Origin of the sequence: Methylocystis sp. JR02, assembly GCF_030063565.1 — a bacterium.
GTDB classification, from domain to species: Bacteria; Pseudomonadota; Alphaproteobacteria; order Rhizobiales; family Beijerinckiaceae; genus Methylocystis; species Methylocystis iwaonis.
Genome location: NZ_JASIRC010000001.1, coordinates 3845001 through 3885632, shown reverse-complemented (window position 1 = coordinate 3885632; position 40632 = coordinate 3845001). Strand labels below are relative to the sequence as shown.

Annotated in this window: 37 protein-coding genes, 2 tRNA genes, 2 rRNA genes and 1 pseudogene (1 of these 42 cut by a window edge); 27 read left to right on the top strand and 15 right to left on the bottom strand. The window is 64.6% G+C overall.

What is annotated here, in order from left to right; all coding sequences use genetic code 11:
- A partial coding sequence (locus tag QNA11_RS18415; protein ID WP_283484129.1) for a YgiQ family radical SAM protein occupies positions 1 to 1411 on the top strand: 1411 nt, incomplete at its 5' end.
- Between the two features lie 168 nt (positions 1412 to 1579).
- Positions 1580 to 3694 carry a phosphocholine-specific phospholipase C gene (locus QNA11_RS18410; protein WP_283484128.1) on the top strand — a complete coding sequence of 705 codons (2115 nt, stop codon included), beginning with the start codon at positions 1580 to 1582 and terminating at the stop codon, positions 3692 to 3694.
- 329 nt (positions 3695 to 4023) lie between these two features.
- Here the strand turns inward: QNA11_RS18410 and QNA11_RS18405 are convergent, their stop codons facing one another.
- Together QNA11_RS18405 and QNA11_RS18400 are read right to left on the bottom strand one after the other, a co-directional pair.
- Entirely contained in the window at positions 4024 to 4338 is a 315-nt protein-coding gene (locus tag QNA11_RS18405; RefSeq protein ID WP_202073896.1) for a hypothetical protein, read from the bottom strand.
- 66 nt (positions 4339 to 4404) lie between these two features.
- Positions 4405 to 4734 carry a hypothetical protein gene (locus tag QNA11_RS18400; protein WP_283484127.1) on the bottom strand — a complete coding sequence of 110 codons (330 nt, stop codon included), beginning with the start codon at positions 4732 to 4734 and terminating at the stop codon, positions 4405 to 4407.
- Here QNA11_RS18400 and QNA11_RS18395 point away from each other — a divergent pair.
- Entirely contained in the window at positions 4733 to 5545 is an 813-nt protein-coding gene (locus QNA11_RS18395; protein ID WP_281928756.1) for an amino acid kinase family protein, read from the top strand. The two genes, QNA11_RS18400 and QNA11_RS18395, sit on opposite strands and share 2 nt — an antisense overlap.
- Positions 5546 to 5559: 14 nt before the next feature.
- Positions 5560 to 6387, top strand: a complete 828-nt coding sequence (locus QNA11_RS18390) for an amino acid kinase family protein (protein WP_283484126.1) — start codon at positions 5560 to 5562, stop codon at positions 6385 to 6387.
- 282 nt (positions 6388 to 6669) lie between these two features.
- Here QNA11_RS18390 and QNA11_RS18385 read toward each other — a convergent pair whose 3' ends face one another.
- Entirely contained in the window at positions 6670 to 7194 is a 525-nt protein-coding gene (locus tag QNA11_RS18385; protein ID WP_283484125.1) for a DUF6101 family protein, read from the bottom strand.
- 184 nt (positions 7195 to 7378) lie between these two features.
- On the opposite strand from QNA11_RS18385, the gene QNA11_RS18380 reads away from it, so the two are divergent.
- From QNA11_RS18380 to lpxK, 4 genes are all read left to right on the top strand, one after another.
- On the top strand, positions 7379 to 8245 hold the full coding sequence (locus QNA11_RS18380) for an inositol monophosphatase family protein (RefSeq protein WP_283484124.1): 867 nt from the start codon (positions 7379 to 7381) through the stop codon (positions 8243 to 8245).
- Positions 8242 to 8496 carry a DUF4170 domain-containing protein gene (locus QNA11_RS18375; protein WP_283484123.1) on the top strand — a complete coding sequence of 85 codons (255 nt, stop codon included), beginning with the start codon at positions 8242 to 8244 and terminating at the stop codon, positions 8494 to 8496. The genes QNA11_RS18380 and QNA11_RS18375 overlap by 4 nt, the downstream gene beginning before the upstream one ends.
- Positions 8497 to 8617: 121 nt before the next feature.
- Complete coding sequence (locus QNA11_RS18370; protein WP_283484121.1) at positions 8618 to 9895, top strand: 3-deoxy-D-manno-octulosonic acid transferase; 1278 nt, start codon at positions 8618 to 8620, stop codon at positions 9893 to 9895.
- Between the two features lie 6 nt (positions 9896 to 9901).
- The gene (gene lpxK / locus QNA11_RS18365) at positions 9902 to 10891 is read left to right on the top strand and encodes a tetraacyldisaccharide 4'-kinase (RefSeq protein ID WP_283484120.1); all 990 of its coding nucleotides are present in this window, start codon (positions 9902 to 9904) and stop codon (positions 10889 to 10891) included.
- Here the strand turns inward: lpxK and QNA11_RS18360 are convergent.
- Complete coding sequence (locus QNA11_RS18360) at positions 10875 to 11096, bottom strand: DUF2093 domain-containing protein (protein WP_202073903.1); 222 nt, start codon at positions 11094 to 11096, stop codon at positions 10875 to 10877. The two genes, lpxK and QNA11_RS18360, sit on opposite strands and share 17 nt — an antisense overlap.
- 416 nt (positions 11097 to 11512) lie before the next feature.
- Between QNA11_RS18360 and QNA11_RS18355 the strand changes: the two genes are divergently transcribed.
- Complete coding sequence (locus QNA11_RS18355; RefSeq protein ID WP_283484119.1) at positions 11513 to 12586, top strand: DGQHR domain-containing protein; 1074 nt, start codon at positions 11513 to 11515, stop codon at positions 12584 to 12586.
- Here the strand turns inward: QNA11_RS18355 and QNA11_RS18350 are convergent.
- Positions 12545 to 14530 (bottom strand): glycosyltransferase family 2 protein, encoded by a 1986-nt coding sequence (locus QNA11_RS18350; RefSeq protein WP_283484118.1) that lies wholly within the window; start codon positions 14528 to 14530, stop codon positions 12545 to 12547. The genes QNA11_RS18355 and QNA11_RS18350 overlap by 42 nt on opposite strands.
- Positions 14531 to 14588: 58 nt before the next feature.
- Here QNA11_RS18350 and QNA11_RS18345 point away from each other — a divergent pair, with 58 nt between their 5' ends.
- The 4 genes from QNA11_RS18345 to QNA11_RS18330 all read left to right on the top strand — a co-directional run bounded on the left by QNA11_RS18345 (position 14589) and on the right by QNA11_RS18330 (position 20054).
- Entirely contained in the window at positions 14589 to 15467 is an 879-nt protein-coding gene (locus tag QNA11_RS18345; protein ID WP_283484117.1) for a transporter substrate-binding domain-containing protein, read from the top strand.
- Positions 15468 to 15500: 33 nt separating this feature from the next.
- The gene (locus QNA11_RS18340; protein ID WP_283484116.1) at positions 15501 to 16643 is read left to right on the top strand and encodes a helix-turn-helix transcriptional regulator; all 1143 of its coding nucleotides are present in this window, start codon (positions 15501 to 15503) and stop codon (positions 16641 to 16643) included.
- A gap of 304 nt (positions 16644 to 16947) precedes the next feature.
- Positions 16948 to 17448, top strand: a complete 501-nt coding sequence (locus QNA11_RS18335; protein ID WP_283484115.1) for a hypothetical protein — start codon at positions 16948 to 16950, stop codon at positions 17446 to 17448.
- Positions 17448 to 20054, top strand: coding sequence for a CHAT domain-containing protein (locus QNA11_RS18330; protein WP_349362214.1), 2607 nt, complete (start codon positions 17448 to 17450; stop codon positions 20052 to 20054). The genes QNA11_RS18335 and QNA11_RS18330 overlap by 1 nt, the downstream gene beginning before the upstream one ends.
- A gap of 125 nt (positions 20055 to 20179) precedes the next feature.
- Here QNA11_RS18330 and parC read toward each other — a convergent pair whose 3' ends face one another.
- Complete coding sequence (gene parC / locus QNA11_RS18325; RefSeq protein ID WP_283484113.1) at positions 20180 to 22441, bottom strand: DNA topoisomerase IV subunit A; 2262 nt, start codon at positions 22439 to 22441, stop codon at positions 20180 to 20182.
- Positions 22442 to 22698: 257 nt separating this feature from the next.
- Between parC and QNA11_RS18320 the strand changes: the two genes are divergently transcribed.
- The gene (locus QNA11_RS18320; RefSeq protein WP_283484112.1) at positions 22699 to 22929 is read left to right on the top strand and encodes a hypothetical protein; all 231 of its coding nucleotides are present in this window, start codon (positions 22699 to 22701) and stop codon (positions 22927 to 22929) included.
- Between the two features lie 4 nt (positions 22930 to 22933).
- Here QNA11_RS18320 and recO read toward each other — a convergent pair whose 3' ends face one another.
- From recO to lepB, 5 genes are all read right to left on the bottom strand, one after another.
- Positions 22934 to 23647, bottom strand: coding sequence for a DNA repair protein RecO (gene recO, locus QNA11_RS18315; RefSeq protein WP_283484111.1), 714 nt, complete (start codon positions 23645 to 23647; stop codon positions 22934 to 22936).
- A gap of 176 nt (positions 23648 to 23823) precedes the next feature.
- Positions 23824 to 24051, bottom strand: a complete 228-nt coding sequence (locus QNA11_RS18310) for a DUF1737 domain-containing protein (protein WP_283484110.1) — start codon at positions 24049 to 24051, stop codon at positions 23824 to 23826.
- A 29-nt stretch (positions 24052 to 24080) separates the two neighbouring features.
- Complete coding sequence (era, locus tag QNA11_RS18305; protein ID WP_283484109.1) at positions 24081 to 25010, bottom strand: GTPase Era; 930 nt, start codon at positions 25008 to 25010, stop codon at positions 24081 to 24083.
- Positions 25011 to 25204: 194 nt separating this feature from the next.
- Complete coding sequence (gene rnc / locus QNA11_RS18300) at positions 25205 to 25894, bottom strand: ribonuclease III (protein WP_283484108.1); 690 nt, start codon at positions 25892 to 25894, stop codon at positions 25205 to 25207.
- Between the two features lie 10 nt (positions 25895 to 25904).
- Positions 25905 to 26675, bottom strand: coding sequence for a signal peptidase I (gene lepB / locus QNA11_RS18295; RefSeq protein ID WP_283484241.1), 771 nt, complete (start codon positions 26673 to 26675; stop codon positions 25905 to 25907).
- A 242-nt stretch (positions 26676 to 26917) separates the two neighbouring features.
- On the opposite strand from lepB, the gene QNA11_RS18290 reads away from it, so the two are divergent.
- The 5 genes from QNA11_RS18290 to QNA11_RS18270 all read left to right on the top strand — a co-directional run bounded on the left by QNA11_RS18290 (position 26918) and on the right by QNA11_RS18270 (position 32167).
- Positions 26918 to 27793: a phosphoribulokinase gene (locus QNA11_RS18290; protein ID WP_202073917.1), complete on the top strand. Its 876-nt coding sequence runs from the start codon at positions 26918 to 26920 to the stop codon at positions 27791 to 27793.
- A gap of 11 nt (positions 27794 to 27804) precedes the next feature.
- The gene (gene tkt, locus QNA11_RS18285) at positions 27805 to 29796 is read left to right on the top strand and encodes a transketolase (protein ID WP_283484107.1); all 1992 of its coding nucleotides are present in this window, start codon (positions 27805 to 27807) and stop codon (positions 29794 to 29796) included.
- A gap of 99 nt (positions 29797 to 29895) precedes the next feature.
- Positions 29896 to 30234: a hypothetical protein gene (locus tag QNA11_RS18280; RefSeq protein WP_283484106.1), complete on the top strand. Its 339-nt coding sequence runs from the start codon at positions 29896 to 29898 to the stop codon at positions 30232 to 30234.
- A gap of 204 nt (positions 30235 to 30438) precedes the next feature.
- Entirely contained in the window at positions 30439 to 31521 is a 1083-nt protein-coding gene (gene fba, locus QNA11_RS18275) for a class II fructose-bisphosphate aldolase (protein WP_283484105.1), read from the top strand.
- A 4-nt stretch (positions 31522 to 31525) separates the two neighbouring features.
- On the top strand, positions 31526 to 32167 hold the full coding sequence (locus QNA11_RS18270; protein ID WP_283484104.1) for a hypothetical protein: 642 nt from the start codon (positions 31526 to 31528) through the stop codon (positions 32165 to 32167).
- A gap of 57 nt (positions 32168 to 32224) precedes the next feature.
- On the opposite strand, the pseudogene QNA11_RS18265 reads toward QNA11_RS18270, so the two are convergent.
- Positions 32225 to 32445, bottom strand: a pseudogene (locus tag QNA11_RS18265) (DUF2442 domain-containing protein).
- Positions 32446 to 32547: 102 nt separating this feature from the next.
- Between QNA11_RS18265 and QNA11_RS18260 the strand changes: the two are divergent.
- The 8 genes from QNA11_RS18260 (at position 32548) to QNA11_RS18225 (ending at position 38714) form a co-directional block, all read left to right on the top strand.
- Positions 32548 to 32805 (top strand): type II toxin-antitoxin system RelB/DinJ family antitoxin, encoded by a 258-nt coding sequence (locus QNA11_RS18260; protein ID WP_283484103.1) that lies wholly within the window; start codon positions 32548 to 32550, stop codon positions 32803 to 32805.
- Complete coding sequence (locus QNA11_RS18255; RefSeq protein WP_283484102.1) at positions 32806 to 33078, top strand: type II toxin-antitoxin system YafQ family toxin; 273 nt, start codon at positions 32806 to 32808, stop codon at positions 33076 to 33078.
- A 12-nt stretch (positions 33079 to 33090) separates the two neighbouring features.
- On the top strand, positions 33091 to 33774 hold the full coding sequence (gene rpe, locus QNA11_RS18250; protein ID WP_283484101.1) for a ribulose-phosphate 3-epimerase: 684 nt from the start codon (positions 33091 to 33093) through the stop codon (positions 33772 to 33774).
- A 187-nt stretch (positions 33775 to 33961) separates the two neighbouring features.
- Positions 33962 to 35557, top strand: a complete 1596-nt coding sequence (locus tag QNA11_RS18245) for a Na+/H+ antiporter (RefSeq protein WP_283484100.1) — start codon at positions 33962 to 33964, stop codon at positions 35555 to 35557.
- Positions 35558 to 35732: 175 nt separating this feature from the next.
- The gene (locus QNA11_RS18240) at positions 35733 to 37169 is read left to right on the top strand and encodes a pyruvate kinase (protein ID WP_283484099.1); all 1437 of its coding nucleotides are present in this window, start codon (positions 35733 to 35735) and stop codon (positions 37167 to 37169) included.
- Positions 37170 to 37231: 62 nt separating this feature from the next.
- A tRNA-Gln gene (locus QNA11_RS18235) sits at positions 37232 to 37306 on the top strand.
- 182 nt (positions 37307 to 37488) lie between these two features.
- A complete protein-coding gene (locus QNA11_RS18230) occupies positions 37489 to 37677 on the top strand; it encodes a hypothetical protein (RefSeq protein WP_283484098.1) in 189 nt (62 codons plus the stop codon).
- A 695-nt stretch (positions 37678 to 38372) separates the two neighbouring features.
- Positions 38373 to 38714, top strand: coding sequence for a zinc ribbon domain-containing protein YjdM (locus QNA11_RS18225; RefSeq protein ID WP_283484240.1), 342 nt, complete (start codon positions 38373 to 38375; stop codon positions 38712 to 38714).
- 318 nt (positions 38715 to 39032) lie between these two features.
- Here QNA11_RS18225 and QNA11_RS18220 read toward each other — a convergent pair.
- From QNA11_RS18220 to QNA11_RS18210, 3 genes are all read right to left on the bottom strand, one after another.
- A tRNA-Met gene (locus QNA11_RS18220) sits at positions 39033 to 39109 on the bottom strand.
- A 79-nt stretch (positions 39110 to 39188) separates the two neighbouring features.
- Positions 39189 to 39304 (bottom strand): 5S ribosomal RNA (gene rrf / locus QNA11_RS18215).
- Between the two features lie 133 nt (positions 39305 to 39437).
- Positions 39438 to 40632: ribosomal RNA gene (locus QNA11_RS18210) — 23S ribosomal RNA — on the bottom strand; it runs 1745 nt beyond the window's last position.

Below are 40632 nucleotides of genomic sequence, written 5' to 3'. Positions count from 1 at the left end.
CTCCGACATTCGCGGCCTCGCTTTGCTGCGCGACGCGACGCCCGAAGGATGGGTCGAAGCCTCCGCCGAAGATATCGACAGCGCCGACGAGGGGCGGCTGCGCAAGGACGATGCGCGCAGCGGCGCCGATGTCGTCATCCGCCTGCCCGCCTATGAACAAGTCTCGAGCGACCCGGAAGCCTATGCGCGCGCCTCGCGCGTGCTGCACAAGGAGAGCAATCCCGGCAACGCCCGCCCGCTGACGCAGCGGCACGGCAACAAGGACGTCTGGCTCACCGCGCCGCCGATTCCGCTGACGACGGCGGAGATGGACGCCGTCTACGACCTGCCCTTCGCGCGCGCGCCGCATCCTTCTTACGACGGCGCCAAAATACCCGCCTGGGAGATGATCCGCCATTCCGTGACGATCATGCGTGGTTGCTTCGGCGGCTGCTCCTTCTGCTCGATCACCGAGCACGAAGGCAGGGTCATCCAATCGCGTTCGGAAGCCTCGATCCTCAAAGAGATCGAGATCATCCGCGACAAGACAGAGGGCTTCACCGGCATTATCTCCGACATCGGCGGGCCCACGGCCAATATGTATCGCATGGCCTGCCGCGACAAAGAGACAGAGGCGCTGTGCCGGCGCCCGTCCTGCGTCTATCCCGACATTTGCAAGAATCTGAACACCAGCCACGACGCGCTGATCGAACTCTATCGCAAGGCGCGTGCGCTTCCGGGCGTGAAGAAGGTGATGGTGGCCTCGGGCGTGCGCTACGACCTCGCTGTGAAGAGCCCGGCCTATATTCGCGAGCTCGTCGAGCATCATGTCGGCGGCTATTTGAAGATTGCGCCCGAACATACGGAAAGCGGGCCGCTCTCCAAGATGATGAAGCCGGGCATCGGCTCCTACGACCGCTTCAAGCAATTATTCGACGCGGCGGCGCGCGCGGCGAAGAAGGAATATTACCTCATCCCCTATTTCATCGCGGCGCATCCGGGCACCACGGATGAGGACATGATGAATCTGGCGCTATGGCTGAAGCGCAATAAATACCGCGCCGATCAGGTGCAGACCTATCTGCCCTCGCCCATGGCGCTGTCGACGGCGATGTATCACTCGGGCTTCAACCCGTTGAAACCTGTGCGGCGCGGGGCGTCCGAGAAGGTCGACGCGGTGAAGGGGATAAGGCAGCGGCGCCTGCACAAGGCTTTCCTGCGCTATCACGATCCCGAGAACTGGCCGATGCTGCGCGAGGCGCTGAAAGCCATGGGCCGCGCCGACCTCATCGGGCCCGGCAAGCATCAGCTCGTGCCGAATTGGCAGCCGAAAGGAACCGGCGAGGGCGGCCCTTCTATTAGGCGCGGAGCGTCAGGCGAGCGTAAGTTCCTCACGAAGGGCGTCGCCTATCGGAAGCCGGCCGTCAAATAAATAATCACCGCCGTCATTGCGAGGAGGCGGAGCCGACGAAGCAATCCAGGGCCGCATCGCCGCCCTGGATTCACAAAGCGCCGTCGTCATTTTGTCAAAGCCCCGTCACCTGTGTGTCGTTGCCCCTTGTTAGTGAGCCCCGCAAGCACAGCCTTGGGGGCCGACACAATGACCGCGAGTAACCGCCGCGATTTTATGCGCCTTGCTGGTACCGCAGCGCTCGCCACGAGTTTTCCGCAGAGCATCGAACGCGCTTTGGCGCTGCCGGCGAATAAGCGGACGGGCACGATCCAGGATGTCGAACATATCGTCGTCCTGACCCAGGAGAACCGCTCCTTCGATCACTATTTCGGCAGCCTGCGCGGCGTGCGCGGGTTTGGCGATCCGCGTCCGGCCTTTCTGCCATCCAAGAAATCAGTGTTTCATCAGCCCTATGGCGCCGGCGAACTCTTGCCGTACCGTCCGGACGCGCGCCCGGTCGGAGCGCAGTTCCTGGCCGGCACGCCGCATAATTGGCCGGACGCCCACAAGGCCTGGAATAATGGCCAATACGACCAGTGGGTCGCGGCCAAGGGCCCGCTGACCATGGCCTATATGACCCGGGAAGACATTCCGTTCCATTACGCATTGGCCGACGCCTTCACCATTTGCGACGCTTATCACTGCTCCTTCATGGGAGCGACCGACCCCAACCGCTATTACATGTGGACCGGCTGGGTCGGCAATGACGGCGCCAATGGCGGGCCCGTCCTCGACAATTCCGAGGCCGGCTACGACTGGCGCACCTATCCAGAGCTTCTGGAAAAAGCCGGCGTGTCCTGGAAGGTCTATCAGGACATCGGGACGGGACTGAACGACGCCGGATCGTGGGGCTGGACGACCGATCCCTATATCGGCAACTACGGCGACAATTCGCTGCTCTATTTCCACCAATATCAAAACGCCCAGCCGGGCACGCCGCTCGCCGACAAGGCGAAGACCGGCACGAACATCGCCGTTGGCGGCGCGTTGTTCGACATTCTTCGCGACGACGTGCGTCGCAATGCGCTGCCGCAAGTCTCCTGGATCACCGCTCCCGAGGCCTATACCGAACATTCGAACTGGCCGGTCAATTACGGCGCCTGGTACATCTCGCAAGTTCTCGACGCGCTGACCTCCAATCCGGAAGTCTGGAGCAAGACCGTCCTCATCATCAATTACGACGAGAACGACGGCTTCTTCGATCACGTCGTTGCGCCTTATGCGCCGCAATCGCCGTCGCAAGGTCTCTCCACGGTCGCCACGACGCACGAGATTTATGCGGGCGGCGCGAAATATGCCGCGGGCCCCTATGGCCTCGGCGCGCGCGTGCCGTTGTTCGCCGTCTCGCCCTGGAGCAAGGGCGGTTATGTCTGCTCCGAATTGTTCGACCACACCTCGGTCATTCGCTTCATCGAGCGTCGCTTCGGCGTTGTCGAAACGCAAATCTCGCCGTGGCGCCGCGCGATCTGCGGAGATCTGACCTCGGCCTTCGATTTCACGCGGCCCGACAAACGCTTCGTCGCCCTGCCGAGCACGGCGTCTTACGCGCCGCCGGACCGGCAGCGACATCCCAGCTACGTCCCCACCCTGCCGACCCAGCAGGCGATGCCGAAACAGGAAACCGGCGCGCGCTACGCCCGCCCACTGCCCTATGCGCTCGATGTGAAAGGCGCCCTCGACCTCGCGAAGACGTTCCACCTCGAAATTGCCAACAAAGGCAAGGCGGGGGCCTGGCTACAGGTGCGTTCGGGCGACGCTTCCTCTGGCCCATGGAGCTATACGGTCGAGGCCGGCAAGTCGCTTTCCGACAGCTTGAAGGTCCCGGTCAGCGGTCTGTACGACTTCTCGGTTTATGGCCCGAACGGCTTCCTTCGCACCTTCAAGGGCGGCGTCGCGGCTGGCTCGGCCGACTTCTATGTCGGCGCCCATTACGAGAACGAGGAGGAGGAGGCGTATCGCGACTTCGAGATCGTCGTCGCAAATCGCGGAGCGAGCGCCCGTACCGTCACGATCTTTGACGCCTATACTGGCCACACGGCAAAGCGGCGTCTTTCCCCGGGCGAGCGTTTCGAGAAGTCCTGGCCGCTGGAAGCCAGCTTCGGCTGGTACGATCTGCTGATCACCATCGATGAGGACAAGAGCTTCGAGCGCCGTCTCGCGGGCCATATCGAAAACGGCAAAGACAGCGTCAGCGACCCGGCCTTCGGCTCGAACGGCGGCAAGCATATCAAATCCGCCGAGGTCGAACACGAGAACGAATAGCCGTCCGGCGTAAGATTTCGCGGGGCCGCCGCTCTGGCAATTGAGCGGCGGCCTTGTCGCATACGTCCCAAGGCAAGCGGCGCGTGATTTCGACGATCGAGATGAGCTTGCGCCTCAGCGCCAACCACTGACGGCCGCGCGTCAAACTTGCCGCGCGCCCCTTATACCGTTTCCGTTTGAATAGCTCGGATTGGGGCTTGTCATTCCCGACGGGCCGAAGGCCCGATCGGGAATCCAGAGCCACAAAAGCGCTGGTTTGGCTCTGGATTCCCGATCGCTCGCTGCGCGAGCGTCGGGAATGACACCGAACCAATCAAGCTGATCCCGTATTACTCGATGCCCTCCCGACGGCTTCGAGTATTGTAAGCCTCGCGAAAGCGCCTGTCGATTTCGCTCGGCTCGACGGGCGCCGGCTGCGCGGCTGCGAGGGCGCCGCGGACCGCCGAGGCTTCTTCCGCGGTCAAGACGAGCGGTCCCGCCATATGCGTCGCATTGGGCACACTCGCCAGGATCGCTTTGCGATTGGGATGAGTCGCGATCTCGACGATCCCGTCGGCGACCGGCTCGCGCGCCACGCAGACATAGGGACCGATGACTTCGATTGCGCGGCCATCTGACGTATTCCGGATGAATGTGACTTGCATCTTTTCGACTGCCCCACGCTCGAGGGATCGTCGGCTTCTTCGTCACCAAGACGAAGGAAGCCTCTCTCATGTGATTTCCGCCCGAGCAGCTCGCGTAACGAGCCAATCAAGCGGATTTGATGTCGCACGCCGGACGTGTGGGAAGTCGGTCGACAACCCCCGTTTCGCCTGGCAGCACTGCCAAGCAATTTTGATGCCCTGCTTGGGGATGTGACCGCGCGACGCCGCATCGCAAATTCGGCGCAGGCGTTTTCCATCATCTTTTCCGGCGAAGCATTTGCCGTGTTTTCCGTGCAGTAAAAGAAGCAGAATTTCTACATATTGCGAGGTAATTGTCGAAGCTGTATCGAGACAGTGGAATAAAAAATTGTAAATATCACGAAAGGTTGCCCTCATGGCCAATACGACGGCCGCGCTCGACGCCCTCCTCATGCAACGGTCGCTGACCGACGCGCAGCTTCTGGCGGCGGCCGAATCCGCCGCCGATTTCCGTATTCTGCCGGACGCGAGCGTGATCAAGATCGGCGGACAAAGCGTCATCGACCGTGGCCGCGCGGCGGTCTATCCGTTGGTGGACGAGATCGTCGCCGCCCGCAAAGCCCATAAGCTGCTGATCGGCACCGGCGCCGGCACGCGGGCGCGGCATCTCTACTCGATCGCGGCGGGGCTCGGCCTGCCGGCGGGCGTGCTCTCGCAGCTCGGCGCCTCGGTCGCGGACCAGAACGCCGCAATGCTTGGACAGTTGCTCGCCAAATACGGCGTCTCCGCCGTCAACGGCGCCGCGCTCTCGGCGGTGCCGCTCTACCTCGCCGAGGTGAACGCCGTCATCTTCAGCGGCATGCCGCCCTACAATGTCTGGATGCGCCCCGCGCCCGAGGGCGTCATCCCGCCCTATCGCACCGACGCCGGATGTTTCCTCGTCGCCGAGCAGTTCGGCTGCAAGGCGATGATCTTCGTGAAGGATGAAAACGGCCTCTACACCGCCAATCCGAAAACCGCGAAGGACGCGAAGTTCATCCCGAAGATTTCGGTCGATGAGATGAAGGCGCAGGGGCTGCACGACTCGATCCTCGAGTTCCCCATGCTCGATCTGCTGAAAGCCGCGCGCCACGTCCGCGAAGTGCAGGTCGTCAACGGCCTCGTCCCCGGCAATCTGACACGCGCGCTGGCCGGCGAGCATGTCGGCACGATCATCACCGCGAGCTAAAAGAGTTTTTTCCCATGACCGACGCCAATAGCATCAAGCACGTCGCCTCGCCGCTCGCGCGCCAGACCCTTCTCGACGGCGATCTCACCCGCCCGGTCGCCGGCCGCCGCCCGATCCGGCTCCTCCCCTGGCTGCAGGTCGTGAAGATCGGCGGCCGCTCGATCATGGATCGCGGCGCGGACGCTATCCTCCCGATCGTCGACGAAATCCGTAAGCTCCTGCCCGAGCACCGTCTGCTGATCCTGACCGGCGCGGGCGTGCGCGCCCGCCACCTCTACGGCGTCGGGCTCGATCTCGGCCTGCCGGTGGGCTCGCTGGCCCCGCTCGCGGCGAGCGAAGCCGGCCAGAACGGCCATATCCTCGCCTCGCTGCTCGCGCCGGAGGGCGTCTCCTATGTCGAGCACCCGACCATCGCAAACCAGCTCGCCATCCATCTCTCCGCCGCCCGCGCGGTGGTCGGAAGCGCCTTTCCGCCCTACCACCACCACGAATTCCCACACTCGCGCATCCCCATGCACCGCGCGGACACGGGCGCGTTTCTGCTCGCCGACGCGCTCGGCGCGGCTGGTCTGACGATCGTGGAGGACGTGGACGGGGTCTATACGACCGACCCCAAAGGCCCCGGCGGCGAGCGGGCCGAGCTGATCCGCGAGGCGAGCGGCGCCGATCTTTCGAAGCTCGATGCGCTGCCTTTCGACCGCGCGCTCCTCGAGGTCATGGCGAATGCGCGGCATCTCGAGCGGGTGCAGGTGGTCAACGGACTCGTTCCGGGCCGGCTGACCGCCGCGCTGCGCGGCGAGCATGTCGGGACAATTGTCCGCACCGGCGCGCAGGCGGCCTGAGCGCTGCGGATTTTAGCGCTCACCGTCATTGCGAGCGATCGGCAATCGGGGGCGCAAGCGCTTCCTGACCCTTCGGGGTAACGCCGAACGCCGGGCGTGAGCCCATCCCTCCCCTTTACGGGGAGGGTGGCCCCGCGTAAGCGGGGGCGGGTGGGGTAAAGCCCACCACTGCCGTTGCGGCGTGAGCCCCACCCGGCGGCCTTCGGCCGCCGACCTCCCCGTAAAGGGGAGGTATGGGGATCATGACGCCAGATCGCTATCACTAATTACGCGGCCTGCGGCTCACTCGTAGCAGATGATCTCGCGCTCGCCGGCGAAGACCTCCCCCATGCGGGCGGCGACGCCCGTCTTGCGGCGCGTGAGGAAACGCGGGCGACGGCTGCGCAGGCTGGAGGCGCCCCGGCGCGGGAAGACCGTAAGCGACGAACCCGCCGCATCCACCCTGGCGAGCTTGCCGTTCTCGGCCGCGAGCCGCGGCAAGGCGAGCCAGCTCGCCCAATATTTCCAGTCCGCCGCGGCGTCGCCGCTGTCCTGGGTTTCCGCCAGCACGACATCGAGGTCGCGGTCGCGATGCGCGAGCGAGAGGCGGTAGCAGGGCGCCCCATCCTGCCCCTCGACGACGTCCAGCACGACGCCGCAATAGGCCGGCGCCGGCACGGAGATCATCATATCGACGCCGTTGAAACGCCGCGAGATGAGGATGTCGCTGCGCGTGACGCGCACGCGCCGCACGCCGCCATCCGCACGCCAGTCGCGTTGAACGAGAAAGGCTTCTTCGATCTTGCGCGCATTGCCGGCTTCGAACATGGCTTAACTCCTCGGGCTCGGGCTGTTCCTTTTGTCCCCACGATCCTGCCGCGCGAGCCCCGGCAAAGTTGCTAAAAACCCTGGTGAATGCGACGTAAACCATTGCATTTGAGCCGTTATCACGACTCCAAGGTAAATGCGGGGAAACACATTTGATCAAATTGTCGGCAATTCGCATCCGCGAATGTCTTGCAGGCAAGCCGCGGCTCCCCTACTGCTTCTCGTGATGCCGCTCGTCGAATCCGACCGTCCCGCCTTCCTATCGCGCCTCGAAGCGATTACGCGCGAGGCCGGCGACATCGCCATGGCCTATTTTCGCCCCGGCGCCCGAACGGCGGCGGCGATCTCCTACAAGGGCGGCGGCTCGCCGGTGACCGAGGCCGATTTCGCGGTGGACCGTTTCCTCTTCGAGGAAATGCGCCGGCTCGCGCCCGAGGCCGGCTGGCTCTCCGAGGAAACCGCCGACACTGACGCGCGCCTGTCGCGCGACGCCATCTTCGTCGTCGACCCCATCGACGGCACACAGGCCTTCACCCGCGGCGACGAGCGCTGGGCGGTTTCACTCGCCTTCGTCGAGCGCGGGCGGCCGACGATCGGCGTCGTCCATGCGCCGGCGCGCGGGGAAACATTTACCGCCGCGCGCGGACTCGGCTCCTTTCTCAACGGCGAGCGTCTCTCGCCGCTCGGCCGCGCCACGCTCGCCGGCGCCATGGTCATCGCGCCGCGGCCGCTGCATGAGCGTATCGCCGCTCTGCCGCACAATATTGCGATCGCGCCGCGCACGCCGTCCCTGGCGCTGCGGCTCGTGGATATTGCCGCCGGGCGTCACGATCTCGTCATCTCTTCGCCCAATGCACGCGATTGGGATATCGCCGCGGCCGACGTCATTCTGGAGGAGGCCGGGATCGCCCTCGAAGAGGTCGAGGGGGGCGAGATCACCTATAATCGCAGCTCCTCGAAGCGCGGCATGCTCGTCGCCGCGCCCAAGCCTCTCATCGAGGACACGAGAACGATAGCTCTGGACGTTTCGAAAGGAATAAAGTGGTCATGACAAAGAAGGCGACGCCCGCGAAACAGGACAAGCAGCTTCTGCATCTCGTCTTCGGCGGCGAGCTGGAGGCGCTCGACGGCGTGACCTTCCGCGATCCCGCAAAGCTCGACATCGTCGGCGTCTTTCCCGACAATGACAGCGCCGTCGCCGCCTGGAAGGCGAAGGCGCAGGCGACCGTCGACAACGCGCATATGCGTTATTTCGTCGTCCATCTCTACAAGCTTCTCGACCCCGAGCACGACAAGCTCTGAGCGAGCTTGGCGCTTTCCAAAATCCGCCGGTTTTGGGAGCATTATTCTGTCGGGGAAGCGCGACGCCGCTTAGGCCAGTCGGCGCGGCCTCGGGCCGAAGCGTTTGCGTAGCACGGTAAACATGCCGCTCCTGAAGCTTTATCGATTGGCGACCATCGCCGCGACGCCCTTTGCCGGAGCCGGCCTCAACTGGCGCGCCTCCCACGGCAAGGAAGACCGAGACCGGCTCGACGAACGTCTGGGCGTCGCCTCGCGCGAGCGGCCGGAAGGGCGCCTGATCTGGCTGCATGGCGCGAGCCTTGGCGAGACGGTCTCGCTGCTGCCGCTGGTCGAGCGCTTCATCCAGCGCGGCGCGGAAGTGCTGGTGACAAGCGGAACGGTCTCCTCGGCGCGCATTCTCACGCAGCGGCTGCCGGCCGGCGCCTTCCACCAATATGTCCCGCTCGACGCCCCACGTTTCGTCAACCGCTTCCTGGATTATTGGCGCCCGGACATCGCCGTCTTCGCCGAGTCCGAGCTGTGGCCGAATATGGTCGCCTCGCTGCGCACGCGGGGGGTGGCGTTGCTGCTGGCCAACGCTCGCATCTCGCGCAAATCCGCGGAGCGCTGGAGCGGCCTGCCGAGCGCCGCGCGCCGTGTGTTCGGCGCGATCGATCTATGCCTGGCGCAGGATTCCGAGAATGCGGCGCGCTTTCTGGCGCTGGGCGCGCCCTGCGTGCGCATCGCCGGCAATCTGAAATTCGACGTGGCGCCGCCGCCTGTGGACGCCGCGCGTCTCGCCGAATTCAACGGCGCGGTCGGCGCCCGTCCGGTTTGGGCGGCGGTGTCGACACATGCGGGCGAAGAGGAATTGATCCTCGCCGCCCATGCCGAGATCAGCAAGCAGATCCCCAATCTGCTGACCGTCATCGCCCCGCGCCATCGCGAGCGCGGCGCGGAAATCGCAGAGCTGGCGCAAGCCCAAGGCTTTGCGACGGCCCTGCGCACGCGCGACGGCGAGCCGCGCCGCGAGACGCAGATCTATATCGCCGACACGATCGGCGAACTCGGCCTCTTCTTTCGCAGCGTCGGCGTCGTCTTCATGGGCAAATCGCTTGTTCCCGGCGGGGGCCAGAACCCAATCGAGCCGGCGAAGCTCGGCTGTGCGGTGCTCTACGGGCCGCATATCGACAATTTCAACGAGATTTACACGGAGCTGGCCGCCGCCAAGGCGGCGGCGCGCGTCGCCGACGCCGCCGCGCTGGCGCGCGCCGCGCAATATCTCCTCTCCGAACCCGCCCGCATGCGCCGCATGGGCCGCGCCGGCGCCGAAGCGGTCGATAAGCTCGGCGGCGCCTCGCGCGCGATCATGACGGCGGTCGAGCCCTTTCTCGCGCAAGTCGCCGCCTCCGGGCGCTGAGCGCTCATGCGCGCGCCCCAGTTCTGGCGAACGGAAGGAGTCGCTTCTCGTCTGCTGTCTCCCTTCGGCCATCTCTATGGCGCGGTCGCCCGCGGCCGCCTGACCCGCGAGGCGCCGCGCGCCGCGCTGCCCACAATCGTCGTCGGCGGCTTGACCGTTGGCGGCGACGGCAAAACGCCGCTCGTTATCGCGCTGGCGAAGCTGCTTTCCGCGCAAGGCGAACGTCCCGCGCTACTCACACGGGGCTACGGCAGGCGCGGCGGCCGCACCGAGCCCTTCGCCGTTTCACCAAAGGACGATGTGACGACGGCCGGCGACGAGACGCTGCTGCTTTCGCGCCATGGGCTCGCCATTGTCGGTGTGGATCGCTCGGCAAGCGCGGCGTTCGCGCGCGGCCTGGGGGCAACCCTTCTCATTTTGGACGACGGCTTCCACAGCCAGAGGCTCTCGCCAGACCTCTCGCTGCTCGTGATCGACTCGGACTATGGCGCGGGCAATGGCCGCTGCCTACCCGCCGGCCCGCTGCGCGCGCCGCTCGAGGCGCAGATGGCGGTCGCCGACGCTCTGATCGTCATCGGCGGGGGCGCCGCCGGGCGGGTGCTTAGTCAGTCTTGCACAAAGCCGGTTTTCCAGGCGCGCGTCGTTCCCGAGCCGCAAGCGGCGAAGGCCTTGGCCGGCAAACGAGTCATCGGCTTCGCCGGAATCGGACGCCCTGAAAAGTTCTTCCACACCCTGGCGGAGACAGGCGCCGACGTCGTTGCGACTCGGGCCTTTCCCGATCATCATCGCTACAGTGAAAACGACCTCGCCGAGCTGACGGCGCTTGCGCGCCGGCAGGGCGCCACGCTCGTCACAACAGAGAAGGACGCCGTCCGCCTCCCGCCCGCGTTCGCCGCAGAGGCTCTGCCCATCAGCCTCGCCATAGCCGAGCAGGAGGCCGTCCTGGACACGCTCGACGCCGCGCTTTCCCGCGCGCGCCTCAGTCGGGCTTCTTGACCCCGAGCTTCATGAGCTTGGCGTGCGGGCCGGCGTAAGGCTCCTGCAGATCGACGTTCCAATAGCGCAGATCCTCGAGCGGGATGGGCTCGCCGGTCACGGCGCAGCGCACATAGGCGCCGGGCTTGCGGATGCGATATTCGCCGTCGAGATACTCGATCTCGGCTTCCCCGGCCGGCTGCGGCGTGCGTTCGTAGCGGTTCATTCGATATCTTCTGTTGAAGCGCCGCGTCAGCGGCTGACCTGTCAGTCGTCGGATCGACGAGATGATCGACCTCATGGACGTCGCCCTCTCCGGCCGGCCGATTTGGCGGAAAGTCTACAACCCCACGGGCGCCAAAGGAAGCGCGAACAATCGCTGGGAGCGTGTCGCCAGAGTTTCCAGTTCACGCCAAGCTGCGTCGTTAGCCCAAATACCTCCCCTTTACGGGGAGGTCGGCGGCCAAAGGCCGCCGGGTGGGGTCCGCGCCAGACGTCAACACGATTGCCCGAATAAGAAACACAGCGGTCTTGTTCCCGTCGTCATTCGCGCCTAGCCTTTCGCGCAAGTGCCGATTTTTGATTCGTCGAGTCAGCCTTTCGCGAACGCTGTCAAGTTCGCGCTTCGATGGGATCACGATAATGGATCGGGACACCATAGGCGATCTGGCCGATTCCCACCCCCTGCCCCACGACGCCGAGTTCTCCGCCGCCAGCCCGCGCGACGCCGCCAAGGCCAAAACGATCTCAGAGCGCGCGTTGATCGTCACCCAGGGCAAGCATCGCTTCTATTCGCTCGTGCTGCCGAGCGATCTTCTCGCCCAGACCTGCACGGTCGAGGCTCGGGCCGAAAATCCGGCGGACGGCTTCCAACGCCTGCTCGACGAGCGGCGCGCAAGATCGATTGCCCGTTACATCGACGCGGGCTTGGGCACAGTCCCCGGCGCCGTGGTGCTCTCGGCGCAGACGCGCGCGCATCTCTCCTATGACAAGGACGACGGCGCCCTCACTTTCCGCAAGGACCCGAAAGCCTTTCTCATCATCGATGGGCAGCATCGCGTGTTCGGCTTCAAGCTCGCCAAATCCTCGGTGAGCGTGCCGGTTGTGATCTACAACAGGCTGACGCGCGCGCAGGAATGCCGGCTGTTCATGGACATCAACACCAAGCAGCGGCCGGTGCCCAATGAGCTTCTGCTCGACATCCGTCGACTCTCCGAATTGGAGACGGAAACCGAGGCGCTGCTGCATAATGTTTTCGACGCCTTCCATACGCGCGAAGATTCTGCGCTCGCTGGCTTCCTCAGCCCCGCCGAGCGCAAGAAGGGCATGATTTCCCGCGTGACCTTCAATGCGGCTCTGCGGTCGATCAAAGGCGCCTTCGACGGCGCGCCGGCCGAGGAAGTCTATGTCGTTCTCAACGCCTATATTCTCGCCTGCCGTCACGGCCTGGGGCTTCACGCCATCGATCAGAACATCGCCAATCCGGTTCTGTTCAAGGCGCTGATGCTGTTGTTCACTAATGTCGCGGGGCGCGTCGCCGACCGGCATGGCGGCCAATATACGGTGCGCAATTTCGAGGAAGTGCTCGTTCCCTTCTTCCGCCGGCTGAAGAAGAGCGACCTGCCGCGCGCGGGCATGACGCATATCATGCTGCACGAGCATTACAGCAAGGCGCTAAGCGCCGGCTTCCTGCTCAAACAATGGCTGTTCGCCTGAGCCCTCCGGATGGCCGCGCATGGTGAGCCCATGCTCGGTCTTCTCCCAATGGAAGGGCCGCAGCCAGAGCTCGAAAAAGGCGCGCCAACAGGCGATGCTGAGCATGAAAAGCCAGATCGGCAGATGGGGCAGCGCATTTCGAAGTGCCGAAAGGCGCCGTCGCCGCATCCCGGCGAGGATGGGCCAAAGCAGCGCCGCCGCCCCTGACAGCGCGAGAAAGCACCATAGCCCGCAGCACGCCGTCTCGAAGAATGTCGTCGGCCGCAACAGCGCGCCGAAAAGGGCGTGATAGGCCAGGCGGCACATCAGGAGCGGGCCGAGCAGCGGACCCAAAACGCCGCCGGCCAACATCGCGAGCACGGCGAAAGCCCGCCGCGCCCCGAGATCGGCGAAAAAGCCCGCGGGATGGCGGCAATGGACAATCGCCGTCTGCATCCAGCCCTTGAACCAGCGCGTGCGCTGCTTGACGAGCGCCCGAAAGACGGCCGGCGCCTCCTCGAATGTGTGGGAATCGAAAGTGCGCACCGCGAAGCCCGCGCGCGCGAGACGCAGCCCGAGGTCCGCATCCTCGGTTACATTATAGGCGTCCCAGAAGCCGATCTCGCGCAGGGCGGCGAGCCGGAAATGATTGGAGGTGCCGCCGAGAAAGAGCGGCAGGTCGAGCCGGGACAGCCCCTTGTTATAGACATCGAAAAGCGCCGCATATTCGAGCGCGAACATGCCCGTCATCCAATTGAGCGCGCCATTGTCGATGACAAGACTCGCCTGCAGGCAGGCGACATCCGGCGGCGCCGCGGCGAAAAGCGCGGCGGCGCGGCGGAGCTGGCGCGCATCGGGAATATCCTCGGCGTCGAACACCGCGACGAGCGCGCCGCGCGCCAACGGCATGGCGATGTTGAGCGCGCGCGGTTTGGTGCGCGGCGCTCCATCGGGCGCGATGATGATCTCATGCGGCGCGCGCGGCGGATGCGCGCGCAAGGCCGCAGCCGTCTCCGCGTCGTCGGCCTCGATAACGAATTTGATGTCGAGCTTGGCGCGCGGATAATCGAAACGGTCGATGGCGCGCGCGAGTTGCGGCGCGACGGCCGCTTCCTTGTAGAGCGCGAGCACCACCGTATAGACGGGAAGCCGCGCATCGTCGATCCATCGCGCGTCCTCCTGCCGCGAAGCGCTCGAGGCGCAGGCGCTCAGGCGCAGAACGACGCTCGCCAGAAAGGCCGCGGCGAGGGCGAAGGCGACGGCGAGATTGACGGTTTCGAAAGGCGCGAACAGGCTGACGACGATGCAGATCAGCGCCGCCGTGGCGCAGGCGAGCGGCGCGCGCGTCGTCGAACCGCGCACGCAAAGATCCCGGTCGATCTGTTCCGCCGAATGGCTCGCGGCATACACGGCGTCTCGCGGATAGGCGTCGCGAAGCGCCTCCAGAAAACGCGTGCGCGTCGTGATCGCGAAAAGCGGCCGCCCTTTCGCCGCGCGCGCGACGCTCGTCAAACGAAAGATTTGCGTTCCCGACGGCGCGAAGAGCCAACGAACGCCGTCGCGGCGATCCCGCAATCGCACATAGCCGAGCCCCGCCGCGGCAAGCGCGCCGGGCGCGAGCTCGATCGTGTCGTCGATGAAGGCGACCCCGAGATGCTGAGCGAGGGCGCGGTAGAAAAACGCTTCCTCGACGACGCCCTCGGCAAGGAGCGCCGCGTCGGCCGAGACGCCCTGACGCCGCGCCAATCCGGCGGCTTCGTTCAATGCGTCGAGCGAGACGCCGTGATCGAGCAGAAAAGCGATTTCGACAGGCGGCGTTTCCACCCTGCGGGAGGCCCTGCGCCCCTCCCGCGCGGATTCATCCGCGAGGCTTTTGCGGCGCAAAGGCAACGGGGGAAAGCCCGTATCGTCGCGCTTGCGTGGGCCAGAATCGATGGAAAAATAGTCGACCGACGCCTTGCTCATGAACTAAACTCAATGAATGAAAAAATATGCAAGCTTGACTATCGGTCAGAAAAATCGGGTGCGCAATAAATTTGATTCGAATTTTTCCCATCCTCCAGCAGCGCTCTCGCTTGGCGTCGTCGCAGCGCTGGCCTTCGCTCTCGCGAGCGTCGCCGCCGTCGCCGATCCGGCGCCCGCGGCGGCGCCGTCGCTCGTCGATCCGCATCGCGCGCTGCAGAAGCCCGATCTCTCGCACATAAAACAGATCCGCTTCCTGACCGAAGACGACTATCCGCCTTTCAATTTTCTCCTCGCGGATGGACAGCTCGCCGGCTTCAACGTCGATCTCGCCCGCGCGATCTGCGCCGAGCTGGAGCTGCCCTGCACGATCCAGAGACGAAGCTGGAATCTTCTTATTCCGTCGCTGGACGACAATAGCGGCGACGCCGTCATCGCCTCTCTCTCGATCAACGACGAGACCCGCAAGCAGGTCGAGTTCACGGGCCCTTATTTCCTGACCCCCGGCCGTTTCGCGACGCTCGCGGATACGACGCTCGCCGCTGCTTCCCCAGAGGCGATAGAAGACCGCAAGGTCGCCGTCGTCGCCGGCTCCCGCTACGAAGCCTTTCTCGAGACGTTCTATCCGCGCGCCGAACGCGTGACCTTCGAGACGACCGCTCTTGCGCGCAACGCGCTCAAGAATGGCAGGGTGGCGGCCTATTTCGGCGACGCGATCGGCATGTCCTTCTGGCTGAACGGCGCGGAGGCGGGCGGATGCTGCACCTTCAAGGACGGCCCCTTCACCGATCCGCGCTATTTCGGCGAGGGCGTCGGCGTCGCCGTCAAAAAGGGCAACGCGCCGCTGCGCCGGGCGCTCGATTACGCGCTGGCGCGGCTCGATCGACGGGGCGTTTTGGGCGAACTCTTTTTGAAGTATTTTCCGATAGGGCCGTTCTGAGCTAATCTCCCCTCCGAACGCCCGGTCCAGCCAATGGATTTCGAATCGACCGTCACGCGCATTTATGAAGCGGCCGCCGACCCGGATTTATGGCCGCTCATCCTGCACGACCTCGGCGAATTGGTCGATGCGGCGGGCGGCATCATCCTCACCCGCCGCGCCGACGCCTGGACGGGCTGGCGCTGCTCCGACCTTATGAATTCGCGGACCACCGACGCCTGGATGGCTCCGGGAGGCGGCGCGGCGCGAACCCAGGCGACCGCCCGGCTCATCGCCTTCGACCGGGCGGGATTCGTTGCGGATAATGAAGGGTTCAGCGAGCAGGAATGGCTCGAGGACTCCGTCATGAGCGAATGGTGCGGCCCCCTGGGTCTGCACCATTGCGCGGCGACGGTGATTCCCGTGCCCACGGGCGATCTGGTTTTGGTCCAGCTCAACCGCCGCGCTGGCAAGCCCCCCTTCGATCGCGCCGACATCGCCCGCCTCGACGCCTTTCGCCCGCATCTCGCGCGCGCCGGATTGCTTGCGGCGCGCTGGCGGCTGGAGCGGCTGCGCGCCGCGGCGCAAGCGCTGGCCATCATCGGCCTACCTGCGGCGGTTCTCGACGCGGGCGGCAGGGTTCTCGCGGCCAATGAGCTGATCGAGGCGATGCGCCCCCATATCGCCTGGCTGCCCAAGGATCGTATCGCTTTGATCGACCCCGCGGCCGACGGAATGCTGCGGCGCGCCTTCGCCGGGGTGACGTACCCAGCCGCCGCCTCGGCGCGGTCTTTCCCATCAAAGGGCGCCGCGGGCGATCCGGCGGTCGTTCATCTTATCCCCATCAGCGGCGCTGCCCGCGAGCTTTTCGGCGGCGGGCTCAGCCTGTTGACGGTTACGGCGGTGGCGACGCCCGCTGCCCCCGACGCCGCGCTCATTCAGGGTCTCTTTGACCTCACGCCCGCCGAAGCGCGCGTCGCGCGCGCCGTCACGCAGCGAAAGACCGTCGAGGATATCGCCTCGGAGTTCGACGTCTCGAAAGAGACGGTGCGGACGCAGATCAAATCCCTCCTCGCCAAAACCGGATGCGCCCGCCAGCTCGATCTGGCGATGCTGCTGGCGCAGACCACTCAGGGACAGCCGCGCCAGACGCGGCTTTCAGAGAGTTCGCGGGCAGATTTGAACATTGGGCGATGAGCATTAGGCTCCACCGTTGCGAGGAGCGAAACGACGAAGCAATCCAGAGGCCGCGATGAGGCTCTGGATTTCTTCGCTCCGCTCGCAATGACGGGGGCGGCCACTTCACCCAAACCCATTATTCTTCGCAAACATGCGCACGCCCCTGCCGCGCGCGTGGCGGCGCCTCGAAGCCTCGCCGCTTGCCGGGCGCGCGTTTCCCCGACATAATCGAACAAGATTTCATCGGACCATTGTTAGCAAAGCAAGCGACGCTGATTGTAATCCTACCGGGCGGTCGCTCGCCGGCTCAGGAGGCAAATTCATGGATCAACGGATAGCGGCGTTGTCGCCGGGACAAGCGCAACAGGCTGTGAAGGAATTATTCGATCTGTTGCCGGTCGATCTGTTCGACGGGGGCAAGCCCACCATCGCCGATCTCGATGATTTGGCCAAAGAGGCACGCGACGGCGCGCCGCCCGACGTCGCGCCTTTCCTCAACGCAATGCTCGCGGAAAGGGAAACCGAGGCGCGCGGCGAGGTGGCCCGCCTCGTTCTCGACCAAGCGGCGCAGACCCCTGGCCTTCGTGATTATCTCGACGAGGCGCTACGGCGTGCGGCGCAGCCTCATATGGACCTGACGCTTTTGGCCGGGGTCGTCATTCTTGCGATGATCGCCGTGCCGAAGAAAATCAAGTTCAAGGACGGCAAGCTCGAAACGATCGAATGGGGCCAACTCCAGGACGGCGCCAAGCTTGCGCACGAAGTGACCGGCTTCGTCAAAGCCTTGCCTAACACGGTGAAGTCCTCCCTTTTCGGCGCCTGATGAGCGATCTGGGCGAAACGCGCTTCCGGGCCTTGGCGGAGCGCCTCGTCACGCTCGAACGTCAAGGGCGAAGCCTCCATTCATTGGTTGCGACGCAGCCCAAAGAGGTCCTCGGCCCCCTGCGAGCGCTTGCCGGGGAGGCGGAGAGTATCGCCCGCGACATCGGGGCATGGGCGGCGGAGCCAAGTCCGCTCGCGAGTGCGTTGGGGCGCCACCTGGCGGAGCGCGCCCGCAAAGCGGGTATTGTCCTGTGGCTCGGAGTAGCCGGCGCCCTCGCGATGACTGGCGATTACGCGGGCGCTCGAGCGGCTTGCCGGAGCAGTCTTGACTTGACCGCCGCCGACGACCCCGAACGCGCGCTTCTCCTCGAGACCCTCGGCAAGATCGAGTTCGAGGCAGGCGATCTCGAAGCGGCGCAAGCGGCGATGACCGAGGCGATCGAGATCGCCGAATCTTTTGCCGATCCCGCGCGCTGGGCCGACCGGATCGGCGCGCCGAAGAGGGAGATGCAGGTTCGACGCTCGATGGAGGGCGTATCGCGAAGCCTCGGTCTCCTTGCGCACATCGCCCTCGCGCGCGGCGACCGCGAGAAATATGCGCGAACGCTCGATCTCGCCTACGAAGCCGCAATCAAGAGCCGCCAACCCGTGCTCATTCGCAGCATCTGGCGCCAGCGCTATGAATATGCGTTGCGCTGGGACGCGTCGGGCGCGGTGCTCGACGCGATGAACGCCGAACTCGATCGCGGCGGAGCGCCAGAGCTCGCCGACGACGAGGCCTATAAGATCGACATGCAGCTCTTGCGTGGGCAGGCGCTCATCGAGCGGGAAGGTTATGCGCGCGCCGACCGCCGGCTGAAGGCTGCGCTCTTGGCCGCGAAGAGCCCGCGCGAGCGTTGGACGACGCGCATGACCTATGGCCGGTTTTGCGAGGATCGCCCTGGCCGTCGCCAGGAGGCGATCGAGCTGTTCGATGAGGCGCTGGCGATCGGCAACGAGACCGGCATCGCCGGATTTATCGACGGCGCGCGGCGCGATTTGATCCGCCTGTTGATCGCGGGCGGCGAAGCGGCGGAGCGAAGGCGCGCAATCACCGAGCTCGACGTCGTGTTGCGCGCCTGCCGCGACGCGCGGGACGGCGAGGGTTACGCCCGGGCGTTGTTGCAGCGCGCGATGGCCCGCTTTCTCGATCGTGATTACGCCGCCGCGCTGACGGACATCGACGGCGCGCTGGACGCCGCCGCCAACGCCCAGACCCGCGGCGCGGCGTTGACCGCCCGCAGCGCCGCGCTACAGCGCCTCGGACGTGATGAGGAGGCGCTCGCCGACGCCATTGAAGCTGTGAGCCTGTTTCCAGAGCGACGACGTGATCCGCTCGGCGACGGGCCGGGCGCGGGCCGGGACGAACTGCAACACATTGAGGCCGCCTACGCGGCGGCCGCGCGCATCTGCGCCCGGCTCGGCCGCGCCGCCGAGGGGTTCGAGTGGGCCGAACGCGGCCGCGGTCGGCTGCTGCGCGCCGGTCAACTGATCTCGCCCGCTGGCCCAGCATCCTCACGCGACATCCTGCCGCTTCTCATCGACGCTCTTGCACGGCACCCAGATGGACCCGCAGCGCTGGCCCTGTTCTCGGTCGGTCCGGTCGATACGGTCGTCTTCATCGTCGCCCCGGGCCGCCCCGTGCGCGAAGTCTCCGCCGATTTCGGCGAGGCTCAACTGCAGAAGTTGCTGCCGACCGCCGATGACGGGCCGCAGCAATGGAACGCGGGTCTCGCCGAGGCGCTGCCTGGCATTTCGGAAGCGCTGCAACGCCCCCTGGCGGGGCTTTTTGAAACGGTCGAGACCTGCAAGACCCTCTATATCGTCCCCGACTCACACCTCCATTCGATCCCCTTCGCGGCCTTGACCGGAAAGGGCGGCGTTTCGCTGGTTGAGCGTTGCGCGACCGTTATCGCGCCGTCGGTGGCGAGCTTACTCGAATGCCTCGGGCGGCGCCCGCAAGAGACGAAATCCTGCCTCGCGCTCGGCGCCGGCGGCGTCGGAGAGATCAGCTTCGCCGCCCAAGCAAAGGCGGTCGCCGACCTTTTCGTCGGCAAGCCCGAATGGGGGAAGCAAAGCCTGTATTTGTCGGAGCCGGAAGCCACTCCCGAACGGTTTCTCGCAGAAGCCGCGCGCTTTCGAGTGATCCATTTAGCCTGCCACGGCAACGTGCTCGCCGGCGTCATGGACACGCTCAGCGCCTCGGCCTTGCAGTTAACGGGTGGCCATCTGACCGCCCGCGCCCTGATCAAGGCGGAGGGGCCGTGGCTCCAAGCGGACCTCGTGTTTCTCAACGCGTGTCGCTCGGGCGGCTTCCGGGCCCGGCTTGCTAGCGAAGTCGGGGGATTCCGCCAAGCCTTTCTCGAAGCCGGCGCGCCGTCTCTCGTCGCAACCCTGTTCTATGTCGATCCGGATCACGCGCAGAAATTGGCCGAGGAGTTCTACCGCCATTGGCTCGACGGCCAGACGAAGGCGGAAGCGCTGCGCCGCGCGCAATGCTCGCTGCGCGAGAGCGGCCTTCGCGTCGGAGACTGGGCCGCGCACACGTTGATTGGTCGCGCCTTTTGACGGCCGTCAGAAGTCCCCTTACGCCGTCATTGCGAGCGAAGCGAAGCAATCCAGGGCCGCGATTAGGCTCTGGATTGCTTCGTCGCTTACGCTCCTCGCAATGACGGAGAGCGACAACCGCCCCGTCACCCAAACCGGTTATTCTTCGGGAACCCTCTCGGCGGCAGCCTTCCCGCTTCCGCGCGATGCCCCATCCATTCCGTCAGCTCCGCCGCCGCCACGTTGAACACGCGGCCAGCCGCATCCGTCCAGCTCAACCCGTCGGCGAGCGAGAATACTTTCGCATCCGCCACGCCGCCGTCCTTGTAGCGCTGCATACGCACGCCCTTGCCGCGCGCCATGCGCGGCGCCTCTTCCAGCGGGAAGACGAGGAGCTTCCTGTTCTCGCCGATGATGGCCGCGTGATCGCCCGCGGCTTCCGTCGCCACTTTCAGTTTCGCGGGCGGCTCCACGGAAAGAACCGCGCGGCCCTTTTTCGTGGATGACAAGAGATCATCCTGCGCCACGATGAAGCCGCGCCCGTCATCCGCAATCAGCAGCAACGACGCCCCCGCCGTATGCGGCAGCACGCGCGCGACATCCGCGCCTTCGTCGATGTCGGCGTAAAGACGGATCGGCTCGCCATGGCCGCGCCCGCCCGGCAGTTTCGAGGCGTCGAGCGTAAAGGCCTTGCCGTTTGTCGCGAGCACGAGAATCTTCGTCGTCGTCTGCGCGAAGAAGCTCGTGTCCAGCGCGTCGTCGCCTTTGAATTGCAGCGTCGACAAATCCTGCACGTGGCCCTTGAGCGCGCGAATCCAGCCTTTCTTCGACACGACAACGGTGATCGGCTCGCGCTCGATCATCGCCTCCGCGAGATCGAGATCGACCGCCGCCGGCGCGTCCTCGAAAGTGGTGCGGCGTTTGCCGACCGGCGTCTGTGGGCCATAGAGCTTTTTGAGGTCGCGCACCTGTCCGGCAATGGTCTTCCACTGCTTGCCTTCGTCCTCGAGCAGGCTTTCGAGCTCGGCGCGTTCCTTGGTGAGATCATCGAGCTCGCGGCGCAGCTCCATCTCTTCCAGCTTGCGCAAGGAGCGCAGCCGCGTGTCGAGGATATAGTCGACCTGCAGATCGGTGAGCTTGAAGACTCTCTTCAGCTCGCCCTTGGCGTCGTCCTCCTCGCGGATGATGCGGATCACCTCATCGAGATTGAGGAAGACGACAATCATGCCTTCCAATTGCTCGATGCGGCGCAGGATCGCCGCGAGGCGATGACGCGAGCGGCGTTGCAGCACCGTTCGGCGATGATCGAGCCATTGCCGCAGCGCTTCGTCGAGCGAAACCACGCGCGGCGTCACGCCGTCGACCAGCACGTTCATATTCATGCTGAAGCGCGTCTCCAGCTCCGAGAGCTTGAAGAGCGTCTCCATCATCAGCGCCGGATCGACATTGCGCGCGCGCGGCTCGAAGACGATGCGCACATCCTCCGCCGATTCGTCGCGCACATCGGCGACGAGCGGCAGCTTACGCTCGGAAATCAGCTCGGCGAGCTTTTCAATCAGCCGCGATTTTTGCACGCCGTAAGGAATCTCGGTGACGACCGTCACCCAGCCGCCGCGCGGCAGCTCTTCCTTCACCCAGCGCGCGCGCACGCGGAAGGAGCCGCGCCCGGTGCGATAGGCCTCGATAATCTCCTCGCGCTTGTCGACGATGATGCCGCCCGTGGGGAAATCCGGCCCCTGCACGAAGGTGAGCAATTGCTCGCTCGTCGCGGCGCGATGCGAGATGAGATAGAGCGCGGCGTCGCACAGCTCGGCGAGATTATGCGGCGGAATGGACGTCGCCATGCCCACCGCAATGCCCTGCGCGCCATTGGCCAGCATATTGGGCAGCGCCGAGGGGAGCACGACAGGCTCCTTCTCCTCGCCCGAGTAATTGGGCTTGAAGTCGATCGCGTCCTCGTCAATGCCCTCGAGCAGAGAGCGGGCGACGGCGGTCATGCGCGCCTCGGTGTAGCGATAGGCGGCGGCCGAATCGCCGTCGATATTGCCGAAGTTCCCCTGTCCGTCGACGAGCGGATAGCGAGAGGAGAAATCCTGCGCGAGGCGCACCAGCGCGTCATAGATCGCCTGATCGCCATGCGGATGATAGGAGCCCATCACGTCGCCGACGATCTTCGCGCATTTCTTGAACGGCGCGCCGGGATCGAGCCGCAGCACATGCATGCCGTAAAGAATGCGCCGATGCACGGGCTTCAAGCCGTCGCGCGCGTCGGGCAAGGCGCGGTCGGTGATCGTCGAGAGGGCGTAACGGAGATAGCGTTCTTCCAGCGCCTCGCGCAGATCGACGGGCGTCACCACGCTTTCGCCGCCGCCGTCCTTGCCCTTTCCCGCGCCGCCTTTCTGCGCCATTCGACCCTTCGCCTCTGTTGGATTTTCGCCCGTACTAGGCGCAGCGACGCGCCGGCGCAAGCGCCAAGCGCGCTACGTGACGGCAAATCAAGCCCTCGACGCGATTCTCACCGCTTATCGGGCTCAGTGGAAAATTAACGCTTGCGGGGCGCCGTCCCGCTCCCTAGAAAAGGCAACACCGCCGGCTCAGCTTCCCCGAGCCAAGTTTCCTCATAAATTTCTGTGGCTTCCGAATGGCATCGATCCTCAGAGCATTCATGATTCTTGGCTTGGCGCAATTGGCGGGCGCGGCGCTCGCCCTCGAATCCCCAAGGGTCGCCGCCAATGATTCCGCGCGCGCGCCGCGCCATCATCAACAGGTCGGCACGGAACAAGCCCGCAACGATAGCGGCATGCAGGCGGTCTGCCGCGAGGTCGTGGTCGACACGGACGAGGGTTACGGCGTGACGAATCACGAGTCGCGCGTCATCTGCGACAACGCGCGCTGATCCTTCACCCCAAGGCGGCGATATAAAGCGCGCGCGACGCCGGCAGAGCCGCGCCGCGCGGCGCGAGCACGTCGCGGGTCAGGAAATAGCCCGTCAAACGGAAGGCGTCCGCGATCTCTTCGGGGGCCGCGTTTTCGGTTTCTTCCTGCAGGAAGCGCGGATAGGGCAACAGCCGATCGCGCCATGGCGCGGCGGCCCCCCGGTTCACCGCGCGGCCAGTTTTCGGCGACACATAGGCGAGATCGTCGCGCGTTCCGGTGACGGCGCAGCGTTCCAGATCGAGGCCAAATCCCAAGGCGCCAAGCAGCGCAAGCTCGAATTGCGCCATCAGCGGCGCGGCGGCGTTGGGCGAATCGAGCCGCACGGCGATGGCTTCGGCCATGTCGAACAAGGCCGCATGCGGATCGCGTTCCGGCAGAAGACGCAGCAGCGCCGCAAGCATCGTTACGCCATGCAGGGCCGCGGCGCGGTCGAGATAGCGCGCGGCGCGCAAGGCGAGCGGCTCCACGGCATAGGCGCCCATATGATCTTCGAGCCGCGCCCGCCAGGTGGAGGCGACGAGATTCCCGGGCTGGAGAACAGGCCGCATGGCCTTGGAGCGCCCGCCGCGCACGACGCCAAGATGGCGGCCATGGGCGCGCGTCATCAGCTCCAGGATGACCGAGGTCTCGCCGTGCTTTCTGGCGCCAATGACGAGGCCTTCGTCCTGCCATTCCATGACCGGGTTTCTCGGCTGTTCCCCGTTGCCTCAGCGATGACAATCTAATCTCCCTCCCCCTTGCGGGGAGGGGTTAGGGGTGGGGGTCGACAATCTGGATTGTTATCGCGGCTACCCCCACCCTGCCCTCCCCGCAAGGGGGAGGGATGGGATCGCGACCACAGTTGGTTACGCTCTCACTGCTCCGAGAGCTTCATCTCCGGGCTGTATTCCACGCCCTCGACATCCTTGATCACCGCCTGCCCGCAAATCACCCGGTTTTGCGCGGTATCGAAGGTCAGCGTCGGTCCGCCGTGGAGTTGCCAGCCCTTGCTCAGCGCTTCCGTCACGCGGTGGCAGAAGGCTGCGTCGTCGGGGCCGGTGAGATAGCGGTAGACGGTCAGCGTTTTCGATTTCTTGGCCATGGCGCCCTCGCGAATCAACTCGCCCGATATTATTCGCCTTTCGGATAATCGAGCCGCATTTCGCGATAGCGTTCGGGGTCCTCCGCCCAGTTCTCGCGCACCTTCACGAAGAGGAAGAGATGCACGGGCTGCTCGGCGGCTTCCGCGATCTCGCGACGCGCCGCCGCTCCGATGGCCTTGATCGTCTTGCCGCCCTCGCCGATCACGATGCGTTTCTGGCCTTCGCGCGCGACATAGATGGTCTGCTCGATGCGCGCCGAGCCATCCTTCTGGTTGGTCCAAATATCGGTCTCGACCGTGGACTGGTACGGCAATTCGTCGTGCAGTCGCTCGTAAATCTGCTCGCGCGTGATCTCGGCGGCGAGCAGCCGCAGCGGCGCGTCGGAGAGCTGGTCTTCCGGATAGAGCCAGGGCCCCGGCTTCATGCGCTTCGCCAAGGCGTGCAGCAGATCCTGAACGCCGTCGCCGGTCAGCGCCGAGACCATGAAAGTCTCCTCGAATTTCGCGCGCTCGTTGAGCTTCGCGGTGAGCGCCAGCAGCTTTTCGCGCGGCACGACGTCGACCTTGTTGAGGACGAGCGCCTTGGGCGCTTTCGCTTGCGCGAGTTGCGTCAGGATCGCCTCGACCTCCTCGTCGAGGCCCCGGCGGGCGTCCACGAGCAGCGCCACCACATCGGCGTCCGCGACGCCGGAAAGCGCGCTCGCCACCATGGCGCGATCGAGCTTACGCTTGGGCTTGAAAATGCCGGGCGTGTCGACGAGCACGATCTGCGCCGGCCCGTCGATGGCGATGCCGCGCACCAGCGCCCGCGTCGTCTGCGCCTTGCGCGAGACGATGGAGACCTTGGCGCCGACGAGCTGATTGAGCAGCGTCGACTTGCCGGCGTTGGGCGCGCCGACCAGCGCCGCAAAGCCGCAGCGCGTATCCTGTTCCTGTTCCGTGGCGTTGGTGTCGGTCAATTCGGTCCCGTTTTCTCGTTGGTCCGGCCTTAAGCGGCGCCGGCGCCGCGTCCCCCTCCCCCTTGCGGGGAGGGGCTAGGGGTGGGGGTCGACAATCCAGATTGCTATCGCGGCTACCCCCACCCTAACCCTCCCCGCAAGGGGGAGGGAAGAGGATCACGCCGCCGACTTGTGAATCTGGGAAGGATGAGAGCCTATTCCTGCACGCCCTCGCGCGCCATGAAGGCCGCCGCGGCCGCCTGCTCGGCGGCGCGCTTGGAGCTTCCCGCGCCAATCGCGGCTTCGAACCCCTCTATTTCCACCGCCAGCTCGAAAGAGGGCGCGTGGTCCGGCCCGCTGCGCGTCACCACCCGGTAGCGCGGCGGCGCGAGCCGGCGGGCCTGGGCCCATTCCTGCAACGCCGTCTTGGCGTCGCGCAGGCTGCGCCCGACGTCGTGCATTTTCGGGCCGAAGGCCGCGCGCACCACGGCTTCCGCGGCCAGCGCGCCGCCATCGAGAAAGACCGCGCCGATAATCGCCTCGCAGACGTCGCCAAGGATCGCGCGCTTCTTGCGCCCACCCGTCTGCGCCTCGCCCTCGCCGAGCCGCATATGAGGGCCGACGCCCCAGCTTTCCGAGACTTCCGCGCAGGTCTCCTTGCGCACCAGCGCAGCGAGCCGGCGGGACAGCTCGCCCTCGCTGTCGCCCGGAAAGCTCTCATAGATCATATGCGCAACGGCAAGGCCCAGGACGCGGTCGCCCAGGAATTCCAGCCGCTCGTAGGAATCCGGGCGCTGCGTCGCGGCGCTGACATGCGTCAGCGCCCAGCGCAGCAGGGCCTTATCCTTGAAGGCGTGCCCGATGCGCTCCTCCAGCGCCGAGAGATCGGGCTTGCTCCGCGCCATCTATGTCCGCTCAATGCGCCGGCTTGAAGAGCCGATCCCAGCGCACCGACCAGGGCCAGCGCCAGAAGGCGAGCGCGGATTCGTCCTTCTTCACGGAGAAGAAAATGACCTCGGCCCGGCCGACGAGATTGACGAAGGGCACATAGCCGACGCCGCCAAGCTCCGGCGCAATGCGCGAGTCGGTAGAGTTGTCGCGGTTATCGCCCATCATGAAGTAATGGTCCGGCGGCACGACGAAGAGCTCGGTGTTGTCGTTGATGCCGTGGTCGCCCTCGATCTCGATGATCGTATGCTCGACCCCGGCATGTTCGGCGTCGCCCGGCAGCGTCTCGCGATAGGTCGCGACCGGAACCTCCTGCCCTTCGCGATTTTCGGTCCGCGCCTTGTCGATTTTCTCGCGCGGCACGACGACGCCGTTGATGTAGAGGCGGCCCTCGATCATCTGGATGCGGTCGCCGGGCATGCCGATCACGCGCTTGATATAGTCCGTCTCATTGTCGCGCGGCAGCTTGAAGACCACGACGTCGCCGCGCTTGGGCGGCGAGGCCAGAATGCGGCCGGAGAACACATTCGGCCCGAAAGGCATGGAATAGTTCGAATAGCCGTAGGCGTATTTGGAGACGAAGACGTAATCGCCGATGAGCAGCGTCGGGATCATCGACCCCGAGGGGATGTTGAACGGCTGGAACAGCAGCGTGCGGATGACGAGCGCAATGGCCAGAGCCTGGACGATGACCTTGACGGTCTCCAGAAGTCCGCCCTCTTCCTGTTTCTGGGCCATCGGGACGTTCCTGCTCAAGCCGTGCTCCTTGATCTGATGGGCGGCCAAACCCGCCCTGCGCCCCTTAGCACGCCAACGCGGGGATGAGAACCGGCGCCGTTCCGGCGGCGCGCGCCTCTTTGCTTTGGGCCCAATCCTCGAAAGCCTTTCCTTTACCGGACAGGCATGCGACAAGCCCAGCGCGGCGGGCCTTGCAGCAGATCGCCGTAAGCTCGAAAAGGAACTCACTGGGTCGCGCGCCGATGTCGGTCAAACACCCTATCATCTCGATCACCGGCTCGTCCGGGGCGGGCACGAGTTCGGTCAAGGCGACCTTCGAGCAGATTTTCCGCCGTGAGCGCATCGAGGTCGCCTATGTCGAAGGCGACAGCTTCCATCGCTACCCCCGCGACGTGATGAAAGCCAGGATGGCCGAGGCGCAGGCCAAGGGCAATCCGCATTTCAGCCATTTCGGCTCCGACGCCAATCTCCTCCCGGAGCTGGAGAACCTCTTCCGCGAATATGGCGAGACAGGCTCTGGCCGCTACCGCCACTACGCCCATGACGAGAACGAGGCTGCCCAGCTCGCCGTGCCGCCCGGGCAGTTCACCGATTGGCAGGAGCTGCCCCCCAATACGGACATCCTCTTCTATGAGGGGCTGCATGGCGCGGTGGTGACCGACGAGGTCAATGTCGCCCGCTACGCCGATCTCAAGATCGGCGTCGTGCCGGTCATTAACCTCGAATGGACCCAGAAGCTCCACCGCGACCGCAACTCGCGCGGCTACACCACCGAGGCCGTGACCGAGACCATTCTGCGCCGCATGCACGACTATGTGCATTACATCTGCCCGCAGTTCTCGGAGACCGACATCAACTTCCAGCGGGCGCCGACCGTCGACACATCCAACCCCTTCGTGGCGCGCTCCATCCCGACGCCTGACGAATCCATCGTCGTCATCCGCTTCCGCGAGCCGCGCGGGGTGGACTTTCCCTATCTCGTGACGATGATCGCCGGGAGCTGGATGTCGCGCGCCAATTCGATCGTCATTCCCGGCAATAAGCTCGATCTCGCGATGCAGCTCATCCTCACGCCGAGGATCCTCGAACTCGTAAAGCGCCGTAAGAGCGCGACCTGAAAGAACGGAATATGTCCAAAGCACTCGAACTCGACGCGCGTAGCTGCGCCAACGCCATCCGCGCCCTCGCCATGGACGCGGTGGAAAAGGCCAAATCCGGCCATCCGGGCATGCCCATGGGCATGGCCGACGTCGCCACCGTGCTGTTCCAGCGCTTCATGAAGTTCGACGCCAGCCAGCCGGATTGGCCCGACCGCGACCGCTTTGTGCTCTCGGCCGGCCACGGCTCCATGCTGCTCTACGCCCTGCACTATCTGCTCGGCTATCCGGGCATGACCAAGGCCGATCTCGAAAACTTCCGCCAGTTCGGCGCGCCGACGGCGGGGCATCCGGAATATGGCCATGCGCCGGGCGTCGAGACCACCACGGGCCCGCTGGGCCAGGGCCTCGCCACCGCCGTCGGCATGGCGATCGCCGAGCGCCTGACCGCGGCGCGCTTCGGCGATGATCTCGTCGACCACAACACCTATGTCATCGCGGGCGACGGCTGTCTGATGGAGGGCCTGAGCCATGAGGCGATCGACCTCGCGGGGCACTTGAAGCTCTCCCGCATGATCGTGTTCTGGGACGACAACTCGATCTCGATCGACGGCCCGACCGATCTCTCGACCTCCACAGACCAATGCGCGCGCTTCGCCGCCGCCGGCTGGCATACGCAGCGGGTCGACGGCCACGATATGGAAGCTGTGGCCAAGGCGATCGAGATCGCCACGGCCGACCCGCGCCCCTCGATGATCGCCTGCCGCACGGTGATCGGCTATGGCGCGCCGGGCAAGCAGGGCAAGGAGTCGGTCCACGGCGCGCCGCTCGGCGCGACGGAAGTCGCCGCCGCCCGCGAGACGCTGCTCTGGCCGCATACGCCTTTCGACGTTCCGGAGCCGATCCTCTCCGCCTGGCGCGCCGCCGGCCAACGCGGCGCGGACGCGCGCGCAGCGTGGGAGAAGCGCCTCGCCGCCTCGCCGAAGGGCCGCGCCTTCGAGACCTTCCTGTCGAACGATGTCGCGGCGGAAATCGCCGGCCCGCTCGCGGCGTTCCGCGCGACGCTCGCCGCCGAGAAGCCCAAGGTCGCGACCCGAAAATCCTCTGAAATGACGCTCGGCGTCATCAATGAGGCGACGGCGGCGACGATCGGCGGCTCGGCCGACCTCACCCACTCCAACTTCACCCTCACCAAGGGCATGGGCTCGGTGCGGCCGGGCGATTTCTCTGGGCGCTACCTCCACTATGGCGTGCGCGAATTCGGCATGTCGGCGGCCATGAACGGCATCGCGCTGCATGGCGGCTTCGTGCCCTATGGCGGCACCTTCCTGGTTTTCTCGGACTATGCGCGCGGCGGCATCCGCCTCTCGGCGCTCATGGGCCTGCGCGTGATTTACGTGCTGACCCACGACTCGATCGGTCTGGGCGAGGACGGCCCGACCCATCAGCCGATCGAGCATCTGGCGTCGCTGCGCGCCATGCCCAATCTGCTGGTTTTCCGCCCGGCCGACGCCATCGAAACGGCGGAATGCTGGGAACTTGCCATCGCGCAGAAGGCGACCCCTTCCCTACTCAGCCTCTCGCGCCAGAACCTGCCGACGCTGGATCGCCCCGTCTCCGAAAACCTTTCGGCCAAGGGCGCCTATGTCGTGCGCGAGCCGGAGGGCGGCCGCGACGTGACGATCCTCGCCACGGGCTCCGAGGTCGAGATCGCGCTCGCCGGCGCCGACGCCCTCGCCGCGAAGGGCGTCAAGGCCGCGGTCGTCTCCATGCCCTGCTGGGAGCTGTTCGAGGCGCAATCCGCCGACTATCGCGCGCAGGTGCTGGGCAAGGGCCCGCGCATCGGCGTCGAGGCGGCGGCGCGGCTCGGCTGGGACCGCTGGCTCGGCGAGCATAGCGTCTTCATCGGCATGACGGGCTTTGGCGCCAGCGCGCCGGCTCCGGAGCTTTACAAGCACTTCGGCATCACGGCCGAAGCGGTGGCGGAAGCGGGCGTCGCGCTGGTCGGGGCGGCCCGCGCCTGAGCGGGTTCGGAGCTTCGCCGGACGGGCAGCTCCGCAAGAGATGTGTTAGAGTGCCTCGGCCGGCCGACGGCCGAGGCATTTTGCATAATGGACCCAGCTTTGAGCGACGAACCCGAAAACCTCACATTAGCGCTGCTGCGCAAGATCGATAAGAAAGTTGACGCCGTCGACGCGAAAGTGGACGCGTTGCGAGTCCAGCTTCACGCCGAGATCGGCGACGCCAAAACTGAGCTTCGTTCCGAGATGCACTCGCTGCGCGCCGATATCGCCTCCGACATGCTGACCCTCGAAAAGCGTCTCTCCGACCAGATCGTGGGGCTGCGCCGCGCTGTGGTGGAATATCACTCCTCGGCGGTGGGACACGGCGTCCTGCTGAGCGAGTTCGAGGAGCGCCTGCTCCGCCTCGAGCGCCACGTGGGCCTGCGCGAGAGTCACTGAATGTCCTAGAGGCGGATTTTCTCTCCGCCTCCCTGCCTCCGGGTCGCCGTCATGGCCGGGACCGAGCCCGGCCATGACGGGCGGGGAACGATTGTCAAGCTCTCCTCGCCGCGGCTGGCCCTTGTTTCCCGTACGATGTAGATAACCGCGCAAGTTCCCGCTATTTCACTCGGCATCCGCCTCTAATAAGGGAGAATCTTCCCAATGGCCCTCGTCACCCTGCGACAGCTTCTCGATCACGCCGCCGAGCACGACTATGGCGTGCCCGCCTTCAACATCAACAATATGGAGCAGGGCCTCGCGGTGCTGGAGGCGGCCTCCGCCGTCGATGCGCCGGTCATCATCCAGGCCTCGCGCGGCGCGCGCAATTACGCCAACGACATCATGCTCGCCAAGATGATCGAGGCGCTCATCGCCATGTATCCCGACATCCCGATCGTGATGCACCAGGACCATGGCAATAGCGAAGCCACCTGCGCCAGCGCCATCCGCTTCGGCTTCTCCTCGGTGATGATGGACGGCTCGCTGAAGGCCGACGGCAAGACGCCCGCCGATTATCAATACAATGTCGACGTCACCCGCCGCGTCGTCGATCTCGCCCATTGGGTCGGCGCCTCGGTCGAGGGCGAGCTCGGCGTGCTCGGCTCGCTGGAAACCGGCGAGGGCGAGAAGGAAGACGGCCACGGCGCCGAGGGCAAGCTCAGCCACGACCAGTTGCTCACCGACCCGGCGCAGGCCGAGGATTTCGTCGCCCGCACCAAGGTCGACGCGCTGGCCATCGCCATGGGCACCTCGCATGGCGCCTATAAGTTCACGCGCAAGCCCGACGGCGCGATCCTCGCGATGAAGGTGGTCGAGGAAATCCACCGCCGCCTGCCGAACACCCATCTGGTGATGCACGGCTCGTCCTCCGTGCCTCAGGAGCTGCAGGACGCGTTCAACGCCGCCGGCGGCGAAATGCCCCAGACCTGGGGCGTGCCGGTCGAGGAGATCCAGCGCGGCATCAAATTCGGCGTGCGCAAGATCAACATCGACACCGACTGCCGCATCGCCATGACGGCGGCCATCCGCGCGACGCTGAACAAGAACAAGGGCGAATTCGACCCGCGCAAATATTTGAAGCCCGCGCAGGAGGCCATGGTGAAGGTCTGCAAGCAGCGCTACGAGGAATTCGGCACGGCCGGCCAGGCGAGCAAGATCAAGCCCGTGCCAATGGCGGAGATGGCCAAGCGCTACGCCAGCGGCGCGCTCGATCCGCAGTTCGCGACGAAGAAGGCGGCGGAGTGAGGGTTTGACGACGTACCTCGGCCGGGGCTCCCGGCCGAGGATGGAATGGAGTTCGCTCGATTCCGTTCGAGCGCGCAGCCGCCTTTTCGACAAAGTCATTATTGCAATCGACTACAATCGAGCGGTGAACTATACTATGGACTTTTTAGCTCATTTCAAGGATATAGCATCAATCGCCACACCGTTTATCATTGCAGCGTTTGGATTTATCATCAATTCGACAATTCAGAAACAGAATAAGCTCGCCGAACGAAGCTCTGCTCTTGCAAAGCAATGGGCCGACGAGTTCGCAAAATCGTCAAGTGACATAGATGAGAAGGCGACATCTGTAGTAGCCACATACTTCAAACTAAAAAACAAAGACTCCTTCGTAACGGGGGACATCGACGAAGAGCTTAAGAAATTTGATCAGTATATAAGAGACACCGCTTATTTTCTTGCCATTGAACGGCTTAGGCTGGAGAAGTTCGTCCCCCTTGCGCCGCGAAATGGAGACGACCTGCTTGCGGCATTCGATGAGTTGCACAAGGAAATTCTGACGTGGTTCAGCAACAAGGGTGGAGACGTGGAAAAGCTCCGCGCAAAACAGGCTAAATTCAATAGCTTATCTCGCAGACTTCACCGTGAAATACTTGAACTGGACTAGCTGACTGCTTCTTCTGCGCCCGTTTTTCAACGCGCCCGCCGCGTCTCCAGCCGTCGCCTAATCGCTTTTTCCCGCCAATAGCCCCGCGATCGAAATATCCTCGCCAGTTCATCCCAGTGCAGCCCTTCACGGCTAATCTCGAAGGCGAGGCGCTGTCTGGGCGTTGCATTGAGAAGGCGCGGGAACCAAGCGAGCGGCACGCCCAAGACTCGCCCATCGGACAATTCGACCCCCATGCTGTCATCGTCGAAACGCAGCGATTCAGCCGAAATAGTCATGCCTATTTCCTTTTGGCGGGTTTGCTCCGCTCAAGGTGCTTTCAGGCTTGAATGGGCCCTCCTCGAGATTAATATCCTCAGCAGACGATTGGGAGCCCTCACATGTCCTCGGATGAAATCGTCCAGGCCCGGATCGACTCGGAGACGAAAAGACGCGCCGCCGCCGTCCTGGAGGGGATGGGCCTGTCGATCTCGGACGCCATCCGCCTGCTGATGCTGCGCATTGTCGATCAGCAGCGCCTGCCTTTCGAAACCGGCGCGCCAAACGCCGAAACCGTCGAGGCGATGAACGAATTGGCTTCCGGCAAGGGGGAGCGGTTCAGCAACGCGACCGAGCTTTACAAAGACCTGGATCTTTGAATGCTGACGCCGGTCCGGTCCGGGCGCTTCAAAAAGGATGTGAAGCTCGCCGAGAGGCGCGGCAAAGACCTCGACAAGCTCAAAGCCGTCCTCCTGCTCTTGCTCGAAGGCGCGGCGCTTTCGCCCGATTATCGCGACCATCCTTTGAAAGGCGAATGGAAAGGTTTTCGCGATCTGCATATTGAGCCCGACTGGCTGCTGATTTACCGCATCGAAGGCGAGGAACTGCAGCTCGCCCGCACTGGATCGCATGCGGACCTCTTCGACGAATAGGATAAACCGCCCTTGTCGCCCGACACCATCATCGCCCCTTCCATCCTCTCCGCCGACTTCGCCAGGCTCGGCGAGGAGACCCGCGCCATGGAGGCTGCTGGCGCCGACTGGATTCACCTCGACGTGATGGACGGGCATTTTGTGCCCAACATCACCTTCGGCCCCGCCGTGGTCGCGGCGCTGCGGCCGCACACCAAGCTGCCGCTCGACGTGCATCTGATGATCTCGCCCATCGACCCCTATATCGGCGCCTTCGCCGACGCCGGCGCGGACATCATCACGGTCCATGCCGAAGGCGGCCCGCATCTGCATCGCTCGCTGCAAGCCATTCGCGCGCGCGGCAAGAAGGCGGGGGTCTCGCTCAATCCGGCGACGCATGAGAGCGCGCTGCAATATGTGCTCGACGACATCGACCTCATCCTCGTCATGAGCGTCAACCCGGGCTTCGGCGGCCAGAGCTTCATCCCCGCCCAGCTCGCCAAAATTCGCGCCATCCGCGAGATGATCGGCCCCCGCCCTATTCGCCTCGAAGTCGATGGCGGCGTGACGCCCGAGACCGCCCCCGCCATTGTCGAAGCCGGCGCCGACGCGCTGGTGGCGGGCTCGGCGGCCTTCCGTGGCGGGCCCTCCCAATTTGCCGGCAATATCGCGGCGCTGCGCGCCGCTGCGGCGAGCGCCGGAACCGTATCGGTCTAGCGCTATTTCCGCTTGAACCGCTCACACCGGGCCCCTGTCATTCCCGGCGGACTGAAAGCCCGCCGGGAATGACAAGGCCCAATGCGAGCTGTTCAAACGGAAATGGTATGACACGAGCCAATCGAACCAATTTCCTACAACGCCCGCCTTTCAATCGGCGCCGCTCATGCTCTAGGCTGGGAGCGATATGACCCACGCCCCTTTCACGATCCTTCTCGCGCTGCTCATTGCCGCGCTGCTTTTGTCGCTTGTCGCCAAGCATCTGAGGATGCCGCCCGCCGCCGCCTATGTCATCGGCGGCATGGCGCTGGCGCTCACCCCCGCCAAGCCGCCCTTCACGATCGACCCGGAATTCATCCTGACGCTCTTTCTGCCGCCGCTGCTGCAGGCGAGCGCCTATTTCACCGTCTGGCGCGATTTCAAAGCCAATCTGCGGCCGATTCTGATGCTCGCCATCGGCGCGGTGATCTTCACCACGCTCGTCGTCGGCCTCGTCGTGCATGCGTTGCTGCCAGAGCTGCCGCTCGCGGCCGGCTTTTGCCTGGGCGCCATCGTCTCGCCGCCCGACGCCGTCGCCGCCAAAGCTGTTTTGCAGCGCGTCCCGGTCCCGCCGCGGCTCGTGACCATTCTCGAAGGCGAGAGTCTCGTCAACGACGCCTCCGGCCTCATGCTCTACCGCCTGGCGGCGGCCGCCGCGCTCACCGGCGTCTTCGACTGGTCGGACGCCGCGATCATGTTCGGCCGCCTGTCGGCGGGGGGCGTCGCCGTCGGCCTCGTCGCGGGCCTCTTCGCCAACGGCGCCATGTCGCGCCTGCGCGACACGCAGCTCCTCATTCTCGCAAGCTTCCTCATCTCTTGGGCGACCTATGTCGGCGCCGAGGCGCTGCATGTCTCCGGCGTATTGGCCGTGGTGACGGCCGGACTCCTGATGGGCTGGGCCCAGCACGCCATTCTCGATGCGCAAAGCCGCATCGAGATGCAGACGGTCTGGCGCGCCGCCGTCTTCGTCATGGAAGCGATGGTTTTCATCCTGATCGGGCTGGCGCTGCGCAAGGTCGTCGAAGGACTCGGCGGCTTCAATGCGGCCGCCGCCTCGGCCGTTGTCGACGCGTTGATCGTCACCGCCGCCGTCATCGGCGCGCGCTTTGTCTGGGTGTTCCCCGCCACTTATCTGCCGCGCCTCGCGCCCGCCGTGCGCAATTATGACCCCTGCCCGTCCGTCTCCGTCCCCATCGTCGTCGGCTGGGCGGGCATGCGCGGCGTCGTGAGTCTCGCCGCGGCGCTCGCTTTACCGGCCGATTTTCCCGGCCGGGATTTCATCGTGCTGGCGACCTTCGTCGTCATCGCCGTCACCGTGCTTTTGCAAGGCGCAACGCTCGGCCCACTCGTCGATTGGCTGAAGCCGACCGCCCGTCCCCCCGGCGCGGTCGCGCATCTCGACGACCATGCGGCGCGCGAGAAGGTCTATCAGGCGGCGATTCTCGTGGTTGCGGCCGAAGTCGATGGGGACGGCAAGGAACGGCATCCCATGCTGCTCGAAGATTACCGGCGCCGCGTGACGATCCACCAGCGCGCCCAGCGCGAGGGCGACGCGCTGATTGAAACCAAGCGCGCCCATTTCGCCATGGCGCTCGCCGCCGTCGGCGGCGCGCGCGCGGAGCTTTTGCGCCTGCATCGCGCCGGAGACATCCACGACGCGACGCTGCACGCGATCGAAGCGGAGCTCGATCTGGAAGAGTCGCGGTTGCAGCGCCTCTCCGGCGAGGCCGCGCCGGCGCATTAATGCGCCTTTAGAGCCGCCGTCATTGCGAGCGAAGCGAAGCAATCCAGGGCCGCGTTGCTGCCCTGGGTTGCTTCGTCGGCTTCGCCTCCTCGCAATGACGGCGGAGCGGAACGACGCCGTGTAACAGTCCTGTCGCTTCGCTCATGCTTAAATCACGCGAGGAGGCGGTGAGCTGATGGACACGACCGAGCGCGATCTCAGGAGGCTGCGCGACGACGTCGCGGCCCTGCGCGAGGCAGTCCAAACGGAAGGCGACGCGCGCCTCGCCGATTGGGGCGCCGCAGCGGCGGCGATGCCCGGCGCCCGCAACCTTGCTTATTACCTCGCCCTGCGCGGGCGCAACCTGATCGCGCTGCAATTGCGCCTCGCTTCTTACGGCCTCTCCTCGCTCGGGCGGAGCGAAGCGGATGTGCTCGGCGCGCTCGATGCGCTTCTCGCGACTCTGCGCCGGCTCTGCGGAGAGACCGCGGCTTATCCCGCGCGCCGAAGCGACGACGCCCTCGCCGCCGCTTGCGACCAGATATTCGGCGACGGCGACACGCGCACCCGCATTATGGCGACCTTGCCGAGCGAAGCCGCGGACGACCCCGGCCTCGTCGCAGCGCTGATCGACGCGGGTATGGATTGCGCCCGGATCAATTGCGCACACGACGACGCCGCCGCCTGGAAGCGCATGGCGGGCCATGTCCGCTCGGCCGCCGAGCGGCTCGGGCGGCCCTGCCGCGTGCTAATGGACGTCGCCGGCCCCAAGCTGCGCTTGGAAGAGGTGCGCGGGCCCGAGAAATGCCGCCTCTTCGCCGGCGACCGCCTGCGCCTCGTCGATCAACTCGATAAGCGCGGCAAGGGGATCGCCGCGGCGTTGAATTTCCCGCGCATCGTCGGCCAACTCCAGGCGGGCGCCGAGATTTCCTTCGACGACGGCAAGGCCTCGGGCCGCGTTCTCGCCCGCGAGAGCGACGGCGTCGAGATCGAGATCACCGCGGCGCGCGCCAAGGGGCTGCGGCTCAAACCCGGCAAGGGCGTCAATCTCCCCGCCGTCGACCTCGATCTTTCGCCGCTGACGCCCAAGGATCTCGCCGATCTCGACGCCGTCGCAAAGCTCGCCGACCTTGTCGGCTTCTCCTTCGTCCAGCGGGTCGAGGACATCGCTTTGCTCGATCGTGAGCTTGCCGCCCGGCGCCCGGATGCGCCCCGGCAGGGCCTGGTGCTCAAGATCGAGACGCCGCGCGCGATCCGCAACCTTCCAAGACTGATCGTGGCCGCGGCGGCGCGCGGTCCCGCCGCCGTGATGATCGCGCGCGGCGACCTCGCCGTGGAAGTCGGCTTCGTCCGTCTTTCGGAGATGCAGGAGGAGATTCTCTGGCTCTGCGAGGCCGCGCATGTCCCGGTCATCTGGGCGACCCAGGTGCTCGATCAATTCGTCCACGAAGGCGTCGCCAGCCGCCCCGAGACAACCGACGCCGCCATGGCGCAGCGCGCCGATTGCGTCATGCTCAACAAGGGCAGCTATCTGCCGCAGGGCGTGCGCTTCTTGCGCGAAGTGCTCGGGCGCATGGAGCGCCACCAATCCAAGAAATTCCCCAGGCTGGCGCGGCTCGAGGCGTGGTCTTGAGCCAAATGCCATACTCCCGGGTTGCAGAGCGGCGCCGGCCGCATTATGGAGAGCGAGCGCTTTGGGGCGTCGCCAAGTGGTAAGGCAGCGGATTTTGATTCCGCCATACGGAGGTTCGAATCCTCCCGCCCCAGCCACAACCGGACAACATGTTGTCGACGAAAAGCGCGTCTGAGCCCGGGCAGGTTTTTCACGTCCCGTAAGCTCGCAAGGGCCGCCGCCCCATTCATGCCTGCTTGATGGATACTATCCAGCTCATGGTGCGGAATCTGTCGCGAAGGCGACCGTCACAACTCGAATTGAACAAGGCTAAAGTAAAATGAGCGCGCGGAGTTCGACCCCCTTGGCAGTCGCCATCCTTGGCTTGTTGCTGGCGATCGTGAGCTACGGAATCAAAGATCCGAAAATTGCGACCCTCGTCTATGGATCAGGGCTCATTTCCGCCGGCTTCGCCCTGCTGCATTGGTTCATGATTCCTCAGGGACGCAAGGTTCCGCCGAGCCTTTGACGGCCCTTCGTCGTCGCGACCAACAGGCGCAGCACCCCTGCGCCTCACCATCCCGCGACGAAAATCTCGACGAAGGCGGCAAAGTAAAGCAGAGCTACGACACCGACGACCACTTTGTCTTCCGCCATCGTTGCGCCCTCCTCGCGCAGGCCTCCCAAGGGCCAAACCTAAAGTCCGCGGCCTTCGAGAAAAGGGCGCCAGCGGGATTTTTGCGGAGGGGCGCACCGGCGCGCATATTCCTTCGGGGGCGTCTTCTTCCCTTTTGCGTTCTGCGCCATTCCATAAACGCAGCACGAACCTGCTCGAACAGGCGCGGCTGGAGGAAGCCGTAATCGTAGCGATCCGAGCGTGGGAGTTTGGCGCACCGCCACTTTCGGAGCGGCCCATGCCTTCGAAGTCTTGGCGATCTGAAATTCTGATTTTTCGTAGGTCAATTACTGGAAAGTTGGAATTTGGAGGCGGCCCGGCCTCACGATCAGCCGCCTAAATCCGACTGCGGGACGCGCCTGCGCCGGTTCCGTTTCGGCCACGGATAGAGTAGGAGAAGCTACTTCCCTCTAGCGCGCTTTCCGCTCGCATAGAAATCATGCGAGTGATAGGAAAGCTTGCAGATTCAAAAAGCTGGAGCGCATCCTTATCGCAGAGGTCTTTCAACTTTTGCGGAATGCGCTCTAAGACACAGGAAATGGATAGACATGAAGTGTCCAAAATGCGGTTCGGAATATGCTTACCAGGATGGCGCTTTGTGGACTTGCCCGGAATGCGCGCATGAGTGGAGCGAAGCGCAGGCTGCGCCTGAAGCTCCAGCGCAAGGCGAAGGTGTGCGCGACGCAAATGGCAATCTGCTGGCGACGGGCGATACGGTAAGCCTGATCAAGGATTTGAAGGTCAAGGGATCATCCTCGACCGTTAAAAGCGGCGCCAAGGTCAAAAACATCCGCTTGGTCGACGATGCTGTCGATGGTCACAATATCGCGTGTAAAATCGATGGGATTGGCGCGATCTACCTAAAATCGGAGTTCGTCAGGAAGGCTTGATTGCTTCGCGCTGCGGCGCGGCCTGAAGGCTGCATGGCGTCCTTCCCCTGAGAATTGCGGAGCCAAAGGCAGCGACAGCCCCGCAATTGCTTGCAGGCAAGTGAGCAGCGATTGTCCTGCAACCATTCCTTTCCAGCAATCTGTTCGCAATAGAAGGCGGCGCGCAGTTGCGCCTCGATCGCGTGCGCGCTCGCCGAGAACGGATCGCCCGCGGCGTGGGGCCGCGCCGGCGCACGATGCCGGGTCGAGTTCTGCCGACGCCTTTCGGCGCGGCGAAAAGGCTTTTTATTACAGGGATCTGCTGGGGAAACGTCAGCTTGGATGCGGGGGCAGGATTTGAACCTGCGACCTTCAGGTTATGAGCCTGACGAGCTACCGGGCTGCTCCACCCCGCGACAAGCGAGAAGCGCCGCTTTTTTGGAGCGGCGCTTTTGGTTTGGGATCGGAAGAGGAAGGAAGCGATGTGTTTGGCAGGCCTGGCGACGACCTACTCTCCCAGGTCTTGAGACATAGTACCATTGGCGCGGAAGCGTTTGACGGCCGAGTTCGGGATGGGATCGGGTCTGATCGCTTCGCCGAAGGCCACCAGGCCGGCGAAACACATCGAAGCAAACGGGCGCTGTGCGCTTTGTCTTTCCATCATCCATCTTCGCGTGTTCCCGAAAAGTGCGTAGCGGTTTTCGGATAAGAACACGCGCAAAAGATGGGCATTGATAAATGAGAGCGATCAAGCCAATCGAGCGATTAGTACCGGTAAGCTACGCAGGTCGCCCTGCTTCCACACCCGGCCTATCAACGTGGTCGTCTTCCACGGCTCTCGAGGGAGCACTGGTTTTGAGGTGGGTTTCCCGCTTAGATGCCTTCAGCGGTTATCCCGTCCATACATAGCTACCCTGCACTGCGGCTGGCGCCACAACAGGTCCACCAGAGGTATGTTCATCCCGGTCCTCTCGTACTAGGGACAAATCCTCTCAATACTCCTACACCCACGGCAGATAGGGACCGAACTGTCTCACGACGTTCTGAACCCAGCTCACGTACCACTTTAATCGGCGAACAGCCGAACCCTTGGGACCTTCTCCAGCCCCAGGATGTGATGAGCCGACATCGAGGTGCCAAACAACCCCGTCGATATGGACTCTTGGGGGTTATCAGCCTGTTATCCCCGGCGTACCTTTTATCCGTTGAGCGATGGCCCACCCACTCGGGACCACCGGATCACTATGACCGACTTTCGTCTCTGCTCGACTTGTCTGTCTCGCAGTCAGGCAGGCTTATGCCATTGCACTCGACGACCGATTTCCGACCGGTCTGAGCCCACCATCGCGCGCCTCCGTTACTCTTTGGGAGGCGACCGCCCCAGTCAAACTGCCTACCATGCATTGTCCCGGACCCGGATGACGGATCGCGGTTAGACATCCATGACGATAAGGGTGGTATTTCAAGGGTGGCTCCACACGAGCTGGCGCCCATGCTTCATAGCCTACCACCTATCCTACACATGCCGACACGAATGCCAATGCAAAGTTACAGTAAAGGTGCACGGGGTCTTTCCGTCTGACCGCAGGAACCCCGCATCTTCACGGGGAATTCAATTTCACTGAGCTGACGTTGGAGACAGCGGGGAAGTCATTACGCCATTCGTGCAGGTCGGAACTTACCCGACAAGGAATTTCGCTACCTTAGGACCGTTATATTTACGGCCGCCGTTTACCGGGGCTTCAATTCAAGGCGTGAACCTCTCCTCTTAACCTTCCGGCACCGGGCAGGCGTCAGACCCTATACGTCATCTTGCGATTTCGCAGAGCCCTGTGTTTTTGTTAAACAGTTGCCACCCCCTGGTCTGTGCCCCTCCGATCTGGTTGCCCAAACCGAAGGCCTCCTTATCCCGAAGTTACGGAGGTAAATTGCCGAGTTC

Bases quoted from the DNA above. Each gene is read 5' to 3' on its own strand.
- QNA11_RS18290 (WP_202073917.1), top strand. From the start codon at position 26,918: ATGTCGGTCAAACACCCTATCATCTCGATCACCGGCTCGTCCGGGGCG.
- QNA11_RS18225 (WP_283484240.1), top strand. From the start codon at position 38,373: ATGAAGTGTCCAAAATGCGGTTCGGAATATGCTTACCAGGATGGCGCT.
- QNA11_RS18385 (WP_283484125.1), bottom strand. From the start codon at position 7,194: ATGTTCGAAGCCGGCAATGCGCGCAAGATCGAAGAAGCCTTTCTCGTT.
- QNA11_RS18340 (WP_283484116.1), top strand. From the start codon at position 15,501: ATGGATTTCGAATCGACCGTCACGCGCATTTATGAAGCGGCCGCCGAC.
- QNA11_RS18395 (WP_281928756.1), top strand. From the start codon at position 4,733: ATGGCCAATACGACGGCCGCGCTCGACGCCCTCCTCATGCAACGGTCG.
- rnc (WP_283484108.1), bottom strand. From the start codon at position 25,894: ATGGCGCGGAGCAAGCCCGATCTCTCGGCGCTGGAGGAGCGCATCGGG.
- QNA11_RS18350 (WP_283484118.1), bottom strand. From the start codon at position 14,530: ATGAGCAAGGCGTCGGTCGACTATTTTTCCATCGATTCTGGCCCACGC.
- QNA11_RS18355 (WP_283484119.1), top strand. From the start codon at position 11,513: ATGGATCGGGACACCATAGGCGATCTGGCCGATTCCCACCCCCTGCCC.
- QNA11_RS18410 (WP_283484128.1), top strand. From the start codon at position 1,580: ATGACCGCGAGTAACCGCCGCGATTTTATGCGCCTTGCTGGTACCGCA.
- QNA11_RS18405 (WP_202073896.1), bottom strand. From the start codon at position 4,338: ATGCAAGTCACATTCATCCGGAATACGTCAGATGGCCGCGCAATCGAA.
- QNA11_RS18390 (WP_283484126.1), top strand. From the start codon at position 5,560: ATGACCGACGCCAATAGCATCAAGCACGTCGCCTCGCCGCTCGCGCGC.
- QNA11_RS18380 (WP_283484124.1), top strand. From the start codon at position 7,379: ATGTCTTGCAGGCAAGCCGCGGCTCCCCTACTGCTTCTCGTGATGCCG.
- QNA11_RS18375 (WP_283484123.1), top strand. From the start codon at position 8,242: ATGACAAAGAAGGCGACGCCCGCGAAACAGGACAAGCAGCTTCTGCAT.
- lepB (WP_283484241.1), bottom strand. From the start codon at position 26,675: ATGGCCCAGAAACAGGAAGAGGGCGGACTTCTGGAGACCGTCAAGGTC.
- lpxK (WP_283484120.1), top strand. From the start codon at position 9,902: ATGCGCGCGCCCCAGTTCTGGCGAACGGAAGGAGTCGCTTCTCGTCTG.
- QNA11_RS18230 (WP_283484098.1), top strand. From the start codon at position 37,489: ATGAGCGCGCGGAGTTCGACCCCCTTGGCAGTCGCCATCCTTGGCTTG.
- QNA11_RS18255 (WP_283484102.1), top strand. From the start codon at position 32,806: ATGCTGACGCCGGTCCGGTCCGGGCGCTTCAAAAAGGATGTGAAGCTC.
- QNA11_RS18240 (WP_283484099.1), top strand. From the start codon at position 35,733: ATGGACACGACCGAGCGCGATCTCAGGAGGCTGCGCGACGACGTCGCG.
- recO (WP_283484111.1), bottom strand. From the start codon at position 23,647: ATGGAATGGCAGGACGAAGGCCTCGTCATTGGCGCCAGAAAGCACGGC.
- QNA11_RS18260 (WP_283484103.1), top strand. From the start codon at position 32,548: ATGTCCTCGGATGAAATCGTCCAGGCCCGGATCGACTCGGAGACGAAA.
- fba (WP_283484105.1), top strand. From the start codon at position 30,439: ATGGCCCTCGTCACCCTGCGACAGCTTCTCGATCACGCCGCCGAGCAC.
- QNA11_RS18310 (WP_283484110.1), bottom strand. From the start codon at position 24,051: ATGGCCAAGAAATCGAAAACGCTGACCGTCTACCGCTATCTCACCGGC.
- QNA11_RS18370 (WP_283484121.1), top strand. From the start codon at position 8,618: ATGCCGCTCCTGAAGCTTTATCGATTGGCGACCATCGCCGCGACGCCC.
- QNA11_RS18360 (WP_202073903.1), bottom strand. From the start codon at position 11,096: ATGAACCGCTACGAACGCACGCCGCAGCCGGCCGGGGAAGCCGAGATC.
- tkt (WP_283484107.1), top strand. From the start codon at position 27,805: ATGTCCAAAGCACTCGAACTCGACGCGCGTAGCTGCGCCAACGCCATC.
- QNA11_RS18400 (WP_283484127.1), bottom strand. From the start codon at position 4,734: ATGAGGGCAACCTTTCGTGATATTTACAATTTTTTATTCCACTGTCTC.
- parC (WP_283484113.1), bottom strand. From the start codon at position 22,441: ATGGCGCAGAAAGGCGGCGCGGGAAAGGGCAAGGACGGCGGCGGCGAA.
- QNA11_RS18335 (WP_283484115.1), top strand. From the start codon at position 16,948: ATGGATCAACGGATAGCGGCGTTGTCGCCGGGACAAGCGCAACAGGCT.
- QNA11_RS18330 (WP_349362214.1), top strand. From the start codon at position 17,448: ATGAGCGATCTGGGCGAAACGCGCTTCCGGGCCTTGGCGGAGCGCCTC.
- QNA11_RS18245 (WP_283484100.1), top strand. From the start codon at position 33,962: ATGACCCACGCCCCTTTCACGATCCTTCTCGCGCTGCTCATTGCCGCG.
- QNA11_RS18320 (WP_283484112.1), top strand. From the start codon at position 22,699: ATGATTCTTGGCTTGGCGCAATTGGCGGGCGCGGCGCTCGCCCTCGAA.